The 44,563-nt window shown below is 55.1% G+C and carries 31 protein-coding genes and 2 pseudogenes (1 of these 33 only partly in view); 28 read left to right on the forward strand and 5 right to left on the reverse strand.

Features of this window, described 5'->3' with window-relative positions; all coding sequences use genetic code 11:
• The 11 genes and pseudogenes from asp2 to gtfB (Q2B33_RS05370) all read left to right on the forward strand — a co-directional run.
• Positions 1-247 (forward strand): annotated as a pseudogene (gene asp2 / locus Q2B33_RS05320) (accessory Sec system protein Asp2); it begins 1,274 nt to the left of the window's first position.
• Positions 244-780, forward strand: coding sequence for an accessory Sec system protein Asp3 (gene asp3 / locus Q2B33_RS05325; RefSeq protein ID WP_300573093.1), 537 nt, complete (start codon positions 244-246; stop codon positions 778-780). The pseudogene asp2 and the gene asp3 overlap by 4 nt, the downstream one beginning before the upstream one ends.
• Positions 746-3,076, forward strand: coding sequence for an accessory Sec system translocase SecA2 (gene secA2, locus Q2B33_RS05330; protein WP_300573096.1), 2,331 nt, complete (start codon positions 746-748; stop codon positions 3,074-3,076). The genes asp3 and secA2 overlap by 35 nt, the downstream gene beginning before the upstream one ends.
• Positions 3,077-3,401: 325 nt before the next feature.
• Complete coding sequence (locus Q2B33_RS05335) at positions 3,402-4,748, forward strand: glycosyltransferase (protein WP_300819466.1); 1,347 nt, start codon at positions 3,402-3,404, stop codon at positions 4,746-4,748.
• Positions 4,749-4,780: 32 nt separating this feature from the next.
• Positions 4,781-6,247 (forward strand): glycosyltransferase, encoded by a 1,467-nt coding sequence (locus Q2B33_RS05340; RefSeq protein ID WP_300573102.1) that lies wholly within the window; start codon positions 4,781-4,783, stop codon positions 6,245-6,247.
• A complete protein-coding gene (locus tag Q2B33_RS05345; protein ID WP_300815186.1) occupies positions 6,226-7,266 on the forward strand; it encodes a hypothetical protein in 1,041 nt (346 codons plus the stop codon). The genes Q2B33_RS05340 and Q2B33_RS05345 overlap by 22 nt, the downstream gene beginning before the upstream one ends.
• Positions 7,267-7,293: 27 nt before the next feature.
• Positions 7,294-8,763: a glycosyltransferase gene (locus Q2B33_RS05350; RefSeq protein ID WP_300782810.1), complete on the forward strand. Its 1,470-nt coding sequence runs from the start codon at positions 7,294-7,296 to the stop codon at positions 8,761-8,763.
• A complete protein-coding gene (gene gtfB, locus Q2B33_RS05355; RefSeq protein ID WP_300773351.1) occupies positions 8,742-10,118 on the forward strand; it encodes an accessory Sec system glycosylation chaperone GtfB in 1,377 nt (458 codons plus the stop codon). Before Q2B33_RS05350 ends, gtfB (Q2B33_RS05355) begins: the two co-directional genes overlap by 22 nt.
• Before the next feature lie 119 nt (positions 10,119-10,237).
• The gene (locus Q2B33_RS05360) at positions 10,238-11,428 is read left to right on the forward strand and encodes an accessory Sec system glycosyltransferase GtfB (RefSeq protein ID WP_300782807.1); all 1,191 of its coding nucleotides are present in this window, start codon (positions 10,238-10,240) and stop codon (positions 11,426-11,428) included.
• A 42-nt stretch (positions 11,429-11,470) separates the two neighbouring features.
• Entirely contained in the window at positions 11,471-12,961 is a 1,491-nt protein-coding gene (gene gtfA, locus Q2B33_RS05365) for an accessory Sec system glycosyltransferase GtfA (protein WP_300573117.1), read from the forward strand.
• The gene (gene gtfB, locus Q2B33_RS05370) at positions 12,940-14,310 is read left to right on the forward strand and encodes an accessory Sec system glycosylation chaperone GtfB (RefSeq protein WP_300573119.1); all 1,371 of its coding nucleotides are present in this window, start codon (positions 12,940-12,942) and stop codon (positions 14,308-14,310) included. The genes gtfA and gtfB (Q2B33_RS05370) overlap by 22 nt, the downstream gene beginning before the upstream one ends.
• Before the next feature lie 119 nt (positions 14,311-14,429).
• Here the strand turns inward: gtfB (Q2B33_RS05370) and Q2B33_RS05375 are convergent, their stop codons facing one another.
• Positions 14,430-16,391 (reverse strand): S8 family peptidase, encoded by a 1,962-nt coding sequence (locus Q2B33_RS05375; protein ID WP_300572121.1) that lies wholly within the window; start codon positions 16,389-16,391, stop codon positions 14,430-14,432.
• A gap of 126 nt (positions 16,392-16,517) precedes the next feature.
• On the opposite strand from Q2B33_RS05375, the gene Q2B33_RS05380 reads away from it, so the two are divergent.
• The 4 genes from Q2B33_RS05380 (at position 16,518) to Q2B33_RS05395 (ending at position 21,917) form a co-directional block, all read left to right on the forward strand.
• Entirely contained in the window at positions 16,518-18,134 is a 1,617-nt protein-coding gene (locus Q2B33_RS05380; protein WP_300572123.1) for an AAA family ATPase, read from the forward strand.
• 72 nt (positions 18,135-18,206) lie between these two features.
• Positions 18,207-18,914 (forward strand): ThuA domain-containing protein, encoded by a 708-nt coding sequence (locus Q2B33_RS05385; protein ID WP_300572125.1) that lies wholly within the window; start codon positions 18,207-18,209, stop codon positions 18,912-18,914.
• Between the two features lie 173 nt (positions 18,915-19,087).
• Entirely contained in the window at positions 19,088-20,500 is a 1,413-nt protein-coding gene (locus Q2B33_RS05390; protein WP_300572127.1) for an MBOAT family protein, read from the forward strand.
• Positions 20,466-21,917, forward strand: a complete 1,452-nt coding sequence (locus Q2B33_RS05395; protein WP_300572129.1) for a hypothetical protein — start codon at positions 20,466-20,468, stop codon at positions 21,915-21,917. The genes Q2B33_RS05390 and Q2B33_RS05395 overlap by 35 nt, the downstream gene beginning before the upstream one ends.
• Before the next feature lie 6 nt (positions 21,918-21,923).
• Here Q2B33_RS05395 and Q2B33_RS05400 read toward each other — a convergent pair whose 3' ends face one another.
• Positions 21,924-22,703, reverse strand: coding sequence for a helix-turn-helix transcriptional regulator (locus Q2B33_RS05400; protein ID WP_300572131.1), 780 nt, complete (start codon positions 22,701-22,703; stop codon positions 21,924-21,926).
• A gap of 356 nt (positions 22,704-23,059) precedes the next feature.
• Between Q2B33_RS05400 and Q2B33_RS05405 the strand changes: the two genes are divergently transcribed.
• Together Q2B33_RS05405 and Q2B33_RS05410 are read left to right on the forward strand one after the other, a co-directional pair.
• The gene (locus tag Q2B33_RS05405) at positions 23,060-24,559 is read left to right on the forward strand and encodes an alpha-N-arabinofuranosidase (protein WP_300572133.1); all 1,500 of its coding nucleotides are present in this window, start codon (positions 23,060-23,062) and stop codon (positions 24,557-24,559) included.
• Positions 24,560-24,645: 86 nt separating this feature from the next.
• Positions 24,646-25,584, forward strand: a complete 939-nt coding sequence (locus tag Q2B33_RS05410) for a glycoside hydrolase family 43 protein (RefSeq protein ID WP_300572135.1) — start codon at positions 24,646-24,648, stop codon at positions 25,582-25,584.
• A 276-nt stretch (positions 25,585-25,860) separates the two neighbouring features.
• On the opposite strand, the gene Q2B33_RS05415 is transcribed toward Q2B33_RS05410, so the two are convergent.
• Positions 25,861-27,786 carry a DUF5696 domain-containing protein gene (locus tag Q2B33_RS05415; protein WP_300572137.1) on the reverse strand — a complete coding sequence of 642 codons (1,926 nt, stop codon included), beginning with the start codon at positions 27,784-27,786 and terminating at the stop codon, positions 25,861-25,863.
• Between the two features lie 302 nt (positions 27,787-28,088).
• Here Q2B33_RS05415 and Q2B33_RS05420 point away from each other — a divergent pair.
• The 10 genes and pseudogenes from Q2B33_RS05420 to Q2B33_RS05465 all read left to right on the forward strand — a co-directional run.
• Positions 28,089-28,574, forward strand: a pseudogene (locus Q2B33_RS05420) (PD-(D/E)XK nuclease domain-containing protein); the annotation flags it as partial.
• Positions 28,575-28,665: 91 nt separating this feature from the next.
• The gene (gene carB / locus Q2B33_RS05425; RefSeq protein ID WP_300572139.1) at positions 28,666-31,890 is read left to right on the forward strand and encodes a carbamoyl-phosphate synthase large subunit; all 3,225 of its coding nucleotides are present in this window, start codon (positions 28,666-28,668) and stop codon (positions 31,888-31,890) included.
• 176 nt (positions 31,891-32,066) lie between these two features.
• Positions 32,067-33,584, forward strand: a complete 1,518-nt coding sequence (locus Q2B33_RS05430; RefSeq protein WP_300782800.1) for a helix-turn-helix domain-containing protein — start codon at positions 32,067-32,069, stop codon at positions 33,582-33,584.
• 15 nt (positions 33,585-33,599) lie between these two features.
• Complete coding sequence (locus Q2B33_RS05435) at positions 33,600-35,366, forward strand: sensor histidine kinase (RefSeq protein WP_300572143.1); 1,767 nt, start codon at positions 33,600-33,602, stop codon at positions 35,364-35,366.
• Positions 35,356-37,077 (forward strand): DUF3502 domain-containing protein, encoded by a 1,722-nt coding sequence (locus Q2B33_RS05440; RefSeq protein ID WP_300572145.1) that lies wholly within the window; start codon positions 35,356-35,358, stop codon positions 37,075-37,077. Before Q2B33_RS05435 ends, Q2B33_RS05440 begins: the two co-directional genes overlap by 11 nt.
• An 11-nt stretch (positions 37,078-37,088) precedes the next feature.
• The gene (locus Q2B33_RS05445; protein WP_300572147.1) at positions 37,089-37,715 is read left to right on the forward strand and encodes a YesL family protein; all 627 of its coding nucleotides are present in this window, start codon (positions 37,089-37,091) and stop codon (positions 37,713-37,715) included.
• A 154-nt stretch (positions 37,716-37,869) separates the two neighbouring features.
• Positions 37,870-37,998: a hypothetical protein gene (locus Q2B33_RS05450; RefSeq protein ID WP_330684991.1), complete on the forward strand. Its 129-nt coding sequence runs from the start codon at positions 37,870-37,872 to the stop codon at positions 37,996-37,998.
• A 196-nt stretch (positions 37,999-38,194) separates the two neighbouring features.
• The gene (locus Q2B33_RS05455) at positions 38,195-39,157 is read left to right on the forward strand and encodes a sugar ABC transporter permease (RefSeq protein WP_296467150.1); all 963 of its coding nucleotides are present in this window, start codon (positions 38,195-38,197) and stop codon (positions 39,155-39,157) included.
• Positions 39,158-39,278: 121 nt separating this feature from the next.
• Positions 39,279-40,187, forward strand: coding sequence for a carbohydrate ABC transporter permease (locus Q2B33_RS05460; RefSeq protein WP_300572150.1), 909 nt, complete (start codon positions 39,279-39,281; stop codon positions 40,185-40,187).
• Between the two features lie 222 nt (positions 40,188-40,409).
• A complete protein-coding gene (locus Q2B33_RS05465) occupies positions 40,410-42,131 on the forward strand; it encodes an ABC transporter substrate-binding protein (RefSeq protein WP_300572152.1) in 1,722 nt (573 codons plus the stop codon).
• A gap of 155 nt (positions 42,132-42,286) precedes the next feature.
• Here Q2B33_RS05465 and Q2B33_RS05470 read toward each other — a convergent pair whose 3' ends face one another.
• The gene (locus tag Q2B33_RS05470) at positions 42,287-42,436 is read right to left on the reverse strand and encodes a hypothetical protein (protein WP_300782795.1); all 150 of its coding nucleotides are present in this window, start codon (positions 42,434-42,436) and stop codon (positions 42,287-42,289) included.
• A gap of 149 nt (positions 42,437-42,585) precedes the next feature.
• Here Q2B33_RS05470 and Q2B33_RS05475 point away from each other — a divergent pair, with 149 nt between their 5' ends.
• The gene (locus tag Q2B33_RS05475) at positions 42,586-44,037 is read left to right on the forward strand and encodes a glycosyl hydrolase family 28 protein (RefSeq protein ID WP_300572154.1); all 1,452 of its coding nucleotides are present in this window, start codon (positions 42,586-42,588) and stop codon (positions 44,035-44,037) included.
• 160 nt (positions 44,038-44,197) lie between these two features.
• Here the strand turns inward: Q2B33_RS05475 and Q2B33_RS05480 are convergent, their stop codons facing one another.
• Positions 44,198-44,530, reverse strand: a complete 333-nt coding sequence (locus Q2B33_RS05480) for a PBECR4 domain-containing protein (protein WP_330684660.1) — start codon at positions 44,528-44,530, stop codon at positions 44,198-44,200.
• Positions 44,531-44,563: the final 33 nt, after the last annotated feature.

Raw genomic sequence — 44,563 nt, forward strand, 5'->3', positions numbered from 1 at the left:
CTGGAAGAAATTCCGGGAGGCGGACTGGGGAAATTCAAAGTTCGCCATTGCGTACATGATTGAGGACGACTATGATGCAGATGCCTATGAGACCCTGCTCTCCCACCTGCAGTCAGGCGGCGTACAGGCCTATGGGAAAGGGCTACATGGACGGCACAATGACAATACACAGGGCATCATAAGCTGGTTCCTGGGGCAGTATAACAAGATACTGCGGGAGGACTTCGGCAGGAGGAGGGAAGGGTGAAGGGATTCTTGAGACGGTTCGCCTTCCGTGGCGGCAGTGCGCAGGAGCAGCCAGGGAACAGAATAGCCACAGGGGAAAAATGGATAATCTACTGGAATGAGTATTCTTCCGATACCTACCTGTATGGATCGGAGGTAATATACCATGCCAGGGATGATGTGGAATTCTATAATGAGCTGATGCCGCCAGGGACGGTGATCAAACAGTGGTATTCCAGGACCTACTACCAGATACAGCGGATAGAACCGGCCCTGCCCATGATAGACGGTGAGGGGGAATACAGGCTGCGGGTTCACATAGACTGTCCCGAAGGGGAGAGATGGCTGATACAACTGGTGTTCTATGACAAATATGACGCCGAGGCAGGGCGCATCGCCATAAGGGAACCGGTGGCTTACTTCCAGTGTCCCCTGAGGACTTACAGCTATCGCATGCAGCTGATGAATGGCGGTATGACCCGCTTCCACTTTCATTTTATAGAGATTCAGGAAATAGAACATGAGACGGACGAGGCATTTGAAGAAACTGTATAAGATTCTGAGAAAGGTCAGGAGTTATGAGGAACAGATGGCGCGGCTTACCGACCAGGAGCTGGCCCACCTGACGGATGAATTCAGGGCGCGCCTGGCAGGGGGGGAGACCCTGGATGGCATTCTGCCGGAGGCGTTTGCGGCAATCTGCGAGGCAGACCGCCGTATTCTGGGGATGTCTCCTTTTGATGTGCAGGTGCTGGGAGGCATTGCGCTGCACCAGGGATGCCTGGCAGAGATGCATACAGGAGAGGGGAAGACTCTGATGGCGACCCTGCCCCTTTATCTGAACGCCCTGACGGGGAAACTCGCCATCCTGGTGACGGCCAACGAATACCTGGCCTGCAGGGACGCGGAGGAGCTGGGGCCGGTATACCGCTTTATGGGACTGACCGTGGCCACAGGCGTCCCGACCAGGGAACAGGAAGAATTCGGCACAGAGGAGAAGAAGGCGGTATATGCGTCAGATATTGTATATACCACCCACAGCGCTTTGGGTTTTGACTATCTGATGAACAATCTGGTGAAAAACGCCAAAGAACGTTTCCTGCGGGAGTATTACTATGTAATCGTTGATGAGGCAGACTCCGTGCTGCTGGACGGCGCACAGACCCCCCTTGTGATATCCGCCTCCCCCAGGGTGCAGTCCAACCTGTATGAGGTGGCGGATTTTTTCGTCACTACATTGGTGGAAGAAGAGGACTATATGCTGGAGGAGGGAAAGGTATGGCTCACGGAGGAAGGCATCCGGTATGCGGAGACTTTCTTCCAAATCGATAATTTCTATGGCAGGGAACACTTCGAGATCAACCGCCATGTAATCCTGGCTCTGCGGGCCAGGAAGCTGTTCGAGAGCGGGGAGAACTACATGGTGAGCCGGGAGGGGGAACTGCTGCTGTTGGACAGCAGTACAGGCAGGACACTGAAAGGAATGAAGCTCCGGGGAGGACAGCATCAGGCGCTGGAAGTGAAGGAAGGCCTGAAGCCTACCCAGGAGAGCCGTGCGGTGGCCGTCATCACCTTCCAGAACCTGTTCCGGATGTTCCCAAAGCTGGCGGGAATGAGCGGGACCATGGCAGATGCCGCTGAGGAGCTGCGGGATATCTACGGCGTAAAGGTGGTGGTCATTCCGCCTAACCGCCCCGGAAAAAGGGTGGATCTGCCGGACCGCTATTTTCCGAATACGAAGAAACAGGTCGCAGCGGCAATCATAAATGCCCTGGAAATCCATAGGACAGGCCGCCCTGTGCTGATCGTGGCGGCCAATATCGAGAATACAGAGAAGGTCCATCAGGCATTCCTGCGTAAGAAGATACCCCACAATGTCCTGAGTGCCAGCAATGCCTACTGGGAAGCGCAGATTGTCAAGGAGGCGGGACGGCAGGGGGCAGTGACCGTGGCTACCACCATGGCAGGCAGGGGAACGGACATCAAGCTGGGAGAGGGCGTGGAGGAACTGGGGGGTCTGGCGGTAATCGGCATCGGCCGGATGGAAAATGTGAGAATGGAGCGGCAGGCCCGGGGACGGGCCGGCAGACAGGGGGATGCAGGCAGCAGCCAGTTCTTCGTGTCCCTGCAGGATGACGTGATGGGGGAGAATCCCGCCTATGACAAATACATAGAGGGGAAGAAGCGCATCAGCAGACGGAGGCTGCAGAAATACATCGACAAGGCCCAGGTGATGGGGGAGGAATCCGCAGTCCTGAGTCGGAAGCGTTCTGTGGACTATGACAAGGTAATCCAGAGGCAGAGGAACCTGATATATGCCACCAGGGATAAGCTGCTAGAAGGGGAGGAGCTCCCCATGGAAATGATATTGGAGATGGCTGAGCGGAACATAAAACGGTTCCTGGCTTCCGGAGGGCTGGCCGATATGCGTGCATTGAACCGCTATATCCTGGACAACATTTCCTATCGGCTGGAGGATGAGGCGCCGGATTTCGCCCCGGGGGACAGGAAGGCCATAGAGAGGTATCTCATGGAGAGGGTACGACAGGGGCTGGAGGAACAGGAGAAGAAGACGGGCAGTACCGGCCGCATGAACCAGTTCATGCGCGTGGCGGTGCTGAGCGCCATCGATGAGGCCTGGGTGGAGCAGGTGGACTATATGCAGCAGCTCCAGTCGGCGGTATCAGGCAGGGCCACCGCCCAGCGCAACCTGCTGTTCGAGTACCAGGACGATTCTTTCGCATCGTTCCGGAGCATGGAGGGCACTGTCTATGAGAATGCCATGCGGAATATCCTGTTGAGCGATATCTATGTGGATGAGAAGAGACAGCTCCATATTGTGTTTCCCTGAAGGGGAGGCTCTGGGCGGGGAAGGGGAACTGGCCGGAAAGGCTACAGACAGGAGAGAGGGATTGGGCGGGAACACTGGACAGAGAGGATGGAGGGATCCGGTCCGGGAATCTGTACCAGGGAAAGCAACGGAGGAATGACAGGCAGTGGCGGTTTATGTATGCAGTCTTTTGGTGGGATATTCTCCAAATGGGGTGGATTATGCACAGGGATACCGTGCCGGGATTCTGAGAAAAATGTCCTGCCCTGTGCGGTATATTTTCGCAGAGCTGCCCGAAAGACGGGATGTCGTATTTTATGAGAGCCTTGGGATAAAGGAAGAGGAGATGCTCAGTATGTACCACTCTCTTCTGGACCGGCCGGCTCTGGGACTGGCGGTGATGGTACAGGATAAGCTGATGGAGTTAAGGCAGAGCCTGGAAATCACGGATGTGGAATACCGGGATGCGGATGTACGGTTGTGGAAGGACGGCATGGTGGCAGCCTCGCTGATACTTGACCAGAAGGAGCCGGATGCACTTGCTATGGTTCATTTCTTCCACCAGGGAAAGCTGATTCGTACAGAATACTATACAGACCATATGGCCTATGTCGACTATTTTGTGACGGCAGAGTCGGAGCACGGGCTTTATGCGAAGAAGATAAAACGTACCTATTGTCATGGGAATGGATCCATTGCTTATGAACAGATCTTTGAAGGGGAGAAGTCCTGGTATCTGTTCCCGGATGGAAAGATGCTTACGAAAGCGGAGTTCATCGCGGAATTTGTAAAGGGATTGCATTTGTCGCGGAAGGATACAGTCCTAATAGACCGTTTCGCTCAGATGGATTACATCCAGCCGCTTTTCCAGGAGAAGGGGTCGGCTCGGATGATAGCCGTCATGCACGCCGGACATTATTTTGAAAAGGGGGAGAGCAGCTATACCGTGAACTTCAACCAGGATTACAATTATCTGTTCAAGTATTCCGGTATGTTGGATGCGGTCGTGGTGTCTACCTGGCAGCAGAAGGAGGATTTGGAGGACAAGCTCCGGGAGTATGGTTGTACTGTTCCCCGCATCGTGGTCATTCCGGCAGGCGGTGTGGACAGATTGCGGTATCCGGACAAGGGGAGGAAGGGGGGATCCATGTTATCGGTCTCCCGAATTCAGCCTCACAAAAGAATCGATTGGCTCATAAAATGCGCCGTAAAAGCACACCAGGTGAATCCCGATATCTCATTGGACATCTATGGCAGGGGGAACCAGGAATACGTGGCTGCGATGAGGAGACTGGTAGAAGAACATCAGGCCCAGTCCTATATTCGGTTCATGGGACACCAGGATGTCAGGGAAATTTACCGGAACTATGAAGTGTTTCTGACGGCCTCTACTTTTGAAACCTTGGGTCTCTCCATACTGGAGGCTATTTCCTCTGGAACAGCGGTAATTGGGCTGGATGCGAAATATGGAAGTCGTCTATTGGTTCATTCTGGGGAGAATGGCTATCTGGTTAAGTTTGCACCCTCTTCTGTTAACGAGGATACAGAGAAGCTGGTTGATAGCTTGGCTGAAAAAATTATAGAAATTTTTCGTAATCCAGAATGTTTGGAGAGGTTTCATACGAATTCTTATATAATTGCAGAAGAATATTCCATGCAAGCTATTTCGGATAAGTGGATGGAATTGCTGTAATAACTCTTTGACAGAAAGGGGGGAAGAGTGATATGATTTATAGTTTTCATCATTATTATCATTGGTTAAAGGGTGGTGTGGAGACAGGGCAGGCGTATCGGGCAAAACTTTTTCGAAAGATGGGAATGGATGCTAAATTTGTATTTGCCACTACATTTCCTGAACATAATATTTGGGATGAGACAAGGGAATTGGGTTACTTGGATTCAGAGGTTCTGTGGATGTATAGTTTTTTTACGGATTGTAAGCCTTCACCAGTTACTTATACTTTGGCGCAGCTGGAGGATACTTTTGAGGAAGAGTTTGTTTATTCTAGAAGTGGAGCCTGTGTGACATATACGTTTCCGCGGATGAATATCTATTACACCGCATTTTTGGCAGATGGTAGTAGTGACATTGTATATAGTCTTGTGATGATTTCCAATGGCTGTCTGATACGAAAGGATTATTATACCTATTGTAGAGTGTACTCGGAATTTTACATTCCGGTAGAAGGGCATGCAAAACTGTATTTGAGAAGGTTTTTTAATGAAAACGGAGTGATTGCATATGAAGAGATGGTAGATGGAGACAGAGTGATATATAAATTTCCGGACAGGTTGGTCTATTCCAGAGAAGAGTTGCTGGGATATATGATGACCTGTCTTGGCTTTACTGAGAAGGATGTAGTTCTGATAGATGGAGAGTGGGGAATGATTGACGGAGCTGCATTCATACAGAATACATTTCCGGCAAAGGTTGGTTTTATTATTCACTCTGGGCATTATCGCTATAGCGATGAGGAACATATTTTGTGGTACGATATGTTTGAATATGCGCTCTCCCATCCTGAGAGGATTTACTTTTTTGCAACGAATACAGATGCACAGAGTCATCTGCTTCGAGAACAATTCCATTATTATAAAGGAAAGGATGCCAGGGTAGAGACGATTCCGGTGGCTGGTCTGGATAGGATTCGCATACCTCAGGAGGGCAGGAAGCCACATTCCCTCATTACAGCCGGACGATTACAGGTCGATAAGCGAACGGGTTGGATTATTGAAGCTGTGGTGACAGCCAGAAAGGTAATTCCAGATTTGATTCTGGATATCTATGGGGAAGGCGATGAGAAAGACAAGCTACAGGAACAGATAGAGAGGTTAGGCTGTAGCAGTTATGTGCGCTTATGCGGTTTTCGGAAATTGGAGGAGATTTACCAACAATATGAGGCATATGTATCAGCGTCTTCTGGAGAGACCTTCGGCATAACACTGTTGGAGGCAGTTGGTTCAGGACTTCCCATAGTGGGATTTGACCTGCCATATGGAATGCAGGTATTTGTGGAAGACGGGAAAAACGGATACCGGATTTCCAGGATTTCAAGTGAGGGGCTGGCGGAGGGGATTGTCAGGCTTTTTACAGAAGCGAACCTGGAATCCTTTCGGAAATATTCTTATCAGAAAGCAGAAAGCTACCTGGAGATAGCGATAGAGAAGAAATGGAGGGAGGTATTGTCTTGACAGTTCATATCACAAATATCTATGGTTTAGCTGGCACAGTAAGAAAAGCGCAACAGATGGTAGCGAATATAGCGAAAAGGGATTTACATTTCAATGAACTGGGTATTTATAAATATCCCATGCATACGGACACGGCAGACATGCTTCGCACCCGTCTGGATGGAGTCATAGCCTCGGTAGGGTATGGGGATGTGGTAATCTTCCAATTTCCTACATGGAATGGCATTGCGTTTGATGAAGCATTTGTGGCACATTTTAATGGATATAGAGAACTGAAAAAGATTTTCTTTCTGCATGATGTCCCCCCATTGATGGACAACAGGGTACTTAAAGAGCTGGACAGATATATCGCGCTTTATAACAGGGCAGACTTGATTATTCTTCCATCCCGGAATATGGCAGATTACCTGTGCTCCAAAGGACTTACTGTGAAGAAAACAGTTATCCAGAGAATGTGGGATGCGCCTGTGGATATTGACCTGGCAGAGAAGCCACCCTTTCGAAGACGGATAAACTTTGCGGCAGATGTAGTACAAGTACCCCGGTCTTTTGTACAACATTGGGACAGCGATATGGTGGAACTGGCAGTTACGGCGCAGCCGGGAGAATATGTCTGGGCTGAAGGCCGGAATATCCGTTATCTGGGGTGGTTCAACCACGAAAATCTCCTGACAGATGCATTGAGGAAGAGCGGCGGCTTTGGCCTGCTCTGGCACGATGATTTGGCATGGATTGAGTATATGAAGCGGAATGCCTGTTGTAAACTTGGCACCTATCTGGCCGCAGGCCTTCCGGTGATTGTGCATGAGAGCATTCCTGAAGCAGACACGATTCGCAGGAAGCATCTGGGGCTGACAGTGGCATCCATGGAGGAAGCGATAGGCCGTGTAGCGATTATTACAGAGGAGCAATATGTGCAGATGAGGCAAGCGGCAGACTCTTTTGGTTACCTGATTCGAAGTGGCTACTTTACCAGAAAGCTGCTGACGGACGCAGTGTTCCAACTGCTGTATGACTGACGTTGAAGACGGGAGAAGGGAAGGGCGATGATTTATAATTTTCACCACTTTTACTATTGGCTGAAAGGCGGTGTGGAGACGGGGCAGGCATACCGGGCGAAGCTGTTCCGAAAGCTTGGGCTGGACGCGAAGTTTGTCTTTGCCACGACCTTTCCGGAGAGGAACATCCAGCAGGAAACATCTTATCTTGGCTTTCTGGATTCCGAAGTAATCTGGATGTATGGATTTTTCACGGACTGTAGAATTTCGCCAGTTACGTATACCTTGGAACAGTTTGAAGATACGTTTGATGAGACGAACTATACTTTTTCCAGGGATGGGGCCATTATAACTTACAGGTTCCCCCGGTTGGGTGTGATTTATAAGATCTTTCTGGCAGATGACAAAGGGAATCTTGTCCACAGGGTGGAGATGATTTCCGGTGGCTGCCTGATCCGAAAGGATTATTATACCTATTGCAGGATTTATTCCGAATACTATGTTCCGGTGGACGGACAGGCGCATCTGTATCTGAGAAGGTTTTTCAACCAGGACGGAAGCGTGGCTTATGAGGAAGTGGCAGAGGGAGACAGGGTTCTCTACAAATTTCCGGATCGGGTGCTGTTTTCCAGGGAAGAACTGTTGGGTTATATGATGTCCCAGATGAATCTGACCAGGAACGACACGGTTATCATTGATTTGGAACCAGGAATGATTGAGAAGGCGGCCTTCATTTTGAATGCTGCGTCTGCCAGGGTGGGACTGGTGATGCATGCAGAGCACTTCTGGAATCAGGATGCGGAGCATGTTCTGTGGTATGACATCTATGAATATGCCTTCGCCCACCCGGAAAAAATCAGTTTCTTCATTACGAACACGGATGCCCAGAGAGATCTTCTCCGGGAACAGATGCAGAAGTATAAAGGAATATGTCCTGACATTATAACGATACCGGTGGTGGGTCTTCCCGGACTTCGAAAGTCCCAGAAGCCGAGACGTAAGTTCGCATTGCTGTCTGTGGGCCGACTGGCACCGGAGAAGCGGATGAACCAGGTGATAGAGGCCGTAGTGAAGGCCAGGGAAAAGGTGCCGGAACTGTCGCTGGATATCTATGGGGAAGGCGGGGAGAGGGGAAATCTGCAGGCGATGGTCGAAAAGCTGGGCTGCGGAGATTATGTACATTTGTGTGGTTTTCAGAAACTGGACGAGGTTTATCAGGAATATGAAGCTTATGTATCTGCGTCCTACGTGGAGACGTTGGGGGTGACGCTTTTGGAGGCCATTGGCTCCGGGCTTCCCATTGTCGGTTATGATATGCGATATGGGGCGCAAATGTTCATTGACGAGGGGGAGAATGGCTATAAGGTGCCCTGGGAGGATGTGGAGGCACTGGCAGAGGGAATCGTCCGGCTGTTCACGGAGGCAGATTTTGAGGCGTTCCGGCGGCATTCCTATGAGAAAGCAGAAAGCTATCTGGAGAAGGAGGTGGAGAGGAAATGGCAGAACCTGTTATGTTGAAGGATACCGTATTGCTGTTCGACAGTTATTCCCCAGCCAGCAGGCGGCTGCATGAGTCGTTTCTGCGGGCGGGCTGTCCGTGTTCTGTGGTAATTCTGGAAGAGGATCCATTCCTGCCGGAGGGAGTCATGTCGGTATACGACTTGTTTCTGGGATATTTTCAAGAGGAGGGAAGGAGCCTTGGGAAGCCCCGGTTCTTCAACGAGATTCCGGTACCTGACCATTGGAGCATCCATGCGGGAGTCGGGGAGACGGATTATGGACGGATTACGTACCAACATGAGGAAAAAGGGCGGATCTATTACTGGGAATCCACCAGGAAATGGCTGGTGAGGGCAGTGGACTGGTTCGACAGGAAGGGGAATGTGCGATTCCGAGATTTTTACAACAGGTATGGTGCTGTCTATGCCAGGACATGTTATGACGGCCAGGGCAGGGAGCTGGGCAGAACCTGGTTTACCGTGGGAGGCCAGGAGGCAATCGTGGAGAATGCTGTCACAGGGGACCTGATTGTAAACGACGGTGAGCTGGTGAAATTTTTCCGGGCCAGGAGAGATATGGTGCTCTATTTCCTGAACCGGGCAGGGGCCGGGCAGAGACGGGTCTGCTATGACTCGCTGGGGGAAGCTTTCTGGATATCCGAGAGGCTTGAACCGGCGGCCAGGCGGGGGATGCTGTTCTGGCAGGAAAACATGGAAGGAGCGGTTCCGGAGGACATGCGGAGAATCCTGGAGGGGCATGCAGTACGCACAGAAAAGATTCTGCTACAGAAGCGGGGGGACTATGACAGGCTGCTGGAAATGGGGGCCGACCCGGCCAGGATAGGGAAGCTGGGCCACATCTATGAGTTCAGGAAAGAAAACGGGCATCAGCCGCAGGCACTGATCTGTACCAATTCCGAGAGGATAGAACATTGTGAGGAGCTGGTCAGGGAGTTTCCGCGGATGCATTTCCATATCGCAGCAGTTACGCTGATGTCCCCAAAGCTCATGGCGCTGGAGACATATGGCAATGTGTCGCTGTATCCATGTGTGCAGAAACCGATACTGGACGAACTCTTCCTGTCCTGCGATTACTATTTCGACATCAACCACTGGACGGAAATCGTGTCTGCGGTATATCAGGCGTTCCTGCACAACCAGTTGATTTTTGCCTTTGAAGAGACCATACATAACCGGGAGTATGTGGCGGAGGCCCATATCTATCCGGTGGCGGAGTATGCGAAAATGGCAGCGGATGTAAGGGAAATGATGGAAAATGGAGAAACCATGGACCGTCATCTGAAGATGCAGCTTGCGGAGGCCATGGCGGAGGACAGGGATGCCTATATGCAGGTCCTGGGCGGGATTGGCTAATATCAGGGGAAAGCAATGAAAGGCTGTGGAAAAGCATGGAGAAGGAAGGATGCAGCATGGTGGTCTTCTCAGACAAATATACGGAATCTGTCAGAATGTTACAGGAGACATTTCACAGAATGGGATGTGATGCAAAAATCGTGGTGCTGGAAGATGACGGATTCCTGCCGGAGGGAACGGAGTCCCTTTATGAATACTTCATGTATCGGAATCGCCGGGGAGAACTTGTGGTAAAAGACCTTTTCTACAATTTTCTGGAGCTTCCCCCATTCTGGGAAGTGCGGCTGACAGGGGGAAGGGGCGCTGTCTTCCACATGGGCTGTGAAAAGGCGCGGATCTGTTTTCGGGAACCGGCAGAGAACCGGAATGTGCTCCGGGTGGAATGGCATATGGAAGACGGGTGGGTCTACCGGATCGATTTCTACAACAGATATGGTCTGCGATATGCAAGCGCATTTTCAGATACAGCGGGGAAAATGAACGCAAAGGTATATTACTCCACACAGAATCAGGAACAGGTGGTGGAGCAGCCGGGCAATCATATCATCTCACTGTTGGAGGAGGGGCAGCTCAAGAAATGCTTTGCCTCCAGGGCCGAATTCATTCAGTATTACAGAGAGGAAAGCGGCTTGAAGGAAGCAGGTATCCTAATGGTGCAGGAGGCAGAGTCTTTAGAGGATTTGGAGCTTGCCGGCAGCGGCAGGGATTATTGGAAGCGCATCCTGTTTTCGGACAGGGGGCTGCTGGACAGATATATAGCCATGGGGGGACAGAATGGCAGCCTGTTTTACGGGATTCCGGAAGCGTACAGGGAGAACCGTGCCAGGGGAGAGGCCATGATCCTGACGGCCTCCGATCAGGTGGAGCATGTGGAAGACCTGATTAGAGGACTGCCGGACATGATGTTCCACATAGCGGCCAACACGCAGGTATCAGACAGGCTTGGAAGGTTGGCAGAGCTGGAAAATGTAAGGGTCTATCCACAGATAAGCGGCCAGGATTTGGCCGGGCTATGGGATATCTGTGATTTTTACCTGGATATCAACCATTATCGGGAGATATACAATGCAGTTTCCACGGCTCATGAGAAGAATCTCGTCATTCTGGGATTCAGGGATACCGTTCACCGCAGGGAGCTGATGGCAGACGTGTGCATATATGATGGGGCTGATTGGGGGGAGATGGCTTTGGCTATCGGAAGGCTGCGGGCAGACTCAGGAGCGTTACAGGATACATTGGCATCACAGCAGGAACAGAAGCGGAAGATCTGGAGTCGGTTTATGCAGGATTTGGGACAGGGACGGTATTGAGCATGGTATATGCAGGAAAAAACAGTAGGAGGGAAGACGACCATGGTGTACAATTTTAACTTAGGCATCGGCTGGGCCAGCAGCGGGGTGGAATATGCGCAGGCTTACAGAGCCAGGCTGCTGCGGGGGATCGGCCAGGAGGCCAGATTCGTATTCACGGATATGTTCCCCAGGGAGAATATCCAGCATATGACGGAGAACATCGGCTTTCTGGATGAGGAGGTCATATGGCTTTATACGTTTTTCACAGACTGCAGGATTTCGGCGGTGACTTTTACCTTGAAACAGCTGGAGGAGACATTCGGGGACAGGAAGTTTGCCGGTGAGAGGGACGGAGCTAAGGTAAAGTATACCTTTCCGGGCACCAACACCTACTATATGGCCTATCTGGTCAACGGGCAGGAGAGAAGGGTACATCGTGTGGAGATGGTATCGAACGGCTGCCTGATTCGGAAGGATTATTACACCTATTGCAGGATATATTCGGAATATTATGCACCACTGGACAATACGGCACATCTCTATCACCGGAGGTTTTTCAATGAGGACGGGACGGTGTCCTATGAGGAGATCATCGATGGGGACAGGGTCATGTACCAGTTCCCGGACCGGCTCCTGTGCTCCAAGGAGGAGCTGGTGGGATATCTGGTATCGCGGCTTAACCTGACGAAAAAGGATGTGGTCCTAATCGACAGGACCACGGGAATCGGCCAGGCCATTCTGCAGAATGCCGGTTCGGCCAGGGTAGGGATTGTGATTCATGCAGACCATTTCAGCGAGGGCAGCACGGACGAGGAAGCGGTGCTCTGGAACAATTATTATGAGTATGCATTCTCCCAGTGGAAGCATATCAAGTTCTACGTGGCATCTACGGATGTCCAGAACCGCCTCCTGAAACAGCAGTTCAAGAAATATATGGGCATCAGCCCCAAGGTGGTGACGATTCCGGTGGGAAGCCTGGAAGAACTGAAGAAGCCGGATAAGGCCAGGCGAAGGCATGCCCTGATTACGGCATCGCGACTGGCCGGTGAGAAGCATATCGACTGGATTATTGACGCAGTGGTGGCTGCCAGGGAGAAGGTTCCGGATATTTCCATTGACATCTATGGGAAAGGGGGAGAAGAGGAGAAGCTGCGGGCACAGATCGCGAAGCTGGGCTGCGGGGATTATGTACGTCTGTGCGGCCAGCAGAACCTGCAGGAGGTCTACCAGAATTATGAGGCTTATCTGTCAGGATCCACTAGCGAGGGGTTCGGCCTTACCCTGATGGAGGCGGTGGGGGCTGGACTTCCCATCATCGGCTTTGATGTGCGGTATGGCAATCCCAACTTCATAGATGACGCGGAAAACGGATACCTGATTCCGGTACATGACAAGATGGAGAAGCAGGAGCGGGTAGAGAAGCTGGCGGCATGCATCGTGCGCCTGTTCACAGAGGCAGACCTGGAGCGCTTCCATGCACATTCTTATGAGAAGGCGAAGGCCTATCTGACCAAGGAGGTAGAAGAAAAATGGAGAGGCATACTGAAATGAAGGACACCATACTGCTCTTTGACAATTACGGAACAGACAGTCAGAACCTGCATACTTCCTTCCGGCTGGCAGGGTTCCCCTATCCGGCGGTGGTGATTGAGGACAATGGGTTCCTGCCGGAAGGGGTCATGTCTGTCTATGGCTTTTTCCTGGGGGATTTCAGGGAAGTCCTGGGGGAGGGGGCGCGCCCTAAGTTCTTCAACCAGGTAGCGGTGCCGGACTACTGGGAGATCAGCGGCACCAACTCCAGCGGATCCATACATGACGGGCCTGTGGAGCGGGGGAAGATTTTCTATGCGGAGCCTGCCCACAGGCGCCGCGTGAGGATCGTGGACTGGTATGATGAGAAGGGATGCGTCCGTTCCAGCGACCATTATAACCGCTATGGGGCCCTGTTTGCCAGGACTGTCTTCAATGCCAGAGGGAAGAAGTTCAGCAAGTCATATTTCTCAGCCAAAGGACAGGAAGTCATTGTGGAGAATTATGTCACAGGGGATATTGTGCTCAATGAAGGGGCGGAAGTGCGGATCTTCCACACAAAGACAGAATTCATCGTATATTTCCTGGAGCGGGCAGGGTTCCTGGAGAGGCGGATTTTCTTCAATTCCCTGTCTACGCCATTTTTTGTGTCCAACCAGCTTGCCGCAGGCGCAAAAAGGGACATTCTGTTCTGGCAGGAGCCTGCCAGGGAGGACATCCCGGGAAACATGCAGGTCATTTTCCGGGGACAGGCCGGCCGAACGGCAAACGTCATGGTGCAGAAGCGGCAGTCTTATGACAAGCTGATTGCCCTGGGGGCAGATAAAGGCATGACCCATCATTTGGGCCATATCTATGAGTTCGCCAAGGAGAACGGGCACAGGCCGGAGGCGCTGATCTGCACCAATTCCGACAGGCTGGAGCAGTGTAAAATACTGATTGAGTCCCTTCCCCAGATGCATTTCCACATCGCGGCGCTGACAGAGATGTCATCAAAACTTATGAATCTGGACAATTATGGGAATGTAAGCCTGTATCCGGGGGTGAAACAGAAGATTCTGGACAGCCTGTTTGAGGAATGTGATTTCTATTTTGACATCAACCATGAGACAGAGATTGTGTCCGCGGTCCGCAGGGCGTTTCTGCACAATCAGCTCATATTTGCCTTTCAGGAGACCGCGCACAACCGGGATTATGTGGCAGATGTCCATGTGTATCCGGCAGGCAATGTAAACCGGATGATTGCCGATGTCAGGAAGGCCATGAAGGATGCGGCAGTGCTGGACCAGCGCCTGGAGAGGCAGCGGGAGGCAGCCATGGCAGAGACAGCGGAGCGGTATGTGGAGGCCTGTTCACTGTTTCATGGTTGAGGATTGATGTAAGCCTATCGTGGAAAAATGGATAAACTTGCCGGGAAGATGCCGATATGGCGCAGACGAGATTTCCTCGCCTGCGCCTTTTGCCTTCAGGAGGCCATGTCAGCATGTTTTTATGTCGGCAGACTGGAACTGACGCACAGCCCGCCCCATCCGACCCTGCTGTTGGGATACGCCGTCTCCCCCCGCAGCGCCCTGGCTCCGGCCCGCAGGTACGCTTTCACCTTCTCCCCATACAGGAACACGTCGTTCCCCCGCACGATTCCCCATTCCATGAGCAGCGCGCAGCTTCCCGCCACGATGGGCGTGGCGAAGGACGTGCCCGTCACCGGCCTATAGCCCCCATAGATGTCCGGTGCGAGGATGCCCACCCCCGGCGCGGCCAGGTCCGGCTTGGCCAGCCCAGCTGCCACCACGCCGATGGTCCGGTTGGCGTCCGCGTACCCCCGCCCCGAGAAATCCGCGTAAGCCTCATAGGTGCTGTCGTAGGCGCCCACGGATATGACCTTTGCCGCGGTGGAGGGGATGGTCAGGGTCACCTCCGGCGTGGACTGGTAGAAGCCTGTGCCCGCCGCCCGCACCACCGCGGAGGGCAGGTAGAAATAATAGCGCCCCGTCACCACCTGCAGGGGCTCCAGCCGTATCGTCCATACGCCGCTGTTGATGTAGTTCCGGCCCTCCGGCAGCATCTCGAAATAGATCTCCTCCGCCACCGCGTAAGGCGCCGGTTTCCCGAAATAGACCAGTATCTGGGTCTGTTCCAGGGTCAGGGTATATTTCCCGCCATTGATCATTTCAGGCAGCTGGGTCTCCTGGCCGCCGGGAGAGCGCAGGAAGATGCGGTAGGTATCGCAATAGTTCTTCCAGAGCTGGACGTTCAGGGTACGCTCATAGTCCGCCACTGCCAGCTCCACGGACACGGGACGGGCGATGGGGCCGATCCGGCTGGGGATGCCGTCTGCGCTGCCGGAGGGGATTCCTGCCCCCGGCCTGCCTCCGGCGATGTCGTCCTCCTGCAGAAGGCTGCCTGCCAGATGGCCGCCGCTGTTCCCCTCGTTGCCGCTGCCCACGCAGATGACGGTGCGGCCGATTTCGGCGGCATTGTCCAGGAACCGCTCTATCAGGGAGCTGCCGTCATGGGCTCCGTAGGTGTTGCCGAAGCTCAGGTTGATGACCAGGGGCATCCGAAGCTCTTTGGCCTTGTGGATTGCGTAGGTGACCGCGCGCATGATTTCCGTGGTCCTGGGGAAGGAGGCCGCGTCCGGTAGGCCCAGCTTGACGATCAGAAGCTCTGCCTCCGGCGCCACGCCCTGATACATGGGGCTGTCCCCTGCGGCGATTCCTGCCACCGCCGTGCCGTGGCCGCTGGAGTCTATGCTGGGCAGCAGCTCGTACTGCCGCTGTCCCGTAGGCGCAGCCAGCGCCTGATTGATCTGCGCGGAATCGAATTCCACGCCCAGCCGGTAACCGGCGGGAGGACGGCGTGCCGGGCGTGCTGCGTTCAGAGCGGAATCCTGCGTGCCGTCCATAGCGGCATTCTCTGCGCCACCCATATCGGTTGCGGCGCTGCCTCCGGCCTCCCGGCCGGTGCCGGCCCCGGCCGGTGCCTCCGGCTGCAGGGTCTGGTCCCAGAGGAACCGGATTCTGGTGCTGCCGTCCGATTTTCGGAATTCCGGTAATTTATAATCAATGCCGCTGTCCAGAACCGCCACCAGGACTCCGGCCCCGGAGAGGTTTGGATGGCGCAGCGTCACCTGGGCGATGCAGGAATTGTCCGTGGGCATCTCGATATCGTAGAAATACCGCTTGGGCATTTCCACGTATTCTATCTCTTCCAGCTCCACCATCCTGTCCACGAACTGCTCCGGCACGGTCAGCACCGCGTACCCGGCAATCAGATATTCCACCTCTATGCCCAGCGTCTTCAGGGTCTCCAGGCTGCCATGGTACTTTACGATCAGCTCCCAGGTGCGGGCCTGGGTGTCGAAGCCTACGTTAAGCTCCTCCGTCAGCGCCCTGGTCTGCTCCGGCGTCTGCAGGGCCAGCTGCAGGATATCCTCCAGTTTCTGGTTCATGGCTATCTCCTTTCTTCTCCCAGTCTATGCGGGCGGGGCGTGTTTCAGAATAAATTTGCTGTTGTGAAAGTATGGTGAATCGCTTATAATAAAGACATCCAATGTAGAGAGCGGGAGGGATGCGGGATGGGAATGTACCTAAATCCGGGAAACAGCGGTTTCGAAATCATAAGAAACAGTCGGTATGTGGATAAATCCGGCCTGATTGGGCTGATGAATGAGACCATAGAGACTACAAGGAAGCTGACCTGTATCAGCCGCCCCCGCCGTTTCGGCAAAACCTTTGCGGCCAAGATGCTGTGCGCTTACTATGACAGAACCTGCGATTCTTCCATGCTGTTCGACGATCTGGAGATTGCCCTCAATGAAAAGATGAATGACAGCTACAGGCGGCACCTGAATCAATACGACGTGATTTATCTGGATATGACGAACGTCATGGGGGAAGCTGGGAAAGAAGGGCTGGTCCCCTTTATCAGGAGGGGACTGACGAAGGAGCTTCAGGCAGAGTATCCGCAGATAAAGGCTGACGAATCCCTGACTGCCACATTGCTTTCGGCAGTTGCCCTGACGGGGCGCAAGTTCATCACGATCATAGATGAATGGGATGCGCCCATTCGGGAGACGCCGCAGATGCAGGAAGCATACCTCCATTTTCTGCGCAGCCTGTTCAAAAGCAGCGGCACTACGGACAGGATTTTCGCGGCAGCCTATATGACAGGGATTCTGCCCATTAAAAAGGACGGCTCCCAGTCGGCGATTTCGGATTTTCAGGAGTTTTCCGTTATCTTTCCTATGGAATACGCACAGTTTGTGGGCTTTACGGAAGGAGAGGTAAGGAGGCTCTGCGCGGAATATGACAGGGACTTTGACAGGATGAAGCAGTGGTATGACGGGTATGTGTTGGAGGGCGTGAATTCCATATACAATCCCAATTCTGTGATGAAAGCTGTCCGCAGCAACGGGTTCCGCTCTTACTGGACGGAGACGTCCGCGTCCAGAAGCCTGATGGAATATATCAGCCTGGATTTTGACGGCATGTCTAAAACCCTGGCGGAGCTTTTGGGCGGGATTGCCGTTCCGGTGGATACCGACGGCTTCGCAAACGACCTGGTGACGTTCCGCGACCGGGATGATGTGCTGACGCTGCTGATTCATCTGGGATATCTTTCCTATGACAGGGAGACAGGAAGGGCCCGGATTCCAAACGAGGAAATCAGGCTGGAGTTTGCCAGGACAGTCCGCGGGGTGAATCGGGATGAGACCATCAGGCGGGTTCGGGAGAGCGACAGGCTGATTCTGGACACAGTACAGGGGAATGAGGAGGCGGTGGCGGCCCAGATTGAAAAGATACACAGGGAAGAGACGGCGCCTCTCTTTTATCATAATGAACAGTCCCTGCGCAGCGTCATCAAGCTTGCGTATTTCAGCTATAAGGATCAATACATGAAATTCGAGGAGCTGCCATCAGGAGACGGATATGCGGATATCGTGTACCTGCCGAAGAAAATGTCGCCCATGCCCGCCTTGGTGATTGAACTGAAATGGAACCAGGTGGCGGAGGGCGCCATTGCCCAGATTAAGGAGAAGAAGTATCCGGAGGCGCTTTGGGATTACGGCGGGGAGATTCTGCTGGTGGGCATTGCGTATGACCGGGATGCAGAAAAGCGCAAGCATTCCTGCGTGATTGAGAGAGCAGAGCGGCAAAAGGATTGCAAAATAACCGGGCGGATGCTAAGATGATGGTAGGTTGCCCTATATCCTCTGTGAAGGGACAGTAGGAAAGCGCATGGGCATGAGAATGGAGGACAGAGTATGAAGGTGACGGTATGGAATGAAAATCTACACGAAAAAATGGAGGAGCGCGTGACGGAGCTGTATCCCGGCGGGCTCCACGCCTACATAGCCGGATTCCTGGTCGATGAGGGAATCCAGGTGCGCACGGCTACGCTGGACGACGAGGAGTGCGGGCTGCCGGAGGAGGTGCTGGCGGACACGGACGTGCTGGTGTGGTGGGGCCATATGGTCCATGACAGGGTGCCGGACGAAATCGTAGACCGGGTACAGCGGCACATCCTGTCCGGCATGGGCCTGGTGGTGCTGCACTCCGGCCACCATTCCAAGATTTTCCGCAGGATGCTGGGGACCACCTGCAACCTGAAATGGCGGGACGGTGCCAGGGAGCGGATTTGGACGGTAAAGCCCAACCATCCGATCGCCAAGGGGATACCGGAGACCTTTTCGTTGGAATGTGAGGAGATGTACGGGGAACCGTTTGACATCGCGGAGCCCCAGGAGACGGTGTTCATGGGATGGTTCAACGGCGGCGAGGTGTTCCGCAGCGGCTGCACCTGGGTGAGGGGAAACGGGAGGATTTTCTACTTTCAGCCGGGACATGAGACCAACCTTTCCTTCCAGAACGAATATGTGCAGCAGATCATCAGAAACGCCGTGCAGTGGGCATGCCCCATCCGGCGGGTGGAGCTGGACTGCCCGCATGTGGAGGCGCTGGAGAACGTTTAAAGGGCTTTTTGTGCATTCCTTTCCGAAATCCGCCTGGTGCCATGCTGGTGCGGGAGCGGATGAGGATTGGGAGCGTGGAAGGGATTATTGACATGTCTTTCAATTCAGTTGACTATTTGGTGTTCTTCCCTATAGTTGTGCTACTGTATTTTGTGATGCCCAGGAAAGCAAGGATGTACTGGCTTCTGATAGCCAGCTACTATTTCTATATGTCCTGGAATGTGAAATACGGGCTCCTGATACTGCTCACCACCGTCGTGACCTACGCGTGCGGGCTGTCCCTATCCTGGGTGGGGCGGCGCTGTGTCGGCAGGAAGCGGAGGAGCTTCAAAGGTGCGGCGGTGGCAGCAAGCCTGATTGTCAATTTGGGGCTGCTGTTCTATTTTAAATATACCAATTTCGCAATCGACAATATCAATGCGGTGTTCCAGAAGGCGGGCATTGCGGTGCGCTGCCCTGATTTTGATATTGTCCTGCCGGTGGGAATCTCCTTTTTCATCTTTCAGGCAATCGGCTATACGATAGATGTGTACAGGGATGAAATCCAGGCTGAAAAGAACCCGTTCAGATATGCGCTGTTCGTCTCCTTTTTTCCTCAATTGGTGGCGGGCCCTATTGAAAGGTCGAAGAATCTGCTGGCTCAGCTGAGGGGTAATCCTGAATTCGATGTGGACGATGCGAAAGACGGGCTGCTCACTATGGCATATGGGCTGTTCATGAAAATTGCAGTGGCCGACAATATCGCGGCAGTGATAGACCCGGTCTTCAAAGCCCCGGACAGCCAGTCAGGCCTGATGCTTTTGACTGCAACGGTTTTGTTCGCGTTTCAGATTTATTGTGACTTTAACGGATATACACAGATTGCCATTGGCTCAGCCAGGGTGCTGGGGTTTAAGCTGAACCAGAACTTCGATGCGCCCTATATGGGGCGGTCCGTCAAGGACTTCTGGAGAAGATGGCATATTTCGCTGACATCATGGTTTCGGGATTATGTGTATGTCCCGCTTGGAGGCAGCAGAAAAGGAAAAGTCCGAAAACAGATGAATACGATGATTGTGTTCCTCTGCTCTGGCCTATGGCATGGAGCTGCCTGGCATTATGTGGCATGGGGAGGCCTGAACGGGCTTTTCAGCGTTCTGGAAGATGTGAGCAGGCCTGTCAGGGATAAGATTGAGCGGAAGCTGTCGGTGGATAGAGGGGCATTCATGTACAGGGCGCTTCAGCGGATTGTTACATTTGTGCTCATCGACTTTACATGGCTGTTCTTCAGAGCGGCGAGTTTCAGGACGGCATTACAGATGCTGAAAAGAATCAAGAACGACTTCAGGCTGGCCTGGTTCATCGATTTCGGCTTTGTGGGAGCATTCAGCAGTTCCTATGTACTGATGACAGTCATGGTCCCGCTTTTGATCATCATGGCAATAGATATACTGAAATATTGTGGAAAGGACATAAAGGCCGCGATTTTTAGACAGCAGATTGTATTCCGATGGATTATATACGCAGGGATTATGCTGGCATTGCTCTACTGGGGGCTTTATGGGACAGGCTATGAACAGACGCAGTTTATCTACTTCCAATTCTAAGAGAAATATCGTATTCCTATTGAAGCTGGTTGCCGCGCTCTGCCTGTTGGCAGGGTATATCTATCATGTCCTGCCGCAGTATGAGAACGGCTACAATGCGTCCCTGATCGACAAGGTGGAGCGGCTGGAATCCATCGATGGGCCGAAAATCGTTTTGCTCGGACATTCGAGTCTGACATTTGGCATTGATTCCGAACGGATAGAGGAGGCTTTCGGCATGCCTGTCGTCAACATGGGACTGCATGGCGGGAACGGAAATGCATTCCATGAAGAGATGGCGAAATATAATGTTGCGCAAGGCGATATTTATATTATATGTCATAGCGATTATGATGATGATAATGTGATTCAGGATGCCATGACAGCCTGGTCTTCTATAGAGAACCATTTGAATCTGTGGAAAATCCTGAGGGTTAATGATATAGGGACTATGGCGAAAGCGTTCCCGATATACTTAAAGCATTGCCTTGGGTATCATTCCGCCGGGACCGGAAATCAAGATCCGGGAGGGCTGTATGCAAGAAGCGCGTTCAATGAATATGGCGATGTGGCCCTTTTGCGGGAGGGGAATCAGTATACATTCGAGGGAGAAGTCGTACCTCCCGGCATAGGGGACGCCGCTGTGGACAGGATAAATGAGCTGAATGGATATCTGACGAAGCGGGGAGCGACGCTGCTTGTGGCGGGATATCCTATAGGGAATGGAAATGTAACGGCAGAAGCAGCGGAATTCGAAGCCTTTCAGGAACAGCTGGCGGACAGGCTGGATTGCCCGGTAATCAGCAACTATGCGGATTATATGTTTGACTATAGGTATTTCTACGATACAAATCTGCATCTGAATACAGAAGGGGTGGCTCTGAGGACAGGGCAGTTGATTTCGGATATAAAACGGTGGAAATCCACGGGGACAGACGCGGATATGGATATGGATGAGTATGCGGATATCATCGCAGACGACAATCTGCCGCATATTGACTATATGGATCAGTATCTGGATGCCCTGGGAAAAGCGCGGGACAGATACACGATTATTATCTCCGCCAGGGATGGCGCGTCCGCCGCAATGAGCGAGGAACTGCGAAAAGACTTTCAGGCCATGGGGCTATCGGCAGACTGGCCCCGGAGGGCCGGGGATGGCTATGTGGCAGTTGTGGAACAGGGACAGTTGATTGCCGAGGAGTTTGGAGATGAAGAGCTGGAAGTATCCGGCACCTTCGACAGCGGCAGTATGGCATATTCCATTACAATCGGCCAACGGAATCAAGGTGGGGGCAGCTCGATTCTGCTAAATGGGCAGGAATATTCAAGACATGCCGAAGGATTGAATTTTGTGGTCTACAGCAATGAGACGCATCGGATACTGGATGAAGTCGTTTTTTATACCTGCTCACCGGAATCGAAAGCGATGCGCTAGATATCGTCAGGTTTTCGATATCCTGCCGTAGCTCCCCGGGGCGCACCCATAGCAGGCCTTAAAGGCGCGGGTGAAGTAGGCCTGGCTGCCAAAGCCGCATAGCTGCGCCACCTCCTTCACCTGCAGGGCCTCATTGCTCAGCAGATTCCTGGCCTTCTCCAGCCTGGCATGGAGGAGGTCTTTTTTTGGCGTGGAGGAGAAGAAGCTGCGGTAGTAGACATAGAACTGGCTTTTCTCCAGATTGGCCCTCTGGCAGAGGCGCTCTATGTCCCAGTCCTTTTCGCACTGGGTGAGCATTTCCAGGCGCAGGGTCTGGAACAGGGGGTAGAGATGGACGGCTTCGTCTTTCTGCGCCGTCTCCTGGGTCAGACGGCGGCTGATGGAGAGGAACAGCAGGGTCATCAGGGCGTGGACGGCTTCCTCCCTGTGGGGAAGGCCGGAGAAGTGCTCCTGCTGCAGCCGGGAGATCAGGGAGTCGATTTGTATGGAATTTTCCGGGTAGAAGACCGTGTTTTCCGGCATGGGGAAATCCAGGGCCGGATTCTTATCGGAAGAAAAGTGAAGATAGTTGTTGCGGAACCTGTGGACGGCCTGATAGTGCTGGGGCATGCCCAGGGTGTAGAGGATGCAGGCGTTCTCCTTCGTGATTATGATTTTGTCGTCGAGATAGACCTTCATGGGGGACTTGAACTGAAGGAAAAGGTAATCCCCGCTTCCCACCGGCCGGAAAATCGTGTCAAAGTCGTGGTTGGAACGGTTGTATTCGCAGAAATTCAATATGTACATGGGATGCTCCTTGTGGCTGGGGACGGCTGCATGGTAAATCTGCCCGAATCGCATGCGGGAGGGGCCGCTGTCTGCGGGCCGCTTTGGGACGGTGCCCCAGGGGATTTGGATTCGGAGGGCAGGGTATGGGAAGTCTGCCGCCCGGCGCAGGGCTTCACCTTCTGCAGCTTACGGTCAGGCTGCCCTCCGGGGATAAGTTTAGCATATCACATGACCGGAAGAAAAGTCAAACAGAACGGAAAAAAGGCGATGGAATATCTGCGGGAACAGGGTTATGATAGGAACATCAAAGAACACAGCGCAGCGGCAAAGCCGCAGGAAGCGAAAAGGCGGCGCGGAAACGAGGTACAGGCAAAATGAAAAAGGCAGAGATCATCGTAGACAAATATTTCCTCACAGGGGCAGTGGACAAGAGGATTTTCGGCTCCTTCATCGAGCATCTGGGACGGGCGGTGTATGAAGGCATCTATCAGGAGGACAGCCCCTTCGCGGACGAGCAGGGGATGCGTAAGGACGTGCTGGAGCTGGTAAAGGAGCTTCAGGTGCCCATCGTGCGCTATCCCGGCGGGAATTTCGTCTCCGGCTACCACTGGGAGGACGGCGTGGGGCCCAAGGAACAGCGGCCTGCCAAGGTGGATCTGGCCTGGCAGGTGATAGAGTCCAACCAGTTCGGCCTGAATGAGTTCGTGGACTGGGCGAAGAAAGCCGGGACGGAAGTGATGATGGCGGTGAACCTGGGAACCAGGGGGCCGGAGGAGGCCAAGGACCTGCTGGAGTACTGCAATTTTAAAAAAGGCAGCTATTACAGCGACCTGCGGAGGAAGCACGGCTATGAGGAGCCCCACGACATCAAGCTCTGGTGCATGGGCAACGAGATGGACGGCCCCTGGCAGATGGGGCACAAGACGGCGAAGGAGTACGGCCGGGCCGCGGCGGAGACCAGCAGGCTGATGAAGTTCATGGATCCGAGCATCGAGACCGTGGCATGCGGCAGCTCCTCCCTTGGCATGGATACTTTCGGCCACTGGGAGGACGAGGTCCTGAGCGAATGCTATGACCAGGTGGACTATCTCTCCCTCCATCAGTACTATGGGAACCGGGACAACAATACGCCGGAATTTCTGGCAAATTCCAAGGGCATGGACGAGTTCATCAGCTCCGTCCTGTCCATCGCGGACTGCGTGAAAGCCAAGAAGCGCAGCAAGAAGCAGATCAACCTGTCCTTTGACGAGTGGAATGTGTGGTATCACAGCAACGAGGCGGACGCGAAGCTGGAGAAGTGGGTGCAGGCCCCCCATCAGTTGGAGGACGTGTACAATTTCGAGGACGCGCTGCTGGTGGGCAGCATGCTGATCACCATGCTGCGCCATGCGGATCGGGTGAAGGTTGCCTGCCTGGCCCAGTTGGTGAACGTTATCGCGCCCATCATGACCTCGGACACCGGGGCCTGGAGGCAGACGATTTTCTATCCCTATATGCATGCCAGCGTGTACGGCAGGGGGACAGTGCTGAACACCCTGGTGAAAGCGCCCTTCTATGAGAGCAGAAATTATGGCGAGGTCTCCTTCCTGGACAGCGTCTGCGTCTGGAATGAGGCGGACGAGGAGCTGACCATCTTCGCGGTGAACAAGGACCTGGAGGAGGATCTGGAGGTAAGCTGCGACATGAGGCAGTTCGCGGACTACAAGGTCGTCGAGCATATCATCCTGACCAATGATGACATGAAGGCCGTCAATACGGAGGATGCCCCTCAGTGCGTGGTGCCTGTGGCAGGGAACGCCTCCCGCCTGGAGGACGGAAGGTTCAACACCGTGTTCGGTAAGCATAGCTGGAATGTGGTGAGATTGAAGAAATAAATCTGGAAGCAGGGGCCGCATGCAGCAGTATGGGCAGAATGCGGGAGTGTAGGCAACGCAGAGGAAAAGGGGTAAGGAGAAGCGGGATGCAGACATATTTATTCGTGCATTTCAGGGAAAAGGCAACGCCTGACGGAGAACAGGTATACTTCGGTCTCAGCAGGGACGGCTGCCATTGGGAGGCGGTAAACGGCGGCGCACCGGTGCTTTGGGCCTATTACGGGGATAAGGGCGTGCGGGATTTTACGATTATCCGATGTGAGGAGAACGGGAAATTCTATATCATTGCCACGGATTTGAGCCTGGCCTACGGCATGCGCAATCAATATCGCCATTCCTGGGACGAAATCGGCCGAAACGGCAGCAAATGCCTGGCCCTGTGGGAATCCGACAATCTCACGGACTGGACGGAGCAGCGGCTGGTCAGGTTAGGAAACGAGGACTTCGGATGCCTCTGGGCGCCGGACGTCATCTGCGACAGGGAGCAGGGGGACTATGTGCTGCACTGGTCTTCCTCCCACTGCGCCAACGGCTATGGCCCCAAGGGAATCTATTACAGCAGGACAAAGGATTTCCGGAGCTTTACGGAGCCGAAGGTGCTGTACCGGAAGTATGACAGCGGAGTCATCGATTCCGCAATCTATGAGGAGGACGGGCGCTATTATCTCTTCGTGAAGAGCGAAGCGAATCCGGCCAAGATCATCCTCCTGGCCGCAGACCATGTCACAGGCCCCTATGAAAGGGTGGAAAGCTTTGACCGGAGCATGGAAACCGTGGAGAGCGGGCTGTACGAGGCGCCTACTGCCGTGCGGCTGGAGGACGGGAAGTGGTGCCTGTTCCTGGACTATTACGGCGTGCCCGGGGAGGGGCAGGGCTATGTGCCTTTCGTGGCAGAGTCATTGAAGTCCGGTGAATTCGTCCGTGCGGACAGGGCGTTCTCCTTCCCCTATGGCTTCAAGCATGGAACCATACTGACCATCACCATAGAAGAGTATGAGAGGATAAAGGGACATAGCTGGAGATAGGCCGCCTGGAGCGGACAAAGGGAATCCCGTCGGAATGCAGGTATCGAAAAAGCCTGATTCCGGCGGGATTCGTATTTTTTGCCAGCCGGTTCCTTTGTCAGCCGGTTCCTTTGTCAGCCGGTTCTTTCGGCGGCAGATTCTCGCAGAAGCCTGCGCTCCGCAGACCGCAGGCTGGCTTTGGGGCTTTCTGCTATAATCAAGACCGTCAGGATTTACAGATTTGTCCATGGTGAGCATATACGGCCGGCGGCCTTTCGTTGCAGGTTGCTGCAATTTTCATTGAGGTGCAGCATGATTTGCGGCATCGCCCTTACAGATCTCGTAGCTGAGCGCGTCCAGATCCACCCGCACCCTGGTGCCGTCGCTGAACACAGTCTCCTGCTTCGACCCGTCCGGTGCAAGCAGCTTATGGGACACCATCTCACAGGCGGCGATCCGTTCATGGAGATCGGCTACCACCCTGCACCGGTCATAGGCCTCCTGCTCGGTGAAGGTGAACTCCGGCTGGAAGGAGCCGTCGATGCCCGGATAAGCGCCGTCCCGGATCAGGTAGGGCGCGCCGCCGTTCAACAGGGCGTAGAGCATGTAGTCGTTGTGCGCGTCCATCTTCTCCATCATCCAGGGGATAATGACACAATCGTGGTATACCAGATTGAACAGGGGCACGGGAATGCCCTTCCGGGGCGTGCCGGGCTTGCACATCTGGAACTGATAGGGCGCGTAATGGCAGAACACCAGGCTCTTCATGCTCCAGTCGGAGACCTCCTCGGAGCTGGGGAGGATCCCCTGGGAGAGCAGGTACTCGAAGCACTGCCCCCGGAAATCCAGACAGTCCCTGCGGCTCATATAGTGCATGGGATTGGCGCATTCATCCGGCTCATTGCAGGTGAAGACATCCAGGTAGGCACAGTCCAGGCCGATATCATGCTCCGCCAGCTGGCGGAAATTGCGCTTCACATAATAGGGGGCCTGGGTGGCGCAGAGGTATGTCTGATGTCCGCCTGCCCAGTTGGCGTGCTCCGGAATGGTGCCGTCCGTCTGGAGGCAGCCGAAGGAGGCGTCGAAGGTCTTCCCGTCGAAATAGTAGTCCCGGTACTGGTCGTGGATGCCGAAGAGATATCCGCAGTCGTGGAGGGTATCCGCCAGCTCCTTCATGCCATCCCAGCCGCCGGCCTCCTCACAGGGGGGCAGATAGTCGGGATGCTGGTTGTCGTATCCCGGGTCTCCCCAGCCGTCCAGGTGCAGGTAGAGCTTCTCGAAGCCCTGGGCCCGGAGGGCTTTGATCTCCTCTGTCCGTGTCCGGAAGGGCACCACGCGGTCGTATTTGCCGGGATGCTCCGCATCGTACATGGAGGATTCCGGACAGACATGATTCTTGATTCCCCGATGGAGGAAGAGGCTTCCGATCAGCCGGTCCACCCCGGGGGCCTTCGCCGCCTTTTCCTTCAGGCTGCAGAACAGGCCCTTCTCCTTCACATAGCTGCGGTACACTTTGCAGATATCGTTGTAGTCACATTCGCTCAGCAGCGTGTAGCGCATGACCCTGCGGTAGCGCATCTTCCCCAGGCTGGCCCCCCAGCGCACCCCGGCTTTCGTGTAGGGCCCTCCGGCGGGATGCTCCGCGTAGAAGGCGCTGTCCCAGGGCTGCTCGCAGATGGCTATGTACCCTTCTCCGGCCTTCACCTGGCCGAACCAGGGCATGTAACTGGCGGCGGAGCACAGGGAGCCGCCGAAGGGGAGCTTCCCCAGCTCCGTCTCCCAGGTATTGGGGATCAGGAGCCCCTGATGGTAGTTCAGCAGCGTGTACCAGTCCTCCCTTTTCTCCCGGAAGGCCATGGGCCCGGGCCATGTGACGGACTGGATGCCGGCACCCTCTTCCCCCAGGGGGATCCACTCGAAGAACACGTCCCCCGTGGCCCCCTCGATCCATACATAGGTGCAAAAGCTCAAGCCGGGCACGGACGCGTCCCCATCCGCGGCAAAGCCCTCATACCGGGAGAGGATTCCCTTCCCCAGGCCTGTCTGGCGCACCTCGTGGGAGACGGAAGCCGCGTCCAGGAAGGGAATCTCCTTCTGTGCCGCATTGAATACGGGTATGTAGTCCGATTCCCAGCTCCAATCCGTTCCGTTCCGGGTCATGGAAACATGCAGATTGGCTTCGTCAAAGCGCAGTTCAGTCCCCGCAAGCGTGATTTGAATCATGTCGATCTCCTTTCCGTTTTGCTGGATATACTCACAAGCGATGGAATCTGCCGCAGAGTCCCCATTAGCCTTCGCTCGTGAGTCGGGTTAAACCATAGTTTGATTATAGCAGATTCCACGTCATTTTCAAGCTGTTTGCAGATTTTCAGCCCCGCGGTAACGGCAGTCCTTTTATAAGCCCTTTGCGCAATTTATGGTCGTCTCCTTATTTTCGGTATCGTATAATAGAGAGGAGAGACAGCGAAAGGACAAGGAGGCGGCAAATGGGAAATTATCTGAATCCGGGCAACGAGGGGTTTAAAATCCGTTTCGAGTATGTGAATGCAGTGTCCGTGTCCGACTGGGGAGAAGTGTCGAAGGCATTGAGGAATTCCGCGGATACCCTGAACGCCATCTGGCAGGGGCGGCCCCGGGAGGTTGCGGAGCGCATGAAAGAGGCGCATTTTGAGACTTCGCATATCCAGTATAATGATGAAAACGCCCTGAGCTATACCATTTCACTGGCCCTGTACGCGGCGAGGAATTTCTATACCGTACACCGTGAACTGGCCGGTGGAAAGGGTTATGCGGATCTGGTATTCCTGCCCAGGAAACGTTTCCCGGAGAAACCGGCCCTGGTGGTGGAATTGAAGTGGGATAAAAATGCGAAGGGCGCCCTGGAGCAGATAAAAAAGAAGGAATACTGCAGGAGCCTGGAAGAATATCAGGGAAATCTCCTGCTGGTGGGAGTGAATTACAATAAGAAGACAAAGGCGCACGAATGCATCATCGAAGAAGCCCAAAAATAAATTTGCATTGCAAAATTGCATTCTTGCCGCCCTGATGCTATAATGTTGACACAAGAAAAATGGACATTCATGCCGATCAGGAGGATAATACATGCCAAAGAGAACAGACATCAACAAAGTGCTCATCATCGGCTCCGGCCCCATCATCATCGGCCAGGCCTGTGAGTTCGACTACTCCGGCACCCAGGCCTGCAAGGCCCTGAAGAAGCTGGGCTATGAAATCGTACTGGTGAATTCCAACCCCGCCACCATCATGACGGATCCGGAGACGGCGGACGTGACCTACATCGAGCCCCTGAACAAGGAGCGCCTGGAGCAGATCATCGCCAAGGAGCGCCCGGACGCACTGCTGCCCAACCTGGGCGGGCAGTCCGGCCTGAACCTGTGCGCGGAGCTGGCAAACGCAGGGATTCTGGACAGATACCAGGTGAAGGTCATCGGCGTCCAGGTGGATGCCATCGAGCGGGGGGAGGACAGGATCGAGTTCAAGAAGGCCATGAACGCCCTGGGGATAGAGATGGCCCGCAGCGAGGTGGCCTATACCGTGGAGGAGGCCCTGGATATCGCCGATAAGCTGGGATACCCCGTAGTCCTGCGCCCGGCCTACACCATGGGCGGCGTAGGCGGCGGGCTGGTGTACAATAAGGACGAGCTGCGCACTGTCTGCGCCAGGGGGCTCCAGGCCTCTCTGGTGGGACAGGTGCTGGTGGAGGAGTCCATCCTGGGCTGGGAGGAGCTGGAGCTGGAGGTGGTCCGGGACGCGGAGGGCAACATGATCACGGTCTGCTTCATCGAGAACATCGATCCTTTAGGCGTGCATACCGGCGACTCCTTCTGCGCGGCCCCCATGCTCACCATCTCCAGGGAGCTGCAGGAGCGGCTCCAGAGCCAGGCTTACGCCATCGTGGAGAGCGTGCAGGTCATCGGCGGCACCAATGTGCAGTTCGCCCACGATCCCGTCAGCGACCGCATCATCGTCATAGAGATTAACCCACGCACCTCCCGTTCCTCCGCTTTGGCATCCAAGGCCACAGGCTTCCCCATCGCCATGGTCAGCGCCATGCTGGCGGCGGGCCTGACCTTAAAGGACATCCCCTGCGGGAAATACGGTACACTGGATAAATATGTACCGGATGGCGACTACGTGGTCATCAAATTCGCCCGCTGGGCCTTCGAGAAGTTCAAGGGCGTGGAGGACAGGCTGGGCACCCAGATGCGTGCCGTGGGCGAGGTCATGAGCATCGGGAAGAACTACAAGGAAGCCTTCCAGAAAGCCATCCGCTCCCTGGAGACCGGCAGATATGGCCTGGGCCAGATTCCCGGGCTTCGGGAGAAATCGAAGGAGCAGCTGTGCAGGATGCTGGCCGCTCCCTCCAGCGAGAGGCATTTCGCCATGTACGAGGCCCTGAAAAAAGGCGCTTCCGTAGAAGAACTGCACGAAATCACACGTGTAAAGAAATGGTTCATCGAACAGATGAAGGAGCTGGTGGAAGAGGAGAAGGGGCTGCTGGAGCACAGAGGGGCCCTTCCCACGGACCAGGAGCTGGTCCGGGCCAAGAAGGACGGCTTCTCGGACAAATACTTAAGCATCCTCCTGGACGTGCCGGAGCAGGAAATCAGGGAGAGGCGCATCTCCCTGGGTGTGGAGGAGAGCTGGGAGGGTGTCCATGTAAGCGGCACGCCGGACAGCGCTTATTATTATTCCACCTATAACGCTCCCGACAAAAACCCCGTCCGCAGGGACAGGCCCAAGGTGATGATCTTAGGCGGCGGCCCCAACCGCATCGGCCAGGGCATCGAGTTCGACTATTGCTGCGTCCACGCCTCCCTGGCCCTGAAGAAGCTGGGCTTCGAGACCATCATGGTGAACTGCAATCCCGAGACCGTGTCCACGGACTACGACACCTCGGACAAGCTCTACTTCGAGCCCCTGACCCTGGAGGACGTGCTGAGCATCTACAAAAAGGAGCAGCCCCTGGGCGTCATCGCCCAGTTCGGCGGCCAGACGCCCCTGAACCTGGCGGCGGAGCTGGAGAAGAATGGCGTGCGCATCCTGGGCACCGCCCCCTCCGTGATCGACATGGCGGAGGACAGGGATCTGTTCCGGGCCATGATGGACAGGCTGGAGATTCCCATGCCCGAGTCCGGCATGGCCACCACCGTGGAGGAGGCCCTGGAGATTGCCCATCGTATAGGGTATCCCGTGATGGTGCGGCCCTCCTATGTGCTGGGAGGCCGGGGCATGGAGGTGGTGCACCACGACCAGAGCCTGGCCGACTATATGAGAGCGGCGGTTGGGGTGACGCCGGACAGGCCCATCCTCATTGACCGTTTCCTGAACCATGCCACCGAGTGCGAGGCCGATGCCATCAGCGACGGCAAGCACGCCTTTGTGCCCGCGGTGATGGAGCATATCGAGCTGGCCGGAATCCACTCCGGAGACTCCGCCTGCATCGTCCCCTCCAGGCACATCTCCCCTGAGAACGTGGCCACCATCAAGGAATACACCAGGAAAATCGCCGAGGAGATGCATGTGCGGGGCCTGATGAACATGCAGTACGCCATCGAGGACGGGAAGGTCTACGTGCTGGAGGCCAACCCCAGAGCCTCCCGGACCGTGCCCCTGGTGTCGAAGGTCTGCAACATCCGCATGGTGCCCCTGGCCACGGAGATCATCACGGCGGACATCACCGGGAAGCCCTCCCCCGTGCCCGGCCTGAAAGAGCGGCAGATACCTTATTACGGGGTGAAGGAGGCCGTGTTCCCCTTCAACATGTTCCCGGAGGTAGACCCCATCCTGGGGCCGGAGATGCGCTCCACCGGCGAGGTGCTGGGGCTCTCCGCGTCCGTGGGCGAGGCCTTCTTCAAGGCCCAGGAGGCCACCCAGACCAGGCTCCCCTTGAGCGGCACCGTACTGATCAGCGTGAACCGCAGGGACAAGGCGGAGGTGGTGGAGGTAGGAAAGGCCTTCGCGGAGGCAGGGTTCAAAATCCTCGCCACCGGTACTACCTGCGCTCTGCTGAAAGAGGCGGGCCTGGAAGCCGGGCTTGTGAAAAAGCTGTATGAGGGCAGGCCCAATCTGCTGGATCTCATCACCAATGGCGACATTGACCTGATCGTGAATTCGCCCGTGGGGGACGACAGCGAGTACGATGACAGCTATCTGCGGAAAGCCGCCATCAAGGCCAAGATTCCCTATATGACTACCATCGCGGCTGCGAAGGCTACAGCGGAAGGGATTCTATACGTGCAGAAGGCGGGCAATGGGGAGGTGCACTCCCTGCAGACCCTCCACGGACAGATCAGAACCGAATAGGGACAGAAATCCATAAAGAGGCAGGACCGCCGTATCCGGATTGGATGCGGCGGTTTTGGACATCATGGAAAATTACCCTTTTTCCAGCTTTTTTCTTCTTGCCACTTTGGCGCACCGCAGGTAAAGTGAAGTGGAAGGGCGTAGGAGCGCAGGAGATTCGGACAGGGGAGAATGGCATGAAGATACTGATAGCGGATGACGAGGATTACACCAGGGAGGGTCTGCTGGAGGAGATCGACTGGGAGGAATTCGGCATAGACGAGATCATGCAGGCGGTGAACGGAGAGGAAGCGCTGAAAATCGTGAAATGGTTCCGGCCCCACATCGTGATTTCGGATATCCGCATGCCGAAAATGGACGGGATCGCTTTCGCCGAGGAGCTGCTGGGCCTGGCGCCGGAGAGCAAGATCATCTTCATCAGCGGCTACCTGGAGACGGAATATCTCAAAAGCGCCATCCGGCTGTCCGTCATCGACTTTATCGAAAAGCCCATTGACGTGGGCCAGGTCAGGAAAGCCCTGGGGCGGGCCGTGGAGGAGGTTCTCCGGGAGAGGCGCACCAAAGAGGCGGACGAGGGCAACCGGGAATTCCGCCAGCAGAAGCTCTTCGAGCTGCTGACCCACAGGGACAGCGACTGGAGGACGGCGGAGCGGCTGGCCCGGGAAGTGGATTTCCCGCTGAACGGAAGATATGTGTGTCTGGGGGTGCAGTTCCCCAGAGCCCGACAGACTACCGGGGAGGAGCTGGAGCAGCTCCTGGACATGGCGCTCCATGCGGAGGGGAAGGCCATCGGCATATGGCAGGAGCCGTCCGCCTTTGAGGCCGTCATCGCCTGCCAGGACAGGAACCGCTATCGCCTGGGCCCCTTATATCAGAGGGTGCTGGACAGATGGCCGGACTGTAAGGTGGCAGTGGGCATGGAGGTGGAGGACTACAAAAATATCTTCAATAGCTGCAAGACGGCCCGCGCCGCCATGAACTGCGCGTTCTACCAGCCGGAGGGGAGGCTGTTCGAGATAGACGAGACCATCCTACAAAAGCGGTTCATGGAGCCGGGCATCTACGGGGCCTTTCTGCGGGTCCTGCCTGAGGGCTCCAGGAAGCTGTCGGAGTGGTTCCGCAGCCTCTTCGGAGACCTGTTGGCCAGGAAATATTATCAGAAGGAGCAGGTGTACACATTGATGGTCTCCCTGCTGACGGCAGTGTTCCGCCAATATCCCTCCAGCTACGACTGCGTGCCCTGGGTAGGCGGGGAGGAGCAGCTGCAGGCCGCGGTGCTCAACATGGACAGCCTGAAGGAAATCCAGGATTTCACGGACACCGTGCTGGGGTGCGTGCAGGACAGGGAGGAGGAGATGTCCGGGTTCGGCAGGGTGATCCGGGGCGTGCTGGACTATATCGCCGCCCATTACGGGGAGGAGAATCTGAGCACTGCCCAGATCGCGGAGGCCTTCCATTTCTCCCCGGCCTATCTGAACGTGCTGTTCAAGCAGGAGATGAAGGTGACCCTGAAGCAGTACCTGAGCGGCTACCGGCTGGAGAAGGCCAAAAAGCTGCTGGAGCAGGATTATATGAAGATAACGGAGATCGCCGAGAAGTGCGGCTATGCCAATGCCAACTATTTTTCGAAGGTGTTCCGGGAGGGCACGGGCATGACGCCGCTGGAGTACCGGAGCGCACGCAGTGAAGAGTAGAGGATGTCTGGGGTGATGGATATGGGAAAAGTCAGGGAGTGGTTCCGGAACGCGTCCCTGCGGGGGAAAATCCTCCTGCTGATCGTACTGGGGGGCATCCTGCCGGTGGGCATCGTGATGGCGGTGTCCTTCGCCACGGTGAGGATCCAGACCGAGGAGCGGCTGATCTACGCGCTGAACCAGGGCTACAGCCAGGTGTACCAGGCGGTGGGGGACAAGCTGTCCAGGCTCCACAACATCTCCACCCTGTTCGCGGTGAACGACATGGCCAGCCCGGTGCTGCGTTTCGATGACAAGGAGATGGACGTGGCGGAGCAGCTGATGCTGTTCGAGAACATCAATTCCTATGCCTACGGCCTGGAGATGACCATGGATTCCAGCAACATTGTCTTCTATATCGAAGACAGCTACCTGGTAGTCAATGCCCAGAGCAGCCGGTACCGCCCTCTCACGGACGCCTACGGCTCCCGGTGGTATCAGAGCCTGCGGGAGAACAACGGGCGCCCTGTCTGGGTGCTGCTGGACGGAAGCGGGAAGGGCGGCTCCTACGCGGCCATCGCCAGGGAGCTGTGGAACCCGGATGACTACAGTCAGACCGTGGGAATCCTGGCCATCCTGATGGAGCGGAAGAATCTGGAGAATATGCTGCAGAACGCCTACGAGGAGCAGGAGCTGTACCTGGAGACGGCGGACGGCACCCTCCTGGCCTCCAACCTGCCGGAGGAGGCGCTGCACAGGCTGTCGGTTTCCCAGCGGAACGTTGACGACAGGGAGTTCGGCAGCATCACGCTTGGAGGGGAGCCCTGCTATGCCAGGAGCTGCCGCATCGACGGCTCCAATGTGTACCTGGTGTCCGTCATCCCCAAGGGGGCCGTCCGGGAGGGGATGAACGTGCCCAACGGCGGCATGGGCATGGTGTTTCTGGGGGTGAGCCTGCTGGTGGTGATGGTGATGGCCACCATGGCAAAGTCCATCACCGGCCGCCTGAAGCTCCTGAAGGAGCAGATGCTGCGGATTCAGGAGGGGAACATCTGCAAGATGGAGGAGGGCCCCTCCCGGGACGAGATCGGGCAGCTGATCGGCAATTACAATGTGATGGTGGACCAGGTGGAGGCGCTTCTGCGGGAGCAGTACATTTTGGGTCAGGAGAAGGTGGAGGCGGAGCTGAAGGCCCTCCAGTCCCAGATCAATCCCCATTTCCTCTACAATACCCTGGACATGATTAACTGGATGTCCCAGAAGAAGGAGTCCGAGAACATCCGCAGCGTGGTCCAGGCCATGTCCCGGTTCTACCGGCTCACCCTGAGCAAGGGCAGGGACATCGTGTCCATCCGGGACGAGGTGGAGATGTGCGAGGCCTACATGGAGATCCAGAAGCGCCGGTACAGGGGGCGAATCTGTTACGAGGTGGAGGTGGACGGGGATATCCTGGACTGCCTGATTCCGAAGATCACCCTGCAGCCCTTCCTGGAGAATGCCATCATCCACGGCATCAATGAAAAGGCCGACGGCCGGGGGATGGTGATTTTAAACGGGTGGATGGAGGACGGCAGGATTACCCTGAGCGTCACCGACGACGGGGAGGGGATGACCCAGGAGGACAAGAAGAAGTCACACCAGGGCAGCCATTACGGCCTGTCCAACATCGAGCACAGGCTGGAGCTGTTCTTCGGGGAGGGCATCCCGGTGCAGGTGGAGAGCTCACCGGGAATCGGCACCTGCGTGATCATCAACATCCCTGTCAGGACGGAGGCGGAAGAGGCGGTGGAGCATGAGAAGTGACAGGAAGAGACAAAGGTGCGCAAAGAGGGGGGTTGCGGAGGAGCGCCTCCTGGCCGGGAACAGCGCCGGGGAGGGCGCATTCGGACGGCAGCAGGCTGACAGAAGCAGCAGAAAGCGGCGGACGGCCGCCCTGCCGCGCGGGGTCGCCCTGCTCTGTCTGTCCGTTTTGCTTTTAGGGGGCTGCAGCCGGGGGGCGGAAGAAGGGGAGAGCGGGGAGGCTGTCCGGCCCATCGTCAATTTCCGTGCCATTACCCTGGGCAACATGCCGGAGGAGGGGATGGACGAGATTTACAGGCAGCTGGACGCCCTGACCATCCCGGAGCTGAACTGCACCCTGCGCTTCGAATTCATCCCCTGGGGAAACGAAAGGCGGCAGCTGAACATCGTGACCGCCTCCGGGGAGTACGACTTCATTCCCGGGGGCGTGTTTTCTGACTACAGGACACTAGTCTATAAGAACGCGTTCCTGGATATGAACGACTACCTGGACGCGGTTCCGGCCCTGAAGGAGCACTACGCCTTTTACGATGCCAATGCCCTGAAAAAATGTGAGATTAACGGAGGGCTTTATGGACTTCCCCAATTCGGACAGGGCGGAATCGTCAGCGCAGGGGAGGGGTTTTTCTACAGAGAGGATCTGCGCAGGGAATGGGGCCTGGAGGAGGTTTGCGACCTGGAGACCATGGAGGCCTATCTCTACCGGGCAAAGCAGGACGAGCGGTATCGGGATGCGCCTTTGGTCACGGATAACCGGGTGTGGAGCAGTCTGTGGCTCTTGCTCACAAGGGGGAAATATTTGGAGCTGAACAGCAGCCTGGAGACGCCCCTGGTGGTGGTGGAGGCAGCAAATCCCTATAAGGCGCTGAACCGTACGGAGACGCCGGAATTCAAGGAGGTACTGGCCTATATCTGGAAATGGAAGCGGGACGGAATCCTGGACTCCGATATGCTGTCAAGATCCGACAATGAGGGTGAGCTGGGCAAAACGTTGATTCTGGAGGATAAGAAACCCTGTGAGACCAACAATCCCATCTGGTCCCTGAACAACCATTGGATTCCGGCTTTGTATGAGAAGAATCCCGAATGGGAATTCAACTTTTTTCCTTATCTGGCTCAGTTCGATACCTACCATGTAGGCTCCCTTGCAGGCGCTTCTGTGATTTCCATCTCAGCGAAGACAACGGAGCCGGAACTGGCCATGGAGCTGTTGGAAAAAATCCATACGGACGCGCGATACTATTCTCTGGTGGCATACGGAGCAGAGGGTGAAAACTATAACCTCGTGGACGGAAAAATCGGTTTTGATGGGATCAGCTCCCAGAACCGCTTTGGCTGGACTGCCGTTACGGACGACACAATGGGCTATGAAGGGATTCCCGTGAACAGGAAATGGGATGAAGAAGTATATCATGCGTTTCCTGACTGGAGCAAGGAGACAGGGAAGGCGGTGGAGGACGATCCGCTGGACGGATTTTCGTTTGTGCTGTCTGGAAAGGAACAGGCTGCGGTAGAGCGGGTATGGCTCCAATATTTCCAGCCGCTGGTGTGCGGATACGGGGAGGACTATCTGGAGGCTCTTGAGGAAGCCAACCAGCGCTTGTACGGGGCAGGTTTTGAACAATATCTGGAGGCGATTCAGGAACAGCTGACGGACTATGCGGCACAGCTTCCTGGCGCTGGAGACGTTGCGCCTGTGGCGCTGACGGACTGAGGAGAGAGGACATGAACTTATTTAGCCTGAATTCTCCCTTTGCGCGGGGGATAAACAAACTGGTGATGATGCTGTATGTGGGGATATTGTGGTTCCTGTGCAGCCTTCCCATCCTCACCATGGGGGCCGCCACGGCTGCCCTTTTCGAGGTGCTGCTGCAGGCGGTGAAGGATCAGGAGGGGTACATCGCCCGCCGCTTCTTCCAGGCGTTCCGGGGGAACCTGAAGCAGGGGCTGCAGCTGGGGGTTCCCCTGGTGCTGGCACAGATTGTATTCGCGTTCGACTTTTTCTATTACAGCCTGTTCTGGGGGGAGGGGTACCAGGTGCAGACCATCGTGTTCGCCGTATTGTCCCTGCTGGTGCTGGCCCTGTTCCCCTTTGTGTTCGCGGCTATGGCGAAGTTCGGGAATACGGCCTCCGGGCATTTCCGGATGGCCGTGACGATCATGGCCCGCTGCCCGGGCTGGACGGTGGCCGTTCTGGCCATACAGGCGCTGACGGTGTTCCTGATTTGGTTCTTCGTCTATTTCCCCGCCCTGTTCATCATGGGGATCTCCGGATACCTGGAGGCCGTCATATTTGACCATGTCTTCCAGGGGCTGATCGACAGGGGAGTCATTGGTGTGGAGGAGGGATAAGCCAAGATATCGCTTTACATGCTATGGGCGTTTTGCTATAATAAAGCTGTAACCGGGGGATTGTGGCGGTATGGAGAAAGCGGGTGATTATATGCCGGGCGGAGCCGAAATTATCAGGGATACAGTCAATGAATTTCAGAAGGTGCAGGCACATATGAAAAATGCGAGAGAAGAGAATGCCATGAAGACATATGAAGGCCTGAAAAAGGATTACAAGTCGTTGAAAGCGGTACTCGACTCTTTGGGGGTCAATCTGACGGATATCGATGAGCTGAAAGAATAAAAAATGTAATCGGGCCATGGGGCCGGAAGCAGGAATGCATCCGGCCCCATGGCCTTTTTCTGTGGTCATTACGGGCACATCTTCAAAAATTACCCTGTTTCTAGCTTTTTTCCTATGTGTTTTCGGATTTCCGTATCTTAAAATAGACTTAACAAACCAAAACAGTCTCAGAACTAAAATTCAAGGAGGGGACACAGTGAAAAAGACGAAGACACAAGCTGACCGACCCTACAGAGAGCGTCTGGGCTTTGCGGGCGGGCTGCAGGAGCTGTGGAAGCACAAGCTGTTGTATCTCATGACGCTTCCCACCATTATCTGGGTATTGATCTTCTGCTATTATCCCATGTACGGCGTGCTGATCGCGTTCAAGGACTTCAATTACAAGGACGGCATCTGGGGCAGCCCCTGGGTGGGACTGAAGAACTTCCAGTTCCTGTTCAACTACAAGGGCGTGGGCAAAATCTTCTTCAACACGATTTTCCTGAACGTGCTGTTCATCGCCACGGGCACTGTCATGTCCATCATCCTGGCATTGGTGTTCGTGGAGATCAAGAAAAAGGTCTACAACAAAGTAGTACAGACCATCGCCATCTTCCCCCACTTCGTCTCCTGGACAGTGGTGGCCATGTTCATGAGCGGCATCATCGGCGGCAGCGGCATCCTGACCAGATGGATCGTGGACAATGGAGGGACGGATCCGGCGTTCTACACCAATCCGGGCTGGTGGCCGTTGATCCTGGTGCTTTTGAAGCTCTGGCAGGGGGCGGGCTACGGAACCATCGTGTATGTGGCGGCCATCACGGGCTTCGACCAGGAGATGTACGAGGCGGCCAGGGTGGACGGCGCCACCAGGCTCCAGCAGATCACCAGGATTACCCTGCCCCTCTTAAAGACCACGGCCATCATGCTGACCATCATGAGCGTGGGCAAGATCTTCAACGGCGACTTCGGCATGATCTACGCGCTGGTGGGCGATAATGCCGCCTTGTATCCCACAACGGACGTCATAGACACCTTTGTATACAGAGCCCTGCGCCAGTTGAACAACCTGGGGATGAGCACGGCTACCAGCTTCTTCCAGTCCATTGTAGGCCTGGTGCTGGTATTTGCCACCAACTTCATCACCAAAAAAGTAGAGCCGGACGCGGCAATCTTCTAAGTGTGCAAAGATTTTCTAAGGCTGTAAAGTACACAGCCTAAGAAAATCTTTGCACACAGAAGAATCGCGAGGGATGCGATTCTTCCGGTTTTGTAGTTTATAAGAGAAGGAAGGAAATGATATGGGAAAAACAAGAATCCAGGGAACCGCCATCAAAAAGTCCGGCGGCGAGAAGGTGTTCGAGGTGGTGGTATACGCCATAGCCACGCTGTTCTGCATCTACTGCCTGTTCCCCTTTGCCATCATTCTGGGGAGCAGCTTTGAGACGGAAGCCAATTTTGCCATATACGGTTTTCCGATTATCCCCAAGGACTTCACCATACAGGCATATCAGGTGGTGCTGGGGGACGCGCAGATTTTCCGGGCCTACGGGGTGACCATCTTCACCACGGTGGCGGGGACTATCTTCAGCATGTTCCTGACCATTACCATGGCCTATCCTCTGTCTCTGAAGAAGGTGAAGTTCCGCAACGTGATTACGTTCTTCGTATACTTCACCATGCTGTTCGGGGGCGGGCTGGTGCCTACATACCTTTTGATTACCAAGAACCTGGGACTGAAGGACAATCTATTCGTGCTAATCATCCCCGTGGCCTTCGGGGCCTGGAACATGTTCCTGATGCGGAACTTCTTTAACGGGATTCCTCATGAGCTGTCGGAATCGGCCTACATGGACGGTGCCAATGACTTCCAGATTCTGTGGAAGATCATCCTTCCGGTGTCCGTGCCGGGCATCGCCACATTGAGTCTGTTCTATGCCCTGGGCTACTGGAACCAGTGGTTCAACGCCATGCTGTACCTGGACGACAGCAGGCTCTTCCCCCTGCAGTACCTGCTGATGCGGATGCTGCGCAACGCGGATGCCATGAAGGAGATGGCCAGGAGCACGGGCATAGCGGCGGGGGAGATCCCCACCAACTCCCTGCGGATGGCCACCACCGTGGTAGCCATCGGGCCTATCATCTTCCTGTACCCTTATGTACAGAAGTACTTTACCAGCGGGCTTACTGTCGGGGCGATTAAAGGGTGACGGAAAAAAGTTATTTCTCTCTGCCCGCACCAGGATATGGATTCCGGGACGGCAGGGATGCAAATAAAAACAGTATGTGCCCGCACATACGGAACTAAAAACAGCATACGCGCGCCCAGTGCCCCAGAGGATTTACGGACGCATCATTAAGCGGCCTGAAATCCTCTGCCATGCCTGGGTACAGGGCGCGTGTATGCGGAACTTCAAATAAGGAGGAAAAAAATGAAAAATCAGTTTCTGAAGAAGACCATGGCGCTGGCGCTGGCGGGAGCCATGACCCTGTCCATGGCGGCCTGCGGCAAGGATGACGCGGGCAATGACAGCCAGGCAGACACCCAGCAGTCCGAGCAGCAGGAATCCTCTGCGGAGAATGCTGAGGATTCCGGCGAGGAGGCTCCCGAGGAGGGCGGCCAGGCGGAAGCACCCCAAATTGAGGACACCACCATCAAGATCCGCGTCATGAACGAATTCCGCAACCTGGACAAAGTCCTGGCCAAATACGAGGAGATGACGGCGGACGACCCCGTCATGAGCAAAATCCATCCCGAATTCGCATGGGTGGCAGGCGGCGATTACAAGGACAAACTGACCACGGCCATGATCGGACAGGAGGATTTCGACCTGATGTTCTGCGGCGGCTGGCATGGGCTGAGCACCTTCATCCAGGACGGCAACTTCGCGGATCTGTCTTCCTACTTTGGCAATGACGCGTTCCCGGGCCTGAAGAACGCTTTCTCCGAGGATTTCGTACAGGCCATGACCTCCTATATCCGTCAGGAGGACGGCTCCTACCAGAAGGGCATCTACGGCATCAACCTGGCCACCTTCTACGAAGACAGCCGCGGCTTCATGTACCGCGAGGACCTGCGCAAGAAGTACGACTGCGCGCCCATCACGGATGAGGCGAGCCTCCTGGAGTTCGTGAAGACCGTACAGGAGAACGAGGAGGGCATGATCGGCGTCAGCCTCTGGAACTTCTTCCGCCTGGACTCCCCCTGGTACTCCGCCAAGCATGACCATGTGTATACCCAGGACAATGTGAATGTCCTCGGCGACCAGACCTGGATCTGGGTGGGGCTGAGCGAGGATGAGAAGACCGTCCTGAACGCGGTGGTTCCCGGCGATTCCCCGGAAGAGTTCGCCAAGATGCCCGCAGGCTATCAGGATGACTTCATCACCGCATACATTCAGGACCGCACCAAGTGGAACCCCTACCTGAACCCCAACCGCGGCGGCACCGACACCGTGGAGAAGCCCGCGGCCATCGCCTACTCCGCGCTGAGCGAGTATGAGAGCAAGGTGAAGACGGCCCTGGAGACCAACCCCGACGAAGAGTACGGCTTCTATGTCATCGAGGATGCCCAGCGCAATATGGAGCCCGGCGCAGTGGTCTGCGACATGGCCACCAACAACTGGCTGGTAGTGCCCGAATGGTCCGAGAAGACCGATGCCGTGATGTATTTCCTTGACTGGATGTTCGGAAGCCAGGAGGCCCACGACCTGTTCGAGCTGGGCATTGAGGGAGAGGATTGGGAAGCGGTAGGCGAAGACGGCTACAAGAAGCTGGATATCGACGAGAACCTGGCTTACTCCATGCCCACCTACTCCTTTACCCAGAACCCGACCTACATCAGGGTCAGCGAGTTCGTCAGCGAGAACGAGGAAATCAAGTCCCGCTTCGACTATATGTACGATCCTTCCACCTACAAGCTGAGCCCTCTGGCCGGATTCGTGTTCGACACCACCAATGTGGAGACCCAGATCGCCAATGTGTCCGCTCTGTCCAACGAGCTGCAGCTGACCATCTCCATGTACGATGCCGATGAGGCCGCGGAGAAGATTCAGCAGTGGCATGAGGATGCCACGGCAGTAGGGCTGGAGGAGATTCGCGCCGAGCTGATTTCCCAGATTCAGGCGTTCCTTGACGCGAAGAACGCGAACTAAGAGAGGATGCCTCCACATGTACAGGGAAAAGGAAATGCGGAAAAAGACAGAAGAGATATAGAAACGATGTAGAAGAAGGGCGGCCGCGGGCAGAATGCTTGCGGCCGCCCCTTCGGACATGAGGGCCCGTTCATACGATTTTCCTCTGGGAGGAATCAGGCATTGTCGTCATTACATAAGGTTTCGTACTTTTTTGTCAGTTCCTGGTACTCTTCAAGAGTCTTGCACTCCTTTAGGTCGTTTAAGATACATGCTCTTTCCAGCTTGCGCGCCAGACGCTCAATGACTTCTGCGTTTGTGGGCATAGAAGCACCTGCTTTCTAAAGATGTCGATTGTGTATCAGTGTCATCTTTATTATAGCAGTCAAAACCTTATGTGTAAAGGTTCCATGAAAAACGATAAACAGTTGATGAGTTGATAAAAAACGATAAAAAGAAAAAGAAAGGCAACAATATGGCACAGAAAAGAAATCAGTTGCGGATGTACCCCGTCCCCAGGGGCGCTGTGCTGCAGGAGGACTACTGCCTGCGGGTCAGGCCGGTGGGCACCCAGGACTGGCAGGAGCTGAAGACCTATCGGGTAAAGGTGGACATGCATGACGTGCGCTGCGCGTCCATGGCCTGCTTCGACTTTGAGGGCAGCGTGGAGGTGGAGATCACTTTCCCGAAATTCTACACCGTGTACCGGGTGGACATCCGCCCCCTTTCCCTGGGCATCCGGGCCCGGGCGGAGGCCAAGCGGATCACCTTCACGCTGGACAGGCCGGCGAACCTGTCGGTGGAAGTGAACAAAGACCGCTTCCACAACCTGCACCTCTTCGCCGGGGCCCTGGAGGAGCAGCCGGACAAGACCGGGGACGATGTGCTGGTGGTGCCCGGCTCCATGGAGCGGCCGGGCTTTCTGGGGGACGGCATCAACGAACAGCTGGAGGCCATGCCCGAGGGCAGGACGCTCTACGTGGAGCCAGGCATCTATTATATCGGGGAATGCGTCTGGCATCTGCCCTCCCACACCCATATCTACCTGGAGCCCGGGGCCATCCTCATCGGCGGCCTGGCCCTGGAGCACGGGGAGGGGCTGCGCATAGACGGCAGAGGAATCCTGTATCTGGCGGATTTTGCCAGGTTCAGCAGCATCAACGGCATACGGCTCAACCATTCCCGCGACATTCTGCTGGAGGGCCTGATTTTCATCAATCCGCCCCACTATACCGTATCCCTGGGGGACTGCGAGGATGTGACCATCCGCAATATAAAGTCCTTTAGCTGCGAGGGCTGGAGCGACGGGGTGGACATGATGAGCAGCAGACGGGTGCTGGTGGAGGACTGCTTCCTGCGCACCTCCGACGACTGCGTGGCCATCTACGGCAGCCGCTGGGACAATTACGGCGGCAGCAGGGAAATCACCGTGCGCCGGACGGCCCTCTGGGCGGACGTGGCCCATCCCATGATGATCGGCACCCACGGGGACCATGCCCATGAGGGCGACGTCATCGAGGAAATCTTGTTTGAAGACATCGATGTATTAGAACATCATGAATTCCAGCCCGGATACCTGGGCGTGATGGCCATCAATGCCGGAGATAAGAACCTGGTGCGGAATGTAACCTACCGCCGCATCCGTATAGAGCCCTTCGAGCACGGAAAGGTGCTGGACTTCCAGGTGAAATGGAACCGTGACTACAACCCCGCGCCGGGCCGGGGTATCCGGGACATCCTGGTGGAAAAGGTAAACGTCATGTCGGGAGACGGGGAGGAACCTTCGGTGATTGCGGGCTACAGCGAAGAATTTTATGTCCACGGCATCGAAATCCGCGACTTTTATCGGGACGGCAGGAAGGCGGAGAGCCTGGAGGAAGCCAGAATCGTTGTGGGGGAATATGTGGGGGATGTGAGGATGGTGTAGCCAGCTGCGTTGAACCGTTCAATATATGCGTTTTTCTTCAGGGGGACAAAGGATTACCAGTCCTGTCCCCCCTGCATCTTTCAGTGCGGTTTTCTAATGTCATGTGCCGATGCCAACAGGATTAATTGTTCAGCATTCTTCTTTTTTGCCGCTTTCGGTGTCAATCGATCATATTGAATGATAATTTTTCCGCTGCCCAATTTTTATTAAAGCGGAACACAAGCTGCTCTCCATCCAACAAGTCTTCGATAAATTGGAAAGCTTCTAACCTCGAACGGCTTTCACTAACGAAAATACTTTTTTCTATGGTCTGGTATGTAATATGTCCAGCTAAGATATCCCGAAAAACAGCTTGGCGGTTCTCTCTGGCAATGCTAATGTCCCTCAGTTTGTGAAGTCCCGCAAGATGATGAAAATCAGTTTCGCCAAAGCCCAATATAATCTCTTTTAGTTTCCCTTTGCGGCCCAGAGTAAGGAACTGTAGAAAAATTATCGCTTAAAGTTTAAAGCCTTTTATGATGTATGC

This window comes from uncultured Acetatifactor sp., from assembly GCF_948601915.1.
GTDB lineage: Bacteria > Bacillota > Clostridia > Lachnospirales > Lachnospiraceae > Acetatifactor.

Coding starts and splice junctions, on each gene's coding strand:
- secA2 (WP_300573096.1), top strand. CDS start 746: ATGAGACGGACGAGGCATTTGAAGAAACTGTATAAGATTCTGAGAAAG.
- Q2B33_RS05335 (WP_300819466.1), top strand. CDS start 3,402: ATGCTCAGTATGTACCACTCTCTTCTGGACCGGCCGGCTCTGGGACTG.
- Q2B33_RS05340 (WP_300573102.1), top strand. CDS start 4,781: ATGATTTATAGTTTTCATCATTATTATCATTGGTTAAAGGGTGGTGTG.
- Q2B33_RS05345 (WP_300815186.1), top strand. CDS start 6,226: ATGGAGGGAGGTATTGTCTTGACAGTTCATATCACAAATATCTATGGT.
- Q2B33_RS05350 (WP_300782810.1), top strand. CDS start 7,294: ATGATTTATAATTTTCACCACTTTTACTATTGGCTGAAAGGCGGTGTG.
- gtfB (WP_300773351.1), top strand. CDS start 8,742: ATGGCAGAACCTGTTATGTTGAAGGATACCGTATTGCTGTTCGACAGT.
- Q2B33_RS05360 (WP_300782807.1), top strand. CDS start 10,238: ATGGGATGTGATGCAAAAATCGTGGTGCTGGAAGATGACGGATTCCTG.
- gtfA (WP_300573117.1), top strand. CDS start 11,471: ATGGTGTACAATTTTAACTTAGGCATCGGCTGGGCCAGCAGCGGGGTG.
- gtfB (WP_300573119.1), top strand. CDS start 12,940: ATGGAGAGGCATACTGAAATGAAGGACACCATACTGCTCTTTGACAAT.
- Q2B33_RS05375 (WP_300572121.1), bottom strand. CDS start 16,391: ATGAACCAGAAACTGGAGGATATCCTGCAGCTGGCCCTGCAGACGCCG.
- Q2B33_RS05380 (WP_300572123.1), top strand. CDS start 16,518: ATGGGAATGTACCTAAATCCGGGAAACAGCGGTTTCGAAATCATAAGA.
- Q2B33_RS05385 (WP_300572125.1), top strand. CDS start 18,207: ATGAAGGTGACGGTATGGAATGAAAATCTACACGAAAAAATGGAGGAG.
- Q2B33_RS05390 (WP_300572127.1), top strand. CDS start 19,088: ATGTACTGGCTTCTGATAGCCAGCTACTATTTCTATATGTCCTGGAAT.
- Q2B33_RS05395 (WP_300572129.1), top strand. CDS start 20,466: ATGAACAGACGCAGTTTATCTACTTCCAATTCTAAGAGAAATATCGTA.
- Q2B33_RS05400 (WP_300572131.1), bottom strand. CDS start 22,703: ATGTACATATTGAATTTCTGCGAATACAACCGTTCCAACCACGACTTT.
- Q2B33_RS05405 (WP_300572133.1), top strand. CDS start 23,060: ATGAAAAAGGCAGAGATCATCGTAGACAAATATTTCCTCACAGGGGCA.
- Q2B33_RS05410 (WP_300572135.1), top strand. CDS start 24,646: ATGCAGACATATTTATTCGTGCATTTCAGGGAAAAGGCAACGCCTGAC.
- Q2B33_RS05415 (WP_300572137.1), bottom strand. CDS start 27,786: ATGATTCAAATCACGCTTGCGGGGACTGAACTGCGCTTTGACGAAGCC.
- carB (WP_300572139.1), top strand. CDS start 28,666: ATGCCAAAGAGAACAGACATCAACAAAGTGCTCATCATCGGCTCCGGC.
- Q2B33_RS05430 (WP_300782800.1), top strand. CDS start 32,067: ATGAAGATACTGATAGCGGATGACGAGGATTACACCAGGGAGGGTCTG.
- Q2B33_RS05435 (WP_300572143.1), top strand. CDS start 33,600: ATGGATATGGGAAAAGTCAGGGAGTGGTTCCGGAACGCGTCCCTGCGG.
- Q2B33_RS05440 (WP_300572145.1), top strand. CDS start 35,356: ATGAGAAGTGACAGGAAGAGACAAAGGTGCGCAAAGAGGGGGGTTGCG.
- Q2B33_RS05445 (WP_300572147.1), top strand. CDS start 37,089: ATGAACTTATTTAGCCTGAATTCTCCCTTTGCGCGGGGGATAAACAAA.
- Q2B33_RS05450 (WP_330684991.1), top strand. CDS start 37,870: ATGAAAAATGCGAGAGAAGAGAATGCCATGAAGACATATGAAGGCCTG.
- Q2B33_RS05460 (WP_300572150.1), top strand. CDS start 39,279: ATGGGAAAAACAAGAATCCAGGGAACCGCCATCAAAAAGTCCGGCGGC.
- Q2B33_RS05465 (WP_300572152.1), top strand. CDS start 40,410: ATGAAAAATCAGTTTCTGAAGAAGACCATGGCGCTGGCGCTGGCGGGA.
- Q2B33_RS05470 (WP_300782795.1), bottom strand. CDS start 42,436: ATGCCCACAAACGCAGAAGTCATTGAGCGTCTGGCGCGCAAGCTGGAA.
- Q2B33_RS05475 (WP_300572154.1), top strand. CDS start 42,586: ATGGCACAGAAAAGAAATCAGTTGCGGATGTACCCCGTCCCCAGGGGC.